Raw genomic sequence first — 51,301 nt, 5'->3', positions numbered from 1 at the left:
GGGTGCGGTCGGTTCTCGTCCGCCGCGTTGATGGTGATCGCTTCGGGCGTCGCGGCCGGCCGGTGGCGGAGGGTCTCGGGAACGCTGTTGTGAGGGGTGGTCATCTGCGTCCCACCTGCTCGGCGCGGTCGTGGAAGGGCCGCTGCTGGTTCCCGTCCGCCGCGTTGATGGTGATCGCTTCGGGCGTCGCGGCCGGCCGGTGGCGGAGGGTCTCGGGAACGTTGCCGGCGTGCGGGGTGGTCACGGTCGGGCCGCCTGGCCGGCGTGGTCGCGGAAGAGGCGCAGCCGGGGCTCGCCGATGCGCTCCCGCAGGCCCGGGTCCTGTACGCCCTGGCCCTCCGCGGTCGCCAGGTTCAGCAGGCCCACCTTGCCCTCGTGGGCGTTGAGCTGGACCGAGCGGGTGGCCTCCGCGGCCTGGGCCAGTGGGAAGACGCGGGAGAGGGCGGGTACGACCATGCCGAGGCGCAGCAGCCGGTTCGCCTCCCACGCCTCGTCGATGTTGGCGCCGTGGCTGCCGATGACCCGCTTGAGCTTCATCCACAGATAGCGGTTGTCGTAGACGTGCCGGTACCCGCTGCTGGACCCGCAGGTCACCACCACACCGCCGCGCCGCACCACGTTCACCGAGGTCTCGAAGGTGGACCTGCCGACGTGCTCGAAGGCGACGTGCGGGTCCTCGCCGAGCTCCTTGCGGATGACCGAGCCCAGCGCCCGCCACGCGGAGGCGTCGTCCTCGTCGTCCCCGAGCCCCACATCGTTGCGGTCCACGACGACATGGCAGCCCAGCCGGTCCACCAGATCGGCCTTGTCCCGCGAGCCGACCACCCCGACGGCGATCCCGCCGGCCTGCCGCACCAGCTGCACGGCGTAGCTGCCGAGCCCGCCCGCCGCGCCCCAGACCAGCACGATGTCCCCGGCCCTGATCCGGGCACCGTGGTCACCGATCAGCATGCGGTAGGAGGTGCCGAGACACAGCGTGTTGCAGGCGGCCTCCTCCCACGACAGATGCGGCGGCATCGGCACGAGCTGCGAGGCGCGGGCCACGGCGAAGTCGCCGAACGCGCCGAAGTTGGTCTCGAACCCCCAGGCGAGCATGCCCGTGGTCAGCATCCCGTCCCGCTGGGCGACGGGATCCTGCTCGTCGATGTACGGCGGGTTCACCACCACCCGGTCACCCGGGGACCAGTGCCGTACGGCACTGCCCACCCGGACCACCACACCTGCCGCGTCGGACCCGACGACCTGGTAGTCGCGGTCGTGCCGCGCCTCCCAGTGGCCCTCGCGGGCGAACCGGCCCAGGAACCCGAAGGTCGACATCGGCTCGTACAGCGCGGACCAGACGGTGTTGTAGTTGACGGCGGAGGCCATCACCGCGACCAGCACCTCGTCCGGCGCCAGCTCCGGCATGGGCACCTCGCCGAGGTGCAGGGTGCGCCGTACGTCCTTGTCGCGGCTGTCGGTCCCCTTGAACAGGTCCTCGTCCTCGCGGCGCAGGAAGACCGCGCGATAGGACTCCGGTACGGGGCAGGCCAGTAGTTCGTCCGGGTCCGCGCCGTGCCGGACCGCCTCGATCAGTTGAGACATCAGTGCGACTCCGCTGGGGTGGGGGAGTGTCAGGAAAGGGACGGTGCCGAGGGGTCGTCGGCCGGTCGCATGGCGGTACAGAGCTGCCCGATCGTGGCCCGCTGCCGCACCGCCTCGATCAGGGCGGGCAGGACGTTGCGGCCGGCTAGGGCGTCGTCCCGCAGCCGGGTCAACTCCGCTTCGCAGTCAGGGCGTTCGATGTCACGCCGGCCACCGGTCGTGGTGTGGGCCTCGGTCTGGAGCAGTTGGCGCTCGGACTCCGAGGGCGAGGTCTCCAGCACTCCCACGGTGGGCCCGGGGTCGCGGTAGGCGAGCTCCTCGATCTGGCCCTCCAGCCAGCCGCTGCGGATACAGGCGGCCACACCGCCGCGCGCCTCGATGCGCGCCAGCCAGTCGTCGACCTCCTTGCCCAGCTCGTCGACGAGGCCCTCGATCACATGGGAGCCGCCGAGCGGGTCGGCGTAGCGGGCCAGGTCCGTCTCGTGGGCGATGATCTGCTGGGTGCGCAGGGCGATCCGGGCGCCGAGCGGGCCGGGTGTCTGCACGGCCTCGTCGAAGCTGCACACATGCAGCGACTGGGTGCCACCGAGGACGGCCGCGACCGCCTGCAGGGTGGCCCGGACGATGTTGTTGAGGGGTTCCTGGTAGGCGAGGGCCGAGCCGAAGGTGTTGACCTGTGCGCGCAACCGCATCGCCCGCGGTGAGGTCACGCCCCAGCGGTCCCGCATCCGTTCCGCGTACCGGCGGCGGGCGACCCGCAGCTTGGCGGCCTCCTTCAGCACCTCCATGTCGGTGCCGAAGATGAAGCTGAACCGGGACGCGACCCGCTCCGCGGAGTGCCCGCGTTCGACCATCCCGGCGAGATAGGCGTCCACGCTCGCCAGCGCGCAGGCGACCTCCAGCGCGGCGTCCGCCCCGGCCTCCCGGGCGTGCCCGCCGGAGACGGAGATGGGGTTGACGCCGGGCAGGTGCTCCATGCAGTACTCGACGACGTCGAGGGCGTAGCGCACGCTGGTGTCGAGGTCGTACACATACGCCTTGCGGGCGAGGAACTCCTTGAGCATCTCGTTCTGGAGGGTGCCGCGCAGCGCGGCGGGGTCCACGTCCGACTCCTCGGCGGCCACGATCCACATCGCGAGCAGCATCGGGGCGGTGGCGTTGATGGTGAACGAGACCGAGACCCGGTCGAGCGGGATCTCCTTGAACACGGTCTTCAGGTCGTCCACCGTGGCGACGGAGACCCCGGTGCGTCCCACCTCGCCGTCGGCGGCGGGGGCGTCGGGGTCCAGGCCGAGCTGGGTCGGCAGGTCGAAGGCGAGCGACAGGCCCGTCTCACCCATCTCCAGCAGGTATCGGAAACGGCTGTTGGTGCTCTCGGCGCTGTAGAGGCCCGCGAGCTGTCGCATGGTCCACAGCCGGGTCGTGTACCCGCCCGGGTGCAGTCCGGCGTCGTAGGGGAACTCGCCCGGTATGCCCATGCGTCATTCCTGGGGTGCGTCCTGGATCGTGTCCAGGACCGATATGGCGAATTCGCGCAATTCCGGGTATTCGAAGATGTTGAGCAACGGGATGTCCGCGCCGAAGCGGGTGCGCAGTGCCGCCACTATCCGGGTGGCGACCAGGGAGTCGACGCCCAGTTCCAGAAGATTGTCGTCGAGATGTACTTCGGGGACATTCAGGGCCTCTGCCGTCACGGCGAGTACGGCGGCCTCGACCTCGGCAAGGGTGACCGAAGCAATGGACATTCCGTCATCCGTTTCTGCCCGTGGTGCCGTGCGCGGGCACGGAAGTACGGGGATCAATTACCTGGTGGGGGTGCTGGTTTCCTGATCAACCTAGAAGTCCGCGCGCCGCGGCAGCAACAGGTTCCGGGCGCCAAAGTCGGCAGCAACCTGCCACCCCGGGCCCTGGTGCGGACCCGGGCGCGCTGTCAGGTCGCGGACACCAGGCCGTACTCCGCGGCCCTGATCCCCGCCTCGAAACGGGTGCTGACGTCAAGGGACTTGAGGATGGCGGCCACGTGACGGCGGTAGGTGCGCACGGACACGTTCATCTGCCGGGCCGCCGTGTCGTCCTTCATGCCGGAGCCGAGCATCTGCAACACCTGGCGCTGGATCTCGTCCAGGTGCAGCTCGCGGACGTCGCGCGCCGAGGTCAGGCCCTCGGCGTGGCCCCACAGCACCTGCTGGAACTGGAGCAGGGCGGCGGTGGCCTCCCGGCGGGCGAGCAGGATCTGGAGCCGGCCGTCCGGTGCCACGGTGCGCACCAGGCCGAGCTCGGTCCCCAGCAGGGCCAGGTCGGGCAACGGGGCGTCGGTGACGCGCAGTTGCACCTGGCGAGCCCTGGCGCCGCCCGGCAGCGCGCGGGAGCGGGGGTCGGTCATGGCGCCGCGGTCCGTCAGCAGTCGCAGGCTGTGGCCGCGGGTGAGGATCTCGGTGCGGATCAGACGTGAGAAATCGGAGAGCGGGTGATGCATCGTCTCGACGGCGAAGCGTCCGGTCAACTGTGTGAAGCCCCGGATGTGCGGTGCTTCGGCGAACGCGCTGCGAAGAACTCCGCAGACGGCGTCGGCGTGTACCGGGTGCACCAGTTCGAAATCATCGAGACCCGAATAGGTTTCGGTGGCGCGCGTGTGCTGCTGGACATCGGCTATGTGTATGGACATGGCCCCCCCGGGTCTCAAATTCCATCCTTGATCGAAAGGCTGGTCATCTGACTCACGCACCGCGGCAGGGGTGTTGCCCCCGCTTTGAAGTGATCTTGAGGGTACGTCAAGCGGCCTTATTCAGTCGATAGTTCGAATGCCGCATATCGGATTCCGGCATTAAATGACTGCTACTTTTCACGCCTATGGGGACGCCTTTGAAGTCTGCGGGTCGGCGGTGGAGTGTGCGCCGAACCTCAACTACCCTTCGTGTCGACCCGATTACCTTGCGCAAGACGAAGGTGGCAGCAGCAATGGCCCGACACGCGTCCTCCTCCACCCCCACCGCCCAGCGCGCGCTGGCCGCCCTCGCGACCGCGGGCGTGGCCCTGGGCGCAGGTGCGGCGACGGCCTCCGCGGACACCGACCCGGTCGTCGACGTGATGCGCACCCGCCCCACCTCGCTGGGCAACATCGACCCGCAGTCCGGCCTCCAGGGCCTGACCGGCACGGTCGGCTATGTCACCGGCCCGGTCAGCGGCCTCAAGCCCAACCCCCTCGCCGGCACCGGCGTCGACCCCCTCGACAACGGCCTCGGCACCCAGCTCGCCGACTTCCAGCCCCTGGCCACCCAGGCGCTGACCGGCCCGGTGGCGCAGGCCCAGTCCATCGGCAGCATCCCGGTGGTCGGCCAGGCCGCGGGACTCCTCGGCAACGGCTGACGGTACGCAGAGAGCCGCGTCTTCCCAGGACGGTGGGAAGGCGCGGCTCTCCGGTCTGTGGTGGCCGTCAGTAGGACGAGCCGGACGCGCCCAGCGAACCCGTCGGGTGCCAGACCGTCTTCGTCTCCAGGAACGCCGTCATGCGGTCGATGCCGGGAGTCACCGAATAATCCACAGGCTGTGGACGAAGGACCCGCTTCAGGTTGTCCGCGGCCGCGATCTCCAGCTCCTTCGCCAGTACGTCATCGGCGCCCGCCAGATCGATCGCGTTGACGTCCTGGTGCGCGGCCAGCGGCGCCGCGATCTCCGCCGTACGGCCGGACAGGACGTTGACGACACCGCCGGGCAGGTCGGAGGTGGCCAGCACCTCGCCCAGGGACAGGGCGGGCAGCGGGGCCTTCTCGGACGCGATCACGATCGCCGTGTTGCCGGTCGCGATCACCGGGGCGACGACCGAGACCAGGCCCAGGAAGGACGACTCCTGCGGGGCCAGGACCGTGACCACGCCGGTCGGCTCCGGGGTGGAGAGGTTGAAGAACGGCCCCGCCACCGGGTTGCCGCCACCGACCACCTGGGCGATCTTGTCGGTCCAGCCCGCGTACCAGACCCAGCGGTCGATCGTCGCGTCGACGACAGCGGCCGCCTTCGCCTTCGACAGCCCTTCCGCTTCGGCCACTTCGCGCACGAACTGCTCGCGGCGGCCCTCCAGCATCTCCGCGACGCGGTACAGGATCTGACCCCGGTTGTAGGCCGTCGCGCCCGACCATCCGCCGAACGCCTTGCGCGCGGCGACCACCGCGTCACGGGCGTCCTTACGGGACGAAAGCGGCGCGTTCGCCAGCCAGTTGCCCTTCGCGTCGCTCACCTCGTACACCCGGCCGCTCTCGGAACGCGGGAACTTCCCGCCGACGTACAGCTTGTAGGTCTTGAAGACCGACAGCCGATCAAAACGGTCCGTCTTCTCGTTCTTCTCAGACATCGAGGTACGCCTCCAGGCCGTGGCGACCGCCCTCGCGGCCGAAGCCCGACTCCTTGTAACCGCCGAACGGCGAGGTCGGGTCGAACTTGTTGAACGTGTTGGACCAGATCACGCCCGCGCGCAGCTTGCCCGCGACGGCGAGGATCCGCGAACCCTTCTCCGTCCAGATGCCCGCCGACAGGCCGTACTGGCTGTTGTTGGCCTTGGCCACGGCCTCGTCCGGCGTACGGAAGCTCAGGACCGAAAGGACCGGGCCGAAGATCTCGTCGCGGGCGATGGTGTGCGCCTGGGTGACGTTCGTGAAGAGCGTCGGGGCGAACCAGTAGCCGGAGGACGGGAGTTCACAGGCCGGGGACCAGCGCTCGGCGCCCTCCGCCTCGCCCGCCTCGACGAGCGAGGTGATCCGGGAGAGCTGCTCCTCGGAGTTGATCGCGCCGATGTCGGTGTTCTTGTCCAGCGGGTCGCCGAGGCGGAGGGTGGAGAGCCTGCGCTTCAGCGAATCCAGCAGCTCGTCCTGGATCGACTCCTGGACCAGCAGCCGGGAGCCCGCGCAGCAGACCTGACCCTGGTTGAAGAAGATGCCGGTGACGATGCCCTCGACGGCCTGGTCGATCGGGGCGTCGTCGAAGACGATGTTGGCGCCCTTGCCGCCCAGTTCGAGAGTGACCTTCTTGTCCGTGCCCGCCACCTGGCGGGCGATCGCCTTGCCGACCGCGGTCGAACCGGTGAAGGCCACCTTGTTCACATCGGGGTGCTCGACGAGGGCCGCCCCCGTGTCGCCGTAACCCGGAAGGATGTTGACGACGCCCTTGGGCAGGCCGGCCTGGCGGCAGATGTCCGCGAAGAACAGGGCCGACAGGGGAGTGGTCTCCGCCGGCTTCAGCACGACCGTGTTGCCGGTCGCCAGCGCCGGGGCGATCTTCCACGCCAGCATCAGCAGCGGGAAGTTCCACGGGATGACCTGGCCGGCGACGCCCAGCGGACGCGGGTTCGCACCGAAACCGGCGTGGTCGAGCTTGTCGGCCCAGCCCGCGTAGTAGAAGAAGTGCGCGGCGACCAGGGGGAGGTCGGCGTCGCGGGTCTCCTTGATCGGCTTGCCGTTGTCCAGGGTCTCCAGGACGGCCAGTTCGCGGCTGCGCTCCTGGATGATCCGGGCGATGCGGAACAGGTACTTGGCGCGCTCGGTGCCGGGCAGCGCCGACCACTTCCCGAAGGCCTTGCGGGCGGCCCTCACCGCACGGTCGACGTCCGCCTCGCCCGCCTGGGCGATCTCGGAGAGGACCTCCTCGGTGGCGGGGGAGACGGTCTTGAAGACCTTGCCGTCCGCCGCCTCCACGAACTCGCCGTCGATGAACAGCCCGTAGGAGGGCGCGATGTCGACGACCGAGCGGGACTCGGGTGCCGGTGCGTACTCGAATGCAGATGCCATGTGGATCAGTCCACCGTCACGTAGTCGGGGCCGGAGTAACGGCCGGTGGCCAGCTTCTGACGCTGCATCAGCAGGTCGTTCAGGAGCGAGGAGGCGCCGAAGCGGAACCAGTGGTTGTCCAGCCAGTCCTCGCCGACGGTCTCGTTGACCAGGACCAGGAACTTGACGGCGTCCTTGGTGGTGCGGATGCCGCCGGCCGGCTTCACACCGATCTGGACGCCGGTCTGGACACGGAAGTCGCGGACGGCCTCCAGCATGAGGAGGGTGTTCGCGGGGGTCGCGTTCACCGCCACCTTGCCGGTCGACGTCTTGATGAAGTCGGCCCCGGCCAGCATGCCGAGCCAGCTCGCGCGGCGGATGTTGTCGTACGTCGAGAGCTCGCCGGTCTCGAAGATGACCTTCAGACGGGCGCTGGTCCCGCAGGCCTCCTTCACGGCGGTGATCTCGTCGTACACCTTCATGTAGTGGCCCGCGAGGAACGCCCCGCGGTCGATGACCATGTCGATCTCGTCCGCGCCCGCGGCGACGGCGTCGCGCACGTCGGCGAGCTTCACCGCCAGGGCGGCGCGGCCCGCCGGGAAGGCGGTGGCGACCGAGGCGACCTTCACGGAGGAGCCGGCGACGGCCTCCTTCGCGGCGGCCACCATGTCGGGATAGACGCAGACGGCCGCGGTCGCGGGGGCCGTACGGTCGGTCGGGTCGGGGCGGACCGCCTTGGCGCCGAGCGCCCGGACCTTGCCCGGGGTGTCCGCGCCTTCCAGCGTCGTCAGGTCGACCATCGAGATGGCCAGATCGATGGCGTACGCCTTGGCGGTCGTCTTGATGGAACGGGTGCCGAGAGAGGCGGCACGCGCCTCCAGGCCGACCGCGTCGACGCCGGGCAGCCCGTGGAGGAAGCGACGCAGCGTGCCGTCGGACGCGGCGACATCCGTAAGCGGGTGTGCGGGAGATGCAGTGGTGGGCATGGTCACCAGCCGAGCATATCTACGCGCGTAGCGGCTGTACACCCCGGAAGAACGGTTCCTCGGAACGCAGGGGGACGCGCACCCGCCCAGGGGCGCGGGGAACTGCGCGAGCAACCACGGACGGACCTGCACCCGCGCACTCGGCGGCCCCCCACGGCGAGAAGGCGAACAACTGAGGCACAATCGCCCGCATGACGACCAAGGACCGCATCTACCGCTCACCCGCAGGCATCGCCGGAGGCGCCCTGCTGCTCGCCATCGTCCTCTGGCTCGGCATCGACGCCCTGGTCCAGGGCGAGGACCGCACCCCCTGGCTGGCGCTCGCCTCGATGATCCTCGCGGTCCCGCTGATCGTCGCCTTCACCGTCCGCCCCGCCGTCTACGCCAACGAGGACCGCCTGCGCATCCGCAACCCGTTCCGGGTGATCGTGCTGCCCTGGGGGCAGGCCGCCGCGCTGCGGTCCGGTTACTCCAATGAGGTGGTCGCCGAGTCCGGCGACAAGTTCCAGCTGTGGGCCGTCCCGGTGTCGCTGCGCGCCCGCAAGAGGGCGGCCCGCAAGGACGCGCGCGCCGAACGCGGCGGCGGCGCCGGGCTGCGGCTCGGATTCGGAGGCGGCGGCGCCGCGCCCGCCCCCGACGCAGGGCCCGCCCGGGCCGAGACCGACAAGATCATGGACGACCTGCGCGAGTTCATGGAGACGCGGGCGACGGCGGAGAGCGCGCAGGGCGAGGTGACCGTGCGCTGGGCGTACGAGATCTTCGCGCCGGCGGTCGCGGGAGCGGTACTGCTGGTGATCTTGATCGCAACGGGCTGAGGCGTCTGTCCTTTCACAGCTTCCGGGGTGATGATGCGGCCTCACCTCGGCGTGCCGCCCCGAACAAGGACCCGAGGACTGCAACCACACCTGTGGTCCGAGTGTCTGGAAGACAATGAGCACGAACCTCCAGCGGCCGCTGCCGCTGCCCGCCTCCGCGATACCCGACGGCTGCCTCCCCTGGGACGGGGAACAGACACGGCGGTGGACGCAGGCCCTGCCGGCCCGGTGGGTGCCTGTGCGGCTCGACACGGGCGTGCTCGTCGGGGTGGCGCTGGCCGGTCTGCTCGGCTCCGGCGCCCTGGCGCTGTCCACCGACCTGAGCCCGTGGGCCGCGGCCGTCGTCGCGCTCCACGCGATCTGGCTGGCGGTACGGCCCGAGGTCGTACGGGTCTCGGTACCGGTTCTGCTCTTCCTGGTCCCCGTCCAGCAGCCGCTGCCGTGGGCGGTGACCCTGCCCGTGCTCGCGGTGCTGCTCTCGGCCTGGGCGGTCGCCATGCTGCGGCTGGTCGCACGCGGGCGGCAGCGCGCGGCGGCCCTGGCGGCGGCCGGCGGGGCGACGGCCGTACCGCCGGACGAGGGCAAGACGTTCCGGCGGGGCAAGCTCCTCGCCTGGTTCGGGCTGGCCGTGACGGCGGCCGGTGCCGCGGGGGTCGCGACGTCCGGGCTCGGAGACAGCCACGTGCTTGTGGCGACGGGCCTCTACGTGACCGGGCTCGGCCTCACCGCCGTCCTCTCCGGCCTCCTCGGCCGCCGCCGGGCCGCCGTCCTGCGCGGCGCACCCGTCCCCGTCCTCCGCGTGCTCGTACGGGAGAACGCCGACGTGGACACCGAGGTCTACGCGGCCGACGACCTGGGCGCGCTGCGCCCCCTGTTCACCGTCTCGATGTCGGAGCCGGACGACGAGGGCGAGCCCTTCTTCGAGGAAGCGGACGACGACTTCGACGAGGAGGCGGCCGAGGCGGAGATGCGGGAGGCCCTCGACCGGATCGACGAGGAGGAGCCCGGCCCCCTGCGCGAGGCCGTCCTGTACGGCACGCCCTACGACGGCGCCGAGATCCTCCTCGTCAGCGCCGACGAGGAGCCCGGCGAGCCGCCGCTGATCGAGCGGTCGCAAGGGCCCGTACGGCCGCTGTCGGACCGGTTCGGACGCAGCCGCATCGTGGGCGAGAAGAAGGCGGGGACCCGTAAGGCGGCGTACCGGGAACTGGGCCGGCTGGCCGCCGAGGCGGCGGTCGCCCAGCTCGGCTCGGGGGCCGTGCGACGGTGGCGCGCGGGGTGGCCGGACCGGCTCACCGCCGTGGTGGTGATCCTGTGGTTCGTCCCGATCGCCCTGGACGAGTCCGGCTGGTTCTGGCGCTACGTCCTCGTCGGCAGCGTGGCTCTGGGCGGCGCCCTGCTGCTTCCCGACCGGCTCGGCTGGACCATCACCGCCGACCGGGAGGGCCTCTGGTTCAACGGGCTCCGCCGTATCCACCACATCGCCTGGGACGACATCCGCGTCGTCCGCTGCAAGGGCACCGAGCTGAAGATCGACAGCCGCCGGGCCGGCTTCCCCACCTGGACGATGCACGGCACCCGCTGGCCGAAGCTGGAGCTGCGGCGGGGCTGGACCCACCCCTACGAGCGCACCGCCGCCGAGATCACCGCGATGTGGGAGGACCCCGCGCTGCGGCCGGCCGTCTCGGCGACCGAGCGGGAGCGGGGACGGCCGCTGTGGCCGCTCACCCTCGCCCTGGCGGTGGTCTTCACGGTGGCCCTGGTGCTGCTGCCGTAGCGGGCGGGCCCGTGGCCGCCGCGGGGCGTCATGGCGCCCCCGGCCACACCAGGGCCATGTACGCGCCCCAGTACACCGAGCCCGCCACCGCCGCCGTCAGGACGAGGACGCGGTGGCGACGGGCGGCGTGGGAGAGCCGCAGCGCCAGGGGAAACAGGAGCGGGAAGGCCGGCAGGAGATAGCGGGCGCGCGGGAAGTAGACGCCGCCGCTGGTCAGGACGATGAGCAGCGTCACGCCCGTGAAGACCAGCAGGGACAGGGGCTGACGGTCGCGTGCCGACAGCGCGAACAGCGCCACCGAGGCGATCAGCACCAGCGTCACCAGCACCAGGAACAGATGCGGCGTCGAGTCCCGCACCAGCAGCTGGCGGATCTCCCGCAGGGTCCGCCGGCCGCCGTCCATCTCGTTGCTCCACACCCGCTGTTCGGCGAAGTAGCCGTCCCAGCGGCCCACCCGCAGGCCCACCCAGGCGAGATACCCGCACCAGCCGAGCGGGGCCACGAGAGCGGCCGTGAGCGCGCGCACGGAGAAGCCGCGGCGCAGGGACAGCAGGGCCGTCACGGTGACCGCGGCCGCCAGCGCGATTCCGGTCGGGCGGGTCAGACCCGCGAGCACGGCCAGCGTGCCCGCCCACAGCCAGCGGCGGGTCAGCACCGCGTACAGCGACCAGGCCGCGCACGCGGTGAACAGGGACTCGGTGTAGCCCATCCACTGCACCAGGCCGACCGGGAACGCGGCCCACAGGGTGGTGGCCAGAACCCCGACCCGTCGGCCGTACAGCCGGTCGCCCACCGCGAACACACCCCAGGCCGCGACGAAGGACGCGGCGACGGCGAGGCACAGACCGGTGGTGGCACGGGTGCCGGGGGTGACGGCCGCGACCGCCTTGACCAGGACCGGGTAGAGCGGGAAGAACGCCAGGTTGCTTCCCTCGGTGCCGACCTCCCGGGCGTAGCCGTGGTCGGCGATGCCGAGGTACCACTTCGCGTCCCACTGCCGCGCCAGGATCGGCCACAGGCCGTGGTCCTGGTGATGGGCCCACAGCGCGAGGAAGAGCAGGCCCGCGAGCCGTACGGCGACGAAGGCGCCGAGAGCCGGGGCGGCGCGGCGCAGGGCGTGGACGGTGGGGTGCGGGCGGGGCGTGGTCTCGGGTCGCCGGCTGCCCGGGATGCTGCCGCCCGGGGCGGTTTCGGGGGCGGTCGAGGACACGGGTGCGGCTCCGGGGCTCGGCGGACGGGACAACCGTCACCGTTCACCGGGGTGGGCGCCGAGGCGTGGAGCGCGCGTCGATCGACGCGGTGAAATCACCCGTTGAGGTGCCCCCGTCGGTGAGGGCACCCCAACGGGTGGGTCAGATGCCGGCCGCGGCCGACAGGTCCCGCTTGATCGTCGTCAGCAGGTCCGTCGCCTTCGCGTGGGCCGTGGGCAGGTCGGCATGGGCGGCGACCGGGACGACGACCTCCAGGTAGCACTTGAGCTTGGGCTCGGTGCCGCTGGGCCGGACGATGACGCGGGCGCCGTCGAGGGTGTACCGCAGACCGTCGGTGGGCGGCAGCTTGTCGGTGCCCCGCGTGAGGTCCTCGGCCTTGGTGATCGCCAGGCCGGCCAGCTCGGTCGGCGGCTGCTCGCGCAGCCGCCGCATGGCGTCGGCGATGACCGACAGGTCCTCGACGCGGACCGACAGCTGGTCGGTGGCGTGCAGACCGTGCTCCACGGCGAGGTCGTCGAGGAGATCGAGCAGCGTGCGCCCCCGCTCCTTGAGCTCGGACGCCAGCTCGGTGATCAGGAGGGCGGCGGTGATGCCGTCCTTGTCCCGTACGCCGTCGGGGTCGACGCAGTAGCCGAGGGCCTCCTCGTAGCCGTAGCGCAGGCCCTCGACACGGGCGATCCACTTGAAGCCGGTGAGGGTCTCCTCGTAGGGGAGGTTCGCCTTCTCGGCGATCCGGCCGAGGAGGGAGGAGGAGACGATGGACTCGGCGAAGGTCCCCTGCGCGCCGCGTCGGACGAGGTGCGCGGCGAGGAGCGCGCCGACCTCGTCGCCGCGCAGCATCCGCCAGTCGGCGCCGGCCTTGACGGCCACGGCGCAGCGGTCGGCGTCCGGGTCGTTGGCGATGATCAGGTCGGGGTCCGTCTCGCGGGCCTTCGCGAAGGCGAGGTCCATCGCGCCGGGCTCTTCCGGGTTGGGGAAGGCGACGGTCGGGAAGTCCGGGTCGGGCTCGGCCTGTTCGGCGACGAGCACCGGCTCCGGGAAGCCGGCGCGGGCGAAGGCGGCGAGGAGGACGTCCTTGCCGACGCCGTGCATCGCCGTGTAGACGGTGCGGGCGGTGCGCGGGGAGCCATCCGCCAGGACGGCGTCCGTGCGGGCCAGGTAGGCGTCGAGGACGGCGCCGTCGAGGATCTCCCAGCCGGCGTCCGGGCGGGGGACGTCGTCCAGGGACCGTACGGCGTCGATCTCGGCGGCGATCTCCGCGTCGGCGGGGGGCACGATCTGCGATCCGTCGCCGAGGTAGACCTTGTAGCCGTTGTCGCGGGGCGGGTTGTGGCTGGCGGTGACCTCCACGCCGGCGACCGCGCCGAGGTGCCTTATGGCGTACGCCAGGACGGGGGTGGGGAGGGGGCGGGGGAGGACGGCGGCCCTGAGTCCGGCGCCGGTCATCACGGCCGCCGTGTCGCGGGCGAAGTCGGCGGACTTGTGGCGGGCGTCGTAGCCGATGACGACGAGGCCGTCCGTCTCGCCCTTCTCCTTGAGGTACGCGGCGAGACCGGCGGCGGCGCGGATGACCACACTGCGGTTCATACGCATCGGTCCGGCGCCGAGCTCGCCCCTGAGGCCCGCCGTGCCGAACTGGAGTGTGCCGCTGAAGCGCGCGGCGAGTTCGGTGACGTCTCCGGCCTCGATGAGCTTGGCGAGCTCGTCACGGGTCTCCGTGTCGGGGTCCTCGGCCAGCCATGCGGTGGCTCGTGCGATGAGATCGTCGTGCACGTCGGGTCAACCTCTCGTGTCGGTGTGCGGGAGCCCCGCTCCTCAGACGCCGGAGGGGCTGACCGACCAGCCTGTCCGGGGTTTGAGGACGAGGCCGGTTCAGGGCCGAAGCGGGGGTCCGGGGGCGCAGCCCCCAGGGACGGGACGGGTAGGGGCGGCGGGGGCGAGGAAAGAAGCCCCGCCGGCTACAGCCGGCTCAGCACCTGGCCCAGCAGCGCACCCATCTGAGTCGCCGAGTCACGGCCCGCCTGGAGGACCTCCTCGTGGTTCAGGGGCTCGCCCGTCATACCCGCGGCGAGGTTGGTCACCAGGGAGATACCCAGAACCTCCGCACCCGCCTCGCGCGCAGCGATCGCCTCGAGAACCGTCGACATACCCACCAGGTCCGCACCGATGACACGGGCCATACGGATCTCGGCCGGCGTCTCGTAGTGCGGGCCGGGGAACTGGGCGTAGACACCCTCCTCCAGCGTGGGATCGATCTCCTTGCACAGCGCGCGCAGCCGGGGGGAGTACAGATCCGTCAGGTCCACGAAGTTCGCGCCGATGATGGGAGACGTCGCCGTGAGGTTGATGTGGTCGCTGATCAGCACCGGCTGCCCCGGACGCATGCCCTCGCGCAGACCGCCGCAGCCGTTGGTCAGCACGATCGTCTTGCAGCCGGCCGCCACGGCCGTACGGACGCCGTGCGCGACGGCGGCCACACCACGGCCCTCGTAGTAGTGCGTGCGGCCCAGGAAGACCAGGGCCCGCTTCTCGCCGATCTTGTACGAGCGGATCTTGCCGCCGTGGCCCTCGACGGCCGGCGGCGGGAACCCGGGCAGCTCGGTGACCTGGAACTCGGCGTCGGGAACGCCGAGCGCGTCCACGGCCGGAGCCCAGCCGGAGCCCATCACGAGGGCGACGTCGTGGGTCTCGGCGCCGGTCAGTTCGCGCAGGCGCGCGGCGGCGGCGTCGGCGGCGGCATGCGGGTCGCCCTGGATGTCGTCCGGAAGAAGAGATGCGTTCACGCGGATGAGCGTAGCCTCTTCCGGCCTACGCGCGTAGATGACAGAGCTAACGGGATGACGATCGTTGTCTTGTCGTTTCCAACGAAGTCCGGCGCAGGGAGAGGCACGGCGGGCGCGGGAGCTAGCAGGGGCGCTTGCGGAGTTCCATCACATAGTCGTGGGGCGCCCCCGCCGACTCCGCCGCGTCCGCGATCTCGCCGAGGTAGCGCGCCGACGGCAGGCCCCCCTCGTACGCGTCGAGGACGTACAGCCACGCCGACTCCTCGGTCTCCAGGGTGTGCACCCGCACCCGCATCCGGCGGTAGATGCCGAGGCCGACACCCTCCCAGCGGTCCATCGAGTCCTCGTCCGGCGGCGCGATGTCGTACAGCGCGACGAAGACCTGGGACTCGGGGTCCTCGACGATCGTCGCGAGCGCGCCCTCCCAGCCCATCTGCTCGCCGCCGAAGGTCAGCCGCCATCCGTTCAGCCAGCCGGTCGCGCGCATCGGCGAGTGCGGTGCGCGGCGCGTCATCAGCCGCGCGTCGAGGTTGCCGGCGTACGCGGCGTAGAGCGACATGGGGAGAGGGTACGGCAGTCGAAACGGCCGACCCGCCCGTCCCGTAGGTAACAAGATGGACCGTCCCGTGGCCCCCGGGCAGTAGCACCTTGAAGCGTGCGGGACAATGGAGTACGTGACTCGGATCGTGATCATCGGTGGCGGACCCGGCGGATACGAAGCGGCGCTGGTAGCAGCGCAGCTCGGCGCGGAGGTGACCGTCGTCGACTGCGACGGTCTGGGCGGAGCGTCGGTCCTGACCGACTGCGTGCCGTCGAAGACTCTTATCGCCACGGCCGAGGTGATGACCACCTTCGACTCGTCGTACGAAGAGCTCGGCATCATCGTCGCCGACGACACCCCACCCCTGGAGCAGGCCGCCCGGGTGGTCGGCGTGGACCTCGGGAAGGTCAACCGTCGTGTGAAGCGGCTCGCGCTCGCGCAGTCCCACGACATCACCGCTTCCGTCACCCGCGCCGGCGCCCGGGTGCTGCGCGGCCGGGGCCGCCTCGAGGGCATGCAGGCCCTCGACGGCTCCCGCAAGGTCATCGTCCAGGCCGCCGACGGCAGCGAGGAGACCCTGGTCGCCGACGCCGTCCTCATCGCGACCGGCGGCCATCCCCGCGAGGTGCCCGACGCCCAGCCCGACGGCGAGCGCATCCTCAACTGGACGCAGGTCTACGACCTCACCGAGCTGCCGGAAGAGCTCATCGTGGTCGGTTCCGGTGTGACCGGTGCCGAGTTCGCCGGCGCCTACCAGGCGCTCGGCTCGAAGGTCACCCTCGTCTCGTCCCGTGACCGGGTCCTGCCCGGCGAGGACCCGGACGCCGCCGCCGTGCTGGAGGACGTCTTCCGGCGCCGCGGCATGAACGTCATGGCCCGCTCCCGCGCCGCCGCCGCCAAACGGGTCGGCGACCGGGTCGAGGTCACCCTCTCCGACGGCCGGGTCATCACCGGCTCCCACTGCCTCATGGCCGTCGGCGCCATCCCCAACAGCGCGGGCCTCGGTCTGGAGGAGGCCGGCGTCAAGGTGCGCGAGTCCGGGCACATCTGGACCGACAAGGTGTCCAGGACGACGGCTCCCGGTGTGTACGCCGCCGGTGACGTGACCGGTGTCTTCGCCCTCGCGTCCGTGGCCGCCATGCAGGGCCGTATCGCCATGTACCACTTCCTCGGCGACGCGGTGGCCCCGCTGAACCTCAAGACCGTCTCCTCCAACGTCTTCACCGACCCGGAGATCGCCACGGTCGGCTACACGCAGGCGGACGTGGACGGGGGCAAGATCGACGCCCGGGTCGTGAAGCTTCCGCTGCTGCGCAACCCGCGCGCCAAGATGCAGGGCATCCGCGACGGCTTCGTCAAGATCTTCTGCCGTCCCGGCACGGGCATCGTCGTCGGCGGTGTGGTCGTGTCCCCGCGCGCCTCGGAACTGATCCATCCGATCTCGATCGCGGTCGACAACAACCTGACCGTCGAGCAGATCGCGAACGCCTTCACCGTGTACCCGTCTCTTTCGGGCTCGATCGCCGAGGTCGCACGCCAGCTCCACACCCGTAAGGAGACGGGCGAGAGCTAGGGCCTGTCCTGGCGGCCGAAACCGACTCCCCGCTGGTCACAGGGAGTTGTCGACCATTCGTGCGGCATAGTCGGGGGGCGTAGGCCCTATACCACTCCCGACCCTTCTGTGCGAACAACTTCTGTTATTCGGCGCATACTGCTGAAAGCAGACGGTCGTTGGGGTTACTGTCAGTTTCGTGTTCGCTGCAGAACGTCGCCAATTGATCCTCGAAATGGTGCGAGCGAACGGGGCCGTATCGCTCCGTGAGCTCGCCCGCGTCGTCCAGACCTCCGAAGTGACCGTACGGCGGGACGTGCGCGCACTGGAGGCAGAAGGACTCCTCGACCGCCGACATGGCGGTGCGGTATTGCCGGGCGGGTTCACGCGGGAGTCCGGCTTTCCGCAGAAATCACATCTCGCGACCGCCGAGAAGACGGCTATCGCCGACCTCGCCGCGAACTTCGTCGAAGAGGGCGAAGCGATCGTGGTCGGGGCGGGTACGACGACACAGGAGCTGGCCCGCCGGCTCGCTCGCGTACCCGGGCTGACCGTCGTCACCAACTCCCTGCTGGTGGCTCAGGCGTTGGCCCATGCCAACCGGGTGGAAGTCGTGATGACCGGCGGCACTCTGCGCGGTTCCAACTACGCCCTGGTGGGCTCCGGTGCCGAGCAGTCCCTTCAGGGGCTGCGGGTCTCGCGGGCCTTCCTGTCCGGGAGCGGACTCACCGCCGAGCGCGGGCTGTCCACGTCCAACATGCTGTCGGCATCCGTCGACCGGGCGCTGGTGCAGGCCGCCGCGGAGGTCGTCGTCCTCGCCGATCACACCAAGCTCGGTTCGGACACGATGTTCCAGACCGTGCCCACGGATGTGATCACCCGGCTGGTGACCGACGAGCCCCCGGCGCACGACGATCGTGCGGCCACGGAGTTGCAGGCGCTTGCCGACCAGGGTGTTCAGATCGCTGTCGCCGGGGGCTCGGGGAGTGATTCGGTCCCCCCGCGCCAACCTCGCCGGGACGTGTCCCTCCCAGGGCCTCGCCGAGTACCGGCAGGCTCCGCCGGGGCGGGGCTCCGGGCAACGTCGGTTCTGAGTGAGCCGGCGTCGGGTGCGGAGCAGCGGGCGGCTCGGGTTGCGGATATGCGGCGCCGGTAGGGTTCTTGGCCCATTCGCCGCAGGGGGTCGTGTTTGCTGCGCGAGTACCGGTTGGTCATGGCTGGTCGCGCAGTTCCCCGCGCCTCTAGGGGCGTTGTCCCTGGGCGGGTTTCAAGCCCCGTAGCGTCAGCATCAGCAATCGGTCCGCCAGGTCCGGGTCGCTCGACGACTCCTCCGCTGCCAGCGCGATGGCGTGTGTCAGTTGGAGCAGGTCGCCGATCGCCACGTCCTCGCGTACCGCGCCCACCTGCTGCGCGCGGGTCAGGAGGGCGCCGCCCGCTTCTCGGATGGGGTCGCTGCACCGCGCCAGGGCCGAGGTGTCGTCGTGGGAGACGGACATCAACGCCCTTGCCAGGCCCCGGTACTCGCTCGCCTGGGTGATCATCTCGCGGAGCCAGGTCACCAGGGCCGCGCAGGGCTCCGGTGACCGGCGCAGTTCGCCCGCGCGAGCCAGCAGGTCGTTCACCGCGTCCTCGAAGACCGCGCTCAACAGGGCGTTGCGGTTGGGGAAGTGGCGGTACAGGGTGCCGATGCCCACGCCCGCACGACGGGCCACGTCCTCCAGGGACGCTTCGGAGCCGTGGGCGGCGAAGGCGGTGCGGGCCTCGGCGAGGAGGCGGTCGTAGTTGCGGCGGGCGTCCGCGCGCATGGCACGCGTCGGCATGGGTGTCGCCGTGGCCTCCTGGTTCCCCATGGCTCCCACCTGCCCTCTCTCCTGCCCTCGTGTGTCTCCAGGATGCCGGAAAAAGGGAGCGCCCGGCGGACTGACTGTCAGTCCGCCGGGCGCTCCGGGATGTCCTGCGACCTTCCGGGGAAGGTGGGTCAGTCCTTGATCTCGCAGATCGCCGCACCCGAGGTGAGTGAGGCGCCGACCTCGGCGGACAGGCCCTTGATGGTGCCGGACTTGTGCGCGTTGAGCGGCTGTTCCATCTTCATGGCCTCCAGGACGACGACCAGGTCGCCCTCCTTGACCTCTTGGCCCTCCTCGACGGCGATCTTGACGATCGTGCCCTGCATCGGGGAGGCGAGGGTGTCGCCGGAGGCGACGGGGCCGGACTTCTTGGCCGCGCGGCGCTTGGGCTTGGCGCCCGCCGCGAGGCCGGTGCGGGCCAGGGACATGCCGAGCGAGGACGGCAGGGAGACCTCGAGGCGCTTGCCGCCGACCTCGACGATGACCGTCTCGCGGTCCGGCTCCTCGTCCGTCTCCGCGTCGGTGGGGGCGGCGAAGGGCTTGATCTCGTTGACGAACTCGGTCTCGATCCAGCGGGTGTGGACCGTGAAGGGGTCCTCGCTGCCGGTCAGCTCCGGAGCGAACGCCGGGTCCTTGACGACCGCGCGGTGGAACGGGATGGCCGTGGCCATGCCCTCCACCTGGAACTCCTCCAGGGCACGCGCGGCACGCTGCAGGGCCTGCTCACGGGTGGCACCGGTGACGATCAGCTTGGCCAGCAGGGAGTCCCAGGCCGGGCCGATGACCGAACCGGACTCGACGCCGGCGTCCAGCCGGACGCCCGGGCCGGACGGTCCGTTGAACACGGTGACCGTGCCGGGGGCCGGGAGGAAGTTGCGGCCCGGGTCCTCGCCGTTGATGCGGAACTCGAAGGAGTGGCCGCGCAGCTCCGGGTCGCCGTAGCCGAGCGCCTCGCCGTCGGCGATGCGGAACATCTCGCGGACGAGGTCGATGCCGGCGACCTCCTCGGTGACCGGGTGCTCCACCTGCAGACGGGTGTTGACCTCGAGGAAGGAGATCGTGCCGTCCATGCCGACGAGGAACTCCACCGTGCCGGCGCCGACGTAGCCGGCCTCCTTCAGGATCGCCTTGGACGAGGCGTACAGCTCCGCGACCTGGGCGTCCGAGAGGAACGGCGCGGGGGCCTCCTCGACCAGCTTCTGGTGGCGGCGCTGCAGCGAGCAGTCACGCGTCGACACGACGACCACGTTGCCGTGGGAGTCGGCCAGGCACTGTGTCTCCACGTGCCGCGGCTTGTCCAGGTAGCGCTCGACGAAGCACTCGCCGCGGCCGAACGCGGCGACGGCCTCACGGACCGCCGACTCGTAGAGCTCGGGCACCTCTTCGAGGGTGCGGGCGACCTTCAGACCGCGACCGCCGCCACCGAAGGCGGCCTTGATGGCGATCGGCAGACCGTGCTCCTGGGCGAAGGCCACGACCTCCTCCGCACCGGAGACCGGGTCCGGCGTACCGGCGACCAGCGGGGCGCCCGCGCGCTGCGCGATGTGCCGGGCGGCCACCTTGTCACCCAGGTCGCGGATGGCCTGCGGGGGCGGGCCGATCCAGATCAGGTCAGCGTCCAGGACCGCCTGAGCGAACTCGGCGTTCTCGGACAGGAATCCGTAGCCCGGATGGATGGCGTCCGCACCCGACTCGCGCGCCGCGTTCAGGACCTTCTCGATGTCCAGGTAGCTCGTCGCCGGGGTGTCACCACCCAGGGCGAACGCCTCATCCGCGGCGCGGACATGCAGAGCGTCCCGATCCGGGTCGGCGTACACGGCCACGCTCGCGATGCCGGCATCCCGGCAGGCCCGGGCAACGCGGACAGCGATTTCGCCACGGTTGGCGATGAGCACCTTGCGCACGATTGAGGCTCCCTCCTTGAAACAAGCCGAGTTTAGGGACTGCCGACACGGCACTTCGACCCGTCCCCAATGGTGAGCTTGCCCACACGGAGCGTGATTCGAGGCTCGCTCGACCCGCGAAATCCCTTGTCGCACCTCGGTACGCAGGACTCCTCCGAGAAACCCTAGCCCTCCTCTGTGGTCAAGGTCTCTGTGAGAGCGTGCTGCGGACCACTCGCTTTCTTTGTGGAGTCCCTACGAATGGCCCAATGATTCTTTGCCCTCCGTAGAACCCTTGTCCCGCGGTTTACCCGTTAGTAGCGTTCGCGTGTATCGAACGTACTTGAGGTAACAAGAGCTCGGCTTGAGAGTGGGTGGGGGCCGGTGGTGCGTAGACCGGTGGCATGGATCGTGGCGGTCGTGCTCTTCGTCGAGGCGCTCGGTATCGCGGCGGTGCAGTGGTTCATGGGTGTCGTCGTGGACCGGCAGGACATGTCCCTGGCGGGACTGGACCCGGACGTGATGTCGCTGTCGTCGAAGATCGGGGGCATCGTCTTCGGTCTCTACTTCGCACTGTGCGGCGTGGTCGCGCTGCTCGTGGCGTTGCGGAACCGTCCGCCGGCCGGCCTCGGCCGTGTCCTGCTGATCAGCGCGGCCGTGGTGCACGCGCTGCTGGGCGCGTTCGCGTGGGGGCTGCTGGGCTGGCCCGAGTTCGTGTTCATGGTGGCCGTGCTCGGCCTCATAGTGCTGCTCCTGATGACGTACGACCGTCCTCAGGAGCCCGCCGACGCGAAGCCGGACGCCCCCAAGGGGGATCCGGAGGGCCCCAGGGCGGGCCCGGAGACCCCCGAGGGGGACGGCGCGAGCCCGGTCAGGCCTGCGCCGGCGCCCACAACTCCGTGATGCCGACGCCCAGTCGGGCCAGCAGCTTCCGAACGAGGGGCAGGCTGATGCCGATCACGTTGCCGTGGTCGCCGTCGATACCCTCGATGAACGGCGCCGAGCGGCCGTCCAGGGTGAACGCCCCGGCGACGTAGAGGGGTTCGCCGGAGGCGACGTACGCGGCGATCTCCTCGTCGGTCGGCTCGCCGAAGCGGACGACGGTCGAGGCGACGCCGGAGACATACCGTCCGGTGACGGTGTCGTAGATGCAGTGCCCGGTCTGCAGCGTGCCCGCGCGGCCGCGCATGGCCTTCCAGCGGGCGGTGGCCTCCTCCTGGTCGGCGGGCTTGCCGAGCGCCTCGCCGTCCAGGTCGAGCACCGAGTCGCAGCCGATCACCAGCGCGCCTTTGACCTCGGGCTTCGCCGAGACGACGGAGGCCTTCGCCTCGGCCAGGGCGAGCGCCAGATCGGCGGGCGTGGGGGCGGTGACGGCGTCCTCGTCGACCCCGCTCACCAGCACCTCGGGGGTCAGTCCGGCCTGCCTCAGCAGGTTGAGCCGGGCGGGGGACTGCGAGGCGAGAACGAGTCGGCGGCGCGGCTGATCAGTCATGCGGTCAGGGTATCGGCGTCCGTCAGCCGACGCCGAGCACGATCATCGCGAGCACCATGGCCAACGCGAGGAAGAGTCCCAGTCTCCGCAGCATGTCCTGCATGTCGCGCAGTTCCTTGGGCGGCTCGTTCTCGGGGTCGGACCACAACATGCCTCCAGGGTGCGGGGGAGGCCTGGGGCGACGCCTGAGTACGCGTACTCAAATTCACCAAAAGGGTCTGGAGTTCCGTTAGTCTGACTTCAATTAAAGGAACCCTGGTCCCGTTTGGAAGGGCATGCCATGTTCACCACCGTCTGGACCGCGTCACCTCAGCTGCCGAGTGAGGGCTTCACCCCCAACTGGTCCCGGGAGGGCTTCTGGCGGCAGTCGCTGCGTCAGGTCGTCCGGCTGAGCGGGGGTGGGGACCGGGTGCGGGTGCGGCTGTCCCACGCGTACGGCACCTCGCCGGTGCGGATCGCGGGCGCGAGCGCGGGGTACGCGGGATCGTCGACGCGGCTCACCTTCGACGGCGGGCCGGACGCCGAGATCCCCGCGCGCGGGGAGATCGTCAGCGACGCCGTCCGACTCCCCGTCGCGACGGGGGAGTCGATGACGGTCACGCTGTATTTCGACACGGCGACCGGGCCCGCGACCTTCCACGCACAGGCCTTCACGACCAGCCGGCGGGGAGAGGGCGACCTGCTGGACGACGTGGACGGGGAGGGGTTCGACGCGGCGAGCGAGTCCTGGTACTTCCTGAGCGCGGTGGAGGTGGACGCCGGCCGGACGGACGGGGTCGCGCTGTTCGGGGACTCCCTCACGGACGGGTTCGGATCCACACCGGGTGCGGACCGACGCTGGTCGGACACGCTGGCCCGGCTCACGGGGCGGCCCGTCCTGAACGCGGGGATCGGCGGGAACCTGCTGCTCAACGACTCCGCGTGGTACGGGGAGAAGGGGGTTCACCGGTTGCGGCGGGACGTCCTGGACCGGCCGGGTGCGGACACGCTGGTCGTGCTGCTCGGGCTCAACGACATCGGGTTCAGCGAGACGGACGAGCAGCCGACGTACAAGCCGGCGCCGGTGGTGGAGGCGGACGAGATCGTCGCCGGGTACCGGGAGTTGATACGGCAGGCAAGGGGTCGCGGACTGCGGGTGGTGGGTGCGACCCTGCTGCCCTTCGGCGGGTCCGACCACTGGGGTGAGCACGCGGCCAAGGTGAGCCACGAGGTCAACGAGTGGATCCGCTGCTCAGGGGAGTACGACGCCGTGGTGGACCTGCAACGGCTGATGGCCGATCCGCAGGACCCGGACCGGCTCGACCCCGCCTACGACTTCGGCGATCACCTGCATCCGAACGACGAGGGATACGAGGTGATGGCCGAAGCCGTGGCGGCGGTCCTCTAACCGGGCCAGCAGGAACGTGCCCAGGCCGTCGGCCCTGGCTTGGGCAGCCGGTGTGCCGCGATGCGGGACGGGTCCGACCACCCGTCCCGCTGCTCGGGGGCGCCGGACGGAGCGTCTGCTGCCGCCGCGGCGCGGGCTCGGACCACCGCCAGAGCGGCGGCCAGCTCCTCGGGGGTGGGGTTGCCCCGTACGACTCTGATCGTCACAGCGGCTCCTTAGAGGGGGATGTTGCCGTGCTTCTTCGGGGGCAGGGACTCCCGCTTGGTGCGCAGCTGGCGCAGGCCGCGGACGATGTGGCGGCGGGTGTCGGACGGCATGATGACCGAGTCGACGTAGCCGCGCTCGGCCGCGACGTAGGGGTTGAGGAGGGTGTCCTCGTACTCCCGGATCAGCCGGGCGCGGACCACCTCCAGATCCTCCCCGTTCGCCTCCGCCTCGGCGATCGTGCGCCGGTGCAGGATGTTGACCGCTCCCTGGGCGCCCATGACGGCGATCTGGGCGGTCGGCCAGGCGAGGTTGAGGTCGGCGCCCAGGTGCTTGGAGCCCATGACGTCGTAGGCGCCGCCGAAGGCCTTGCGGGTGATCACCGTGATCAGCGGGACCGTGGCCTCCGCGTACGCGTAGATCAGCTTGGCGCCGCGGCGGATGATGCCGTCGTGCTCCTGGTCGACGCCCGGGAGGAAGCCGGGCACGTCCACGAAGGTGATGACCGGGATGTTGAAGGCGTCGCAGGTACGGACGAAGCGCGCCGCCTTCTCGCTCGCCGTGATGTCGAGGCAGCCGGCGAACTGCATCGGCTGGTTGGCGACGATGCCCACCGGGTGCCCCTCCACGCGGCCGAAGCCGGTGAGGATGTTCGGCGCGAACAGGGCTTGTGTCTCGAAGAACTCGGCGTCGTCCAGGACGTGTTCGATCACCGAGTGCATGTCGTACGGCTGGTTCGCGCTGTCCGGCACGATCGTGTCCAGCTCGCGGTCCTCGTCGGTGAGGGCGAGGTCCGCCTCCTCCGCGAAGACCGGCGCCTCGGAGAGGTTGTTGGACGGCAGGTACGACAGCAACTGCTTGACGTACTCGATGGCGTCCTTCTCGTCCCCGGCCATGTGATGCGCCACGCCGGACACCGAGTTGTGGGTGCGGGCGCCGCCCAGCTCCTCGAAGCCGACGTCCTCGCCGGTGACCGTCTTGATGACGTCCGGGCCGGTGATGAACATGTGCGAGGTCTGGTCGACCATCACCGTGAAGTCGGTGATGGCGGGGGAGTACACGGCGCCACCCGCGCACGGCCCGACGACCAGGCTGATCTGCGGGATGACCCCCGACGCGTGGGTGTTGCGGCGGAAGATCTCGCCGTACGCGCCGAGCGAGGCGACACCCTCCTGGATACGGGCACCACCCGAGTCGTTGATGCCGATGACCGGACAGCCGGTCTTCAGCGCGAAGTCCATGACCTTGACGATCTTCTGGCCGTAGACCTCGCCCAGGGCGCCGCCGAAGACGGTGAAGTCCTGCGAGAACACGGCGACGGGGCGGCCGTCGACGGTTCCGTACCCGGTGACGACCCCGTCGCCGTAGGGGCGGTTGTTCTCCAGGCCGAAGTCCGTCGAGCGATGCCGGGCGAACTCGTCGAACTCGACGAAGGAGTCCTCGTCGAGGAGCAGGTCGATGCGCTCACGGGCCGTCAACTTGCCCTTGGCATGCTGTTTCTCGACGGCACGTTCGGAGCCGGCGTGCGTAGCTTCCTGCGTGCGGCGCTGCAGATCCGCAAGCTTGCCCGCGGTGGTGTGGATGTCGATCTCTTCCGGCTCGGACATCGCTATGCGGCTCCCTGCCTGCTCAAAAGGGGGGACGGTTACTCATCCGTAGAGTAGTGGGGGGCCCATGAAACAGCAGGCCGGGCGATGGGTTCTGAGACCAACGCCACCGGACGTCTGAGATGAAGGCCACCTCCCACATTAGGGACCAATGGGGCATCCATCCGGTCCAGCGCCACCCAGCGGGCTGGAGGCAGGGCGAACGCGCGTACTCGTATTCGCCGGTTGGGGTGATCGCGGCGGGAAAGGGTGCGGGTGTGCGGGTCCCGTACGTACGGTCGCATGGCAAGAAGGGATGGATGAGCGGAACGTGGGCGGGGTGGGAGCGTGGCAGCAGCGGCGGAGACCGGTGGGGCGGGACATGCCCGGTACACGGTCCGGCTGCGTGTGTCGTCCACCGCTCGCACCGCCCTGACGGCGGAGTGGGACCGGTGCCGGTGGGTGTGGAACGAGTGCGTGGCCAAGTCCAGGGCAGTGCACCAGCGCAACAAGGCCACCGGAGAGAGCTGGACGTGCGGCCCTGCACAGCTCGACAGCATGCTGACCGAGGCACGTAAGGCGACCCCGTGGCTGCGCGAGGGCGGCTCGATGCCGCAGCAGCAGACCATCAGGGACTTCGGCCGGTCGCGCGCCAAGCTAGGACATCAAGGCCAGGCTGCCCATGGCACGCCGGGCCGGGACGCCTGGCTGGAAGACGAAGCGCGAGCATCTGCCTTCCCTCAACTACACCCGGCAGGGTTTCCGGGCTGAAGGGAGGCACACTGCACCTGGTCGGTGGGATCGCTTTGACTGTGGTGTGGTCACGGGAGCTGCCCGCTGCCCCTTCCAGTGTGCGCGTCTACCAGGACGTCATCGGCCACTGGTACGGCAGTTTCGTCGTCCCTGCCGCCGTCGAACTGTTATCGAGCACCGGTGCGGTGATCGGCATCGACTGGGGAGTGAAGGAGACCGCCACCACCACGTCCGATGCCCACGACCCCCCGCACGCCGAGCACGGCAAGAGGGCCAAGGAGAAGCTGTCGCGGTACGACCGGATGATGGCCCGCCGTAAGCCGAAGAAGGGCCAGGCCGCCTCGAAGGGCTACCGCGGGGCGAAACGACTGCGTGCCAAGGCGTGCAAGAAGGTCGCACGTCAGCGCCAGGACGCGGGCCGCAAATGGGCCAAGAAGGTCGTGACCGACCATGACGTGATCGCGGTCGAGGATTTCAAGCCGAAGTTCCTCAGCCGGACATCGATGGCGAGGAAGGCTGCTGACGCTGCCGTCGGAGCCACCAAGCGGGCCTTGATCGAGATGGCCCGCAAGCACGGCAGGACCCGGCTGGTGTCGAGGGCATGAGACCACCCGGGGTGCCGCCCCGGGTGGCTGCCTGAGCCAGGGATCCTCTCCCTTCGGGGAGGGGAGGATTCAATAGGGTGGCTTGCATGACGCCGCGAGATGCTTCAGACGACAACCGTTGGTCCGACCTCGAGCGGCCGCCGCTCAATGGGGCCGCGCTGCGGCGGGGGCTGGTGCGGGATGGTGGGCATGGGGGGCTGTACTGCGATGTGGATGTCGTGCAGCGCACCGGGTCCACCAACAACGACCTGGTGGGGCTCGCCGTCAAGGGGGACGCCGAGGAGGGTGCGGTTCTGGTCGCCGAGGAGCAGACGGCCGGGCGGGGGCGGCTGGATCGGCAGTGGACGGCGCCGGCGCGTTCGGGGCTGTTCTTCTCCGTTCTGTTGAAGCCGGCCGAGGTGCCGGTGGCGCGCTGGGGGTGGCTGCCGTTGTTGACCGGTGTTGCCGTCGCGACGGGGCTGTCGCGGGCGGCGGGCATTGACACGGCACTCAAGTGGCCCAATGACCTGCTGGTTTCCGTCGGCGGCGAGGAGCGCAAGGCCGGTGGGATCCTCGCGGAGCGGGCCGGTGAGGCCGGGGTCGTGGTCGGGGTCGGCATCAATGTCACGTTGCGTGAGGACGAGCTGCCGGTGCCGCAGGCGGGTTCGCTGCTGCTGGCCGGGGCGATCACCACGGACCGTGATCCCCTGCTGCGGGCCGTGCTGCGGTCGCTGGAGGAGTGGTACGGGCGGTGGCGCGAGGCCGGCGGTGACCCCGTGGCGAGCGGTCTCCAGGAGACGTACGCGGCGGCCTGCGCGACCCTGGGGCGGACGGTACGCGCGGAGCTGCCGGGCGATCGTTCGATCACTGGGGAGGCGGTGGCGGTGGACGGCGACGGCCGCCTGGTGATCGCGACGCAGGAGGGCGTGCAGGAGCCGGTGGGAGCGGGAGACATCGTTCACCTGCGACCTGCGTGAACGCATGTCCCCGGGCACGTACCCTCAACCACCCCTTCTCTCGGCTCCACGGGAGTGAGCTACGGCACACCTGACGTAAAGTAAAGGCCGGTCGATACCTGACCGCGGCAGATCGGAAGGGCAGCAGGCGTGACCGTCGACGACACGGGTTCCGGCGCGGACACGAACGGCGCCACCCCCGGGGGGGACCCGCACCCGCTCGCCGTGCGTCTGGAGGCGCTGATCCTCGGCGCCGAGCGGCGCTACACGCCCTTCCAGGCGGCCCGTACCGCCGGTGTCTCGATGGAGCTGGCCACCCGCTTCTGGCGGGCGATGGGCTTCGCGGACGTCGGACAGGCCAAGGCGTTCACGGAAGCCGACGTCCTCGCGCTGCGGCGCCTCGCCGGTCTGGTCGAGGCGGGGCTGCTGAGCGAGGCGATGGCCGTGCAGGTGGCCAGGTCCACCGGGCAGACCACCGCCCGGCTCGCGGAGTGGCAGATCGACTCCTTCCTGGAGGGCCTGACCGAGCCGCCCGAGCCGGGGATGACCCGTACCGAGGTGACGTACCCGATCATCGAGCTGCTCCTGCCCGAGCTGGAGGAGTTCCTCGTCTACGTCTGGCGGCGCCAGCTCGCCGCCTCGGCGGGCCGGGTCGTGCAGGCCGCCGACGACGAGGAGATGGTGGACCGGCGGCTCGCGGTCGGGTTCGCCGACCTCGTCGGGTTCACGCGGCTGACCCGTCGTATGGAGGAGGAGGAACTCGGCGAGCTCGTCGAGGCCTTCGAGACCACCGCCGCCGATCTGGTCGCCGCGCACGGCGGCCGGCTCATCAAGACCCTCGGCGACGAGGTGCTGTACGCCGCCGACGACGCGGGTGTCGCCGCCGAGATCGCGCTGCGGCTCATCGAGACGATGGCGAACGACGAGACCATGCCGGAGCTGCGCGTCGGCATCGCCTTCGGCACGGTGACCACTCGTATGGGCGATGTCTTCGGTACGACGGTGAACCTGGCCTCCCGGCTGACCTCGATAGCTCCCCGGGACGCCGTGCTCGTCGACGCCGCGTTCGCCGAGGAGCTGATCCGCACCACCGAGGCTCCCGCCTCCGAGGCGGAGGCCGCCGAGGCCGCGGCGACCGCCGAGAAGGAGGGCGAGGAGCCGCCGACGTACCGCTTCGGGCTCCAGCCGATGTGGCAGCGGCCGGTGCGAGGTCTTGGCGTGGTCGAGCCTTGGTTGTTGACGCGGAGGTCCGGCGGGGCGCCGTAACGGCGGGCTGCGGCCGGTGAGGGCTGGTCGCGCCCTCGCGGCGGTGGCGGCCGCATGTCGATGCAGCCCCGCGCCGGATTCAACGGCCCAAGGGGCCCACGCACAACCCGATGACCGGTACGCACACGCCTCCGGGCTGGTTCGGTTCCGGGTCCGGCGCGTTCGTGCTCTGGCTCGGAGCGGGCGCCGGCTGCGGGGCCGCGCTGCTCGGGGTCGCCGCCGGGGGTGTGGTCGCGGGTGCCGGGGTGTTCGGGGCGTCGGGGATGGTCGTGGCGACGGCCGCGGGGACCACGGAGCCCGCCGGTGCGGGGGTCGTCGCGGACGGGAGCGGTACGAGGGTGCCGGCCGCCGTCGGTGCCGCGCCGGCCCCGCCCATCGTGGCGGTCGCCGCCGGGCTCACCTTCGGTACCGAACCGACGGTCGCGGCGGCGTTGGTCGCCCGGTCCGTGCCGGTGCCCGGGTCGTCGAAGCGGGGTTCGGCCTCCGTGGTGCCGGTGCCCGGGCCGCCGCCGAGGCCGGGCTCGGACGCCAGTCGTACGAGGCTCAGCGCTCCGGCGGCCAGGGCGAGTCCGCCGGCGGCGAGGAGGATCTTGCGGGGGCGGGGGCGGCGGTGCCGGCCACGGGGAGCCGCGAAGAGGCTGGGCGGTGCGATCTCCGGAGCCTGGGCGAAGGCCGCGTCCAGCCGTGGTGCGGTGTCCGTCATCGTCGTCATCGCGATCCCTCCCCATGCGCTCGCGCCCCCGGTGCGCCGCGCCGGAGCGCACGCTATGCGCTCCTGTGGGCGGTGCGACCCGAGTTGGGCGGGATCTCACTCGAACGGGGAGTCGGGCGGGAATGCGGGAACCGCCCGCGCCTGCTGCCCTTTCGCGCCGGGGGCCGGGCTGCGATGATCGGGGCGGACGTTGTTAACCCGCGTTAACCGGAGGGTGTCATGAGCGAGGAACGGTTCGGGGAGTTCGTGCTGGTGCGGCGGCACGGGCACGTCGCGGAGCTCGCCCTCGACCGGCCGAAGGCCATGAACGCCGTGTCGACGGAGATGGCCCGGTCGCTGGCGGCGGCCTGTGCGGCGCTGGGGGACGACAAGGACGTACGGGTGGTCGTGCTGACGTCGACGCACGAGCGGGCGTTCTGTGTCGGGGCGGATCTCAAGGAACGGAACTCCTTCAGCGACGCCGACCTGGTGCGCCAGCGGCCGGTGGCTCGCGGTGCGTACACCGGAGTGCTGGAACTCCCGGTGCCGACGATCGCGGCGGTGCACGGATTCGCTCTCGGCGGCGGCTTCGAGCTGGCCCTGTCGTGTGACGTGATCGTGGCGGACCGCACGGCGGTGGTGGGGTTGCCGGAGGTCTCGGTCGGGGTGATTCCGGGCGGTGGGGGTACGCAGTTGCTCCCGCGTCGGGTGGGTGCCGCCCGGGCCGCGGAACTGATCTTCACGGCGCGGCGGGTGGAGGCCGGGGAGGCCCGGGAGCTGGGGCTCGTGGATCTGCTCGTGGAGGAGGGGCGGGACCGGGAGGAGGCGCTGGGGTTGGGGGCGCGGATCGCCGCGAACTCCCCGGTGGGGTTGAGAGCCGCGAAGAAGGCGTTGCGGCTCGGGCATGGGCTGGACCTGAGGGCGGGCCTCGAGGTCGAGGACGCGGCGTGGAGGTCGGTGGCGTTCTCGGGGGACCGGGCGGAGGGAGTGCGGGCGTTCAACGAGAAGAGGACGCCCGAGTGGCCGGGGGAGTGAGCCCGGTGCGACGGGGTGCGGCGACATGTGACTGGCGGTGACTGCGCGCACCTAAGGGGCGCGGGGAACTGCGCGACCGGCCCCCACGCACCCGCACTCCGCCGAACCGCTCAGCCACCCCACCTTTCCGGCGCCCCCAACACCTGTTCGGCGCATCAATGTCCCTGTTCGTCCCAAACCTCCCTAGCCTGGAGTGATGGGTGAGGACAAGCGGCTCGCGGCCGTCGTCGCGTTGGCTCAGGGCATGGCGGCAGCCCATGGTTCACGCGAGGCGTGGCGCGCCGCGGCGACCGGTGCCTGCCGGGCCCTCGGTGGGAGCTTCGCCGCGCTGTCCGTATGGGAGCGGGAGCTCGGGCGCCTCAGGGTCCTCGTCAACGTCGGGGAGCGGGCGCCCGACGAGAAGGAGTTCCCCGACGGCGAGGCGTACCCCGTCCACCAGTTCCCCGAGATCACCGAGTTCCTGCACGAGCGGTGGGCCGGGGGCGGCGAGCCCAACGCTTGGGTGGAGACGGCCGAGGGACCCGCCGCCGGGCGCCGGCCCGGATACGTCCACCAGCGAGTCGCCGCCCTGCGCAGGAGAGGCCGCGGCTGCTGCGTCGTCGCCCCCATCGTGCTCAACGGCCGCGCCTGGGGCGAGCTCTACGTCGCCCGCCCCGCCGGGCAACCCGTCTTCGACCGCGCCGACGCCGACTTCGCCACCGTCCTCGCCTCCGTCGTCGCCGCCGGGATCGCCCAGACCGAGCGGCTGGAGGAGGCGAGACGGCTGGCGTTCACCGACGCGCTCACCGGTCTCGCGAACCGTCGGGCCGTCGACGTACGCCTTGACGAAGCGGTGGAGCGGCACAAGCGGGAGGGTGTCGTCGTCAGCCTCGTCGTCTGCGATCTGAACGGGCTCAAGCGCGTCAACGACACCCAGGGGCACGCCGTCGGGGACCGGCTGCTGGAGCGGTTCGGGTCCGTTCTCTCCCTCTGCGGCGCCATGCTGCCGGGGGCGCTCGCCGCGCGGCTCGGCGGGGACGAGTTCTGTCTGCTCGTCGTGGGCCCCGGTGCCGACGAGGTGGTGAAGGCCGCCGACGAACTGTGCCGCCGGGCCGCCGAGTTGGAACTGGGGGACGGTGTGGCCTGCGGTGTCGCGTCGACCGAGGATCCCATCGGGCCCGTCCGCTCCGCCCGCCGGCTGTTCCGGCTCGCCGACGCCGCCCAGTACCGGGCGAAGGCCGAACGCGCCGCCAAGCCGGTGGTCGCGGGGCGGGAGGGGCCCGACGACCCGGTCGTACGACTGGCCGACGCGCCCTCCCGGGAGGGGCATGCGGAGCGTCGGCGGTTCCGGGGGCGGCGTCTGTGACGTACGCACGGGTAAGGGGCAAACCCCGCCCCCACTCGTGACATCCTCGTCTTCAGTGCGTACGCTCCTGAATATGGATATGCACACTGTGGTGGTGGAGACGTCCGGGGTGACCGCGTCCGACGTTCTCGCCGTGGCGCGCGACGGCGCCCGGATCGAGCTCTCCGCCGAGGCGGTCACGGCGCTCGCCGCCGCCCGCGAGATCGTGGAGGCGCTGGCCGCCAAGCCCGACCCCGTCTACGGCGTGAGCACCGGCTTCGGCGCACTGGCGACCCGGCACATCAGCACCGAGCTCCGCGCCCAGCTCCAGCGCAACATCGTCCGCTCGCACGCCGCCGGCATGGGCCCGCGGGTGGAGCGGGAGGTCGTACGGGCGCTGATGTTCCTGCGGCTGAAGACCGTCTGCTCGGGCCGCACCGGTGTCCGTCCCGAGGTCGCGCAGACCATGGCCGACGTCCTGAACGCCGGGATCACCCCCGTCGTCCACGAGTACGGCTCCCTCGGCTGCTCCGGCGACCTCGCGCCTCTGTCCCACTGCGCCCTCACGCTCATGGGCGAGGGGGACGCCGAGGGACCGGACGGGGTCCTGCGGCCCGCCGGTGAGCTGCTCGCCACCCACGGCATCGCCCCCGTCGAGCTGCGGGAGAAGGAGGGCCTCGCCCTTCTCAACGGCACCGACGGCATGCTCGGCATGCTGGTCATGGCACTCGCCGACCTCGACATGCTCTACAAGTCGGCCGACATCACGGCCGCCCTGTCGATGGAGGGCCTGCTCGGCACCGACAAGGTCCTCGCCCCCGAACTGCACGCCATCCGCCCCCACCCGGGGCAGGGCGCCAGCGCCGCCAACATGCTGGCCGTACTGAAGGGTTCGCAGCTCACCGGGCATCACCAGGACGACGCGCCGCGCGTGCAGGACGCCTACTCGGTGCGCTGCGCCCCGCAGGTCGCGGGCGCCGGGCGGGACACGATGGCGCATGCGCGGCTGGTCGCCGAGCGCGAGCTGGCGTCCGCCGTCGACAACCCCGTCGTACTGCCCGACGGGCGGGTCGAGTCCAACGGCAACTTCCATGGCGCACCCGTCGCCTACGTCCTGGACTTCCTGGCCATCGCCGCCGCCGACCTCGCCTCCATCGCGGAGCGGCGTACCGACCGGCTGCTCGACAAGAACCGCAGCCACGGTCTGCCGCCGTTCCTCGCGGACGACGCGGGCGTCGACTCGGGGCTGATGATCGCCCAGTACACCCAGGCCGCGCTGGTGAGCGAGATGAAGCGGCTGGCCGTGCCGGCGTCGGCGGACTCGATCCCGTCCTCCGCGATGCAGGAGGACCACGTGTCCATGGGCTGGTCGGCGGCGCGCAAGCTGCGGACGGCCGTCGACAACCTCACCCGGGTCGTCGCCGTCGAGCTGTACGCCGCCACGCGCGCGGTGGAGCTGCGCGAGGGGCTGTCCCCGGCGCCGGCCTCGCAGGCGGTCATCGAGGCCGTACGGAAGGCGGGCGTCCAGGGTCCGGGCCCGGACCGGTTCCTCGCGCCCGACCTGGCCGCGGCGGACGCGTTCGTACGCAGCGGGCAGCTGGTGGCGGCGGCCGAGACGGTCACCGGACCGCTTCGGTAGACGGCATGAAGGGGCCCTGTCGTGCGACAGGGCCCCCTTGCGACGGTGCTTACTTGAGCTTCTTGGCCTGCGCGTCGACGACGGTGCCGTCGACCGGGTACGCCTTGCCGGTCATCAGCGAGCCGAGGTTGATCGTGTAGTACGTGGCGATGGTGTTGCCGTGGCGGACGACCTCGGCGTGGACGGTACCGGTGTCGGCCGAGCCCTCCATCTCGCCCTCGGAGGCGAAGGCGATCGACTCGTCGCCGGTGCCCGAGCCCTTCTCCGCGGTGATCTTGGTGAGCTTCTGCTTCTCACCGTCCGCGGTGACCGTGAAGCCGCCGGAGCAGCCCTCGACGGCGTCCGAGACGGACTTGAAGGTCTTGGCCGCGCCGTCGCCCTCGTAGGACGAGAGGCCGACGATCGTCACGTTGACGCTCATCGCGTCCGTGAGGGTGTCCTCCACCTCGCCCTCCGCCAGGTCCTCCACGGACTTGGAGGCGGTGTCGGTGGGGTTCTTCTCCTGAGTGGCCTGGACGCTGGTCTCCGCGGCCGCGTCACCGGGCGCCTGGGCCGACATGGCGAAGGCGAGCGGCCGGCACTTCTCGTCGGAGGTCGTGACCTCGTCCTTGGTCTCCGGAGCCCCGAGCGTCTTGGCGACCTTGTAGCCGTCCACATCGCCCTGGGCGAGGATCAGCTTCTGCAGTTCGGCCGCGGTGTACGTCTTCCCGGCCGGGGCGGACGAGGAGGAATCCGACCCCGTTTCCTTGGCGTCGTCCGAACCCTCGTCCGAACAGCCCGTGATGAGGGCGAGTGACAGCGCGCTCACGGCGAGCGTGGCGCCTATGCGCGCCCCCGATGATCTCTTCATGAGCGGACTATGAGGTTTTGGTCAAACGCGCGTCAAGTCGATTCAAAACCCGAGACGTTCCCGGCGCACCGAATAGACGACGAAACCGGCACCGAGGCCGAGGAAGGCCGTGCCGCCGACGACGTACGGCGTGGTGTCGAAGCTGCCGGTGTCGGCGAGCCGGGCGCCGTCCTGCGTGTCCTGGTCCTGGGCCGACTCGGCGGTCGTGGCCCTGGCCTGCTGCGTGACCTGCGTTCTCGCCGGTTCGTCCTGGGACGCGTTGGCGGAAGGGACGAACCACAGGGCGCCCAGGAGGGTGCCCGCGGCGGTGGCGGTCAGCAACGAACGGCGAGCGGATGACACGGAATATCGATCCCCTTGTGGCGCTGGCGAATTGGCCGTGTGGGGCGATGTTAATGAAAGGGGCGGGTCACAGGAAAGTCACGGGGGCGAAGGGCCGTACTCTCCGGGACATGAGCACTTCAGAGACATCACGTTTTGTCCGCCTTCGCGTGGAACTCGTCGTCGAGATCGGCGACGAGGAGGCCGTGACGAGGGCCGCGTTGGAGCGGATCGCCGACGATTCCGAGATGCCGGCCGACGAGCAGACCCACGCCGAGAGCGCTGTGACGGAAGACACCGCGGAGGCCCTCGCGTATCTCGTCGATCCGTTCGACCTGGTCAGCGAGGTACCCGGGGTCGAACTCGTGCAGGCCTCCTGGTCGAGCGAGCAGATCGACTACGACCCGGATTCGCCGGAGTGGGACCTCGACGAGGATGATGTGACCGAGGACGACGACGAAGAAGCGGCAGTGGTGGCCGGCTGAGCAGTCTTGGGGAAATCGTGACCCCGGACGGCAACCGCCGCCCGGGGTTTACTCGTCTCAGGGGGCGCACGAACCGCCCGCGGCGCAGTCGTTAGTGGCTGCAGTCGCACCACCCGCCACGGCGGACGTGGTGTGCCCCACACCTTCGAAGAATGTGGAACGGGACGAACCGGTCGTAGCGTTGAAGATTCATTAACGGGGACTCTCGGGGTTTTGGGGATTCGGCAACGATGGAGAAGCGTGTGATGACGGTCAGTAAGCGGCGCAGGGGCCTTACGGTCGCGTCCGCACTGCTCGGCGGTGTGCTCGTACTGTCGGCCTGTTCCAGCGGCGACAACGATGCCTCTGGCAGCAGCAACGACACCTCGCAGGCCAAGGCCGACGAGGCGGCGGCCAAGAAGACGTCCGAGGCCGACATCAAGATCACGCCCAAGGACGGCTCGGACAACGCCTCCATCAACAACTCGGCCGCCGTCACCGTGAGCAAGGGCACGCTCACGGACGTCTCCATGACGACCGCCGACGGCGCCGAGGTCGCGGGCGCGCTGTCCGCCGACAAGACCAGCTGGAAGCCGAGCGCCCAGCTGGAGCGCTCGACCACCTACAAGCTGGCCGCCGAGGCCAAGGACTCCGACGGCCGCGTGGCCCACGAGAACGCCTCGTTCACCACGGTCTCCCCGACCAACAGCTTCATAGGCAACTTCACGCCGGAGGACGGTTCCACCGTCGGCGTGGGCATGCCGGTGTCGATCAACTTCGACAAGGCGATCACCAACAAGTCGGCCGTCCAGAAGGGCATCACCGTCTCCTCGTCCAGCGGCCAGGAGGTCGTCGGGCACTGGTTCAACGCCAACCGCATCGACTTCCGCCCGGACGACTACTGGACCGAGAACTCCACCGTCACGCTGAAGCTCGCGCTCGACGGTGTCGAGGGCGCGGACGGTGTCTACGGCGTCCAGCAGAAGACGGTCACCTTCAAGATCGGCCGCAACCAGGTCACGTACGTCGACGCGAAGACCAAGCAGATGAAGGTCACGCAGGACGGCAAGACGGTCAAGACGATCCCGATCTCGGCCGGCTCCCCGGAGAACAAGACGTACGAGGGCATCATGGTGATGTCCGAGAAGTTCAAGGAGACGCGCATGAACGGCGCGACCGTGGGCTTCACCGACGACGACGGCAAGGGCGAGTACGACATCAAGGACGTGCCGCACGCCATCCGCCTCACCAACTCCGGCACCTTCGTGCACGGCAACTACTGGGGCGCGAAGTCCATCTTCGGCAGCGTGAACACCAGCCACGGCTGCGTCGGCCTCTCGGACACCAAGGGCGCCAACGACAAGGGCACCGCGGGCTACTGGTTCTACAACAACTCGATCGTCGGCGACGTCGTGATCGTCCAGAACACCGGCGACAAGACGGTCTCCCCGGACAACGGCCTCAACGGCTGGAACCTCAGCTGGGCCGACTGGAAGGCCGGCTCGGCCGCCTGATCCAGGGTCTGTTCACAGTTTTCCGATGCCGCCCCCAGGGGCGGCATCGGTGTTTCTGGGCCTCACCACAGCCTTCTCATGCATCTCTTATTTAGGCCTTATCCAGTCATCACGCGCCGTACCTAGCTTGCGGCGCATGTTCTTCACCTACCTGAGGCGCGAACTGCGCCGCCGCAGAAAGGCGGCCCTCGTCGTCGCCTCCGGGCTCGCGCTCGGTATCGCGCTGGTCATCGTGGTCAACTCCGTGTCCTCCGGCATGGGCAAGGCCCAGGACAAGGTCCTGGAGTCGCTCTACGGTCTCGGCACGGACATGACGGTCACCAAGGCCGCCCCGGCGCAGTCGGGCGACAACGCCCAGCAGCGCCCCCGCTTCGAGTTCGACGCGCAGGACAGCGACTCCGACGCGGAGCAGAGCAGCGACATCGTCATGCCCCAGGGCTTCCAGACGCTGGCCGCCACCACCGTCACCAAGGTCGGCTCGCAGAAGGGTGTCTCGGACGCGGTCGGCGGTCTGAGCCTCCAGGTCGTCAAGGTCGACGGTCAGTTCACCCGCGGCCAGTTCCAGCAGAACGACAACGGCGGCCAGCAGCAGGGCGGCCCCGGTGGGAACGGCGGCGGCACCGGCCAGCCGCAGGGCGAAGTGCGGGGCGGCGGCGCCAACTTCGACGTCAACAACTACTCCGTCTACGGCACCGACGTCACCCAGTCCGGGGCCGGCCCGCTGACCTCCTCCAAGATCACCAGCGGCCGTACCTTCAAGTCGACGGAGACCGACGCCAAGGTGACCGTCGTCGACTCGGCCTACGCCAAGGAGAAGGAGCTCAAGGTCGGCTCCACGGTCACCGTCAAGAAGGTCGAGTTCAAGGTGATCGGCGTCGCGACCGCGGACAGCGGTGACGCGGCGGCCAACCTGTACATCCCGCTCAAGCAGGCGCAGACGATCAGCGACCAGAAGAACAAGGTCACCACGATCTACGTCAAGGCGACGGACTCCCAGCAGATCGACGCCGTCAAGTCGACCATCCAGAAGAACATCTCGGGTACGACCGTGACGACCTCCGCCGACCTCGCGGACACCGTCTCCGGCTCCCTCTCCACCGCCTCCGACCTCGCCACCAGCGTCGGCAAGTGGCTCTCCATCGCGGTTCTCATCGCCGCGTTCCTGGTCGCCGGTCTGCTGACCTCCTCGGCGGTCTCCCGCCGGGTCCGCGAGTTCGGCACGCTCAAGGCCCTGGGCTGGCGCTCGGGCCGGGTGACCCGGCAGGTCGTCGGCGAAGCCATGGTCAACGGGCTGCTCGGCGGCGCGCTGGGGATCGCGCTCGGCCTGGCGGGCGCGTACGTGGTGACCGCCATCAGCCCCACTCTCCAGGCCCAGTTGGGCGGCTCGACCGGAGGCGGCGGAGGCGCGGGCGGCGGCCCCGGCGGTGGCGGCGGCTTCGGCGGCGGCCCTGGCCGGGCGGCGACGTCCAAGACCCTGGAGGTCGCCCTGACGGCCCCGGTGAGCGTGACGACCGTGGCCATCGCGGTGGGCCTCGCGGTGGCCGGCGGCCTGATCGCGGGCGCGTTCGGCGGCTGGCGCGCATCACGCCTGCGTCCGGCGGACGCGCTGAGGAGAGTCGAGTAGCGAGGGGTTCTGCGTGGCCGACGGGACTTGACCCACTCAGGGGCGCGGGGAACTGCGCGACCAGCCCCCACCAGCCCGCAGCCGACAACCGACACGCACCACCCCGAACCCCACCCAGGAGCCACCCGTGTACGAACTCAGAAGCGTCACCAAGCGCTACACCCGAGGCAGGGAAACCGTCGACGCCCTCGCCGGCGTCGACCTCACCATCGCCGACGGGGACCGCCTCGTCATCCAGGGCCCCACCGGCGGCGGCAAGTCCACCCTCCTCCAGATGCTCGGCGGTCTCGACCGCCCCACGGAAGGCGAGGTCGTCCTCGACGGCACCGACCTGGCCAGGCTCTCCGAGGCCAAGCTCACCAGGGTCCGCAGCGAGAACATCGGCTTCGTCTTCCAGTCCTTCAACCTGATCCCCACGCTCACCGCACAGGAGAACGTGGAAACCGCCCTCGTCCCCCTCGGCACCAAGGTGAAGGAACGCCGCGAACGGGCCGCCGAGGCGCTGAAGTCCGTAGGCCTCGGAGAACGCCTCGGACACCTGCCCGGCGAGATGTCCGGAGGACAGCAGCAGCGCGTCGCGATCGCCCGCGCCCTCGTCAAGAACCCCAAGGTGCTGCTCGCCGACGAACCCACCGGCAACCTCGACGAGTCGATGCGCGATGAGATCATGGACGTACTCGAACGCATGTGGAAGGAGCTCGGGCTCACTTTCATCATGGTCACGCATGATTCGTCCATCGCGAGGAAGGCCCCGCGGATCGCGACCATCCGCAAGGGCAGGATCACGGTGAAGGAGAACGCGGGCGCATGAATATGAGCAACACGTAACAGTGCCCCGCTGTGGGGTTCCTGTCTATTGAGGTGCCTGATCGCCCCCCGGCATACTGCGTGTTCCGGGGGGTGCACGCGCATGCGTGCGGGACCGCCCCCGCCCGGGTGAACGGGGAATTCACCCGGTCCTTCAGCAAGGGGGAAACTTGCGCAGACAAGTGAAAAGAGTTTGTGCTGCCACCGTGGCCACGGGAGCAGCGGTCGCCCTCGCGGCGGGCATGACCAGCCCCGCGGCGGCGGAGCCGGAGCAGCGGGCGGCAGGCTCACCGGCAGCCTCCTCCTCACTCAAGGCACACCATCGCATCACTCTGATCACGGGTGACCGGGTCGCCGTCGACGCCAAGGGACAGGTCGTCAGCGTCGAGCGGGCCAAGGGGCGGGAGCGCATACCGTTCCAGGTCCGCAAGGCCGACGGGCACACCCTGGTCATACCCGCCGACGCGGCCCAGCTGGTCGCCACCGGCAAGCTGGACCAGCGGCTCTTCGACATCACCGAGCTCAACAAGTCCGCGACCCGCAAGTCGCAGGCCAAGGGCCTGAAGGTGATCGTCGGCTACAAGGGCGCCGCGACCGCCGCGAAGGACGACGTCCGGGACGCGGGCACGCTCCGCGTGGCCCTGAAGTCGCTGAACGCGGACGCGGTGCAGACCTCGACCGCCGACGCGCCCGAGCTGTGGGACGCGGTCACCAACGGCGACAAGACGGCCTCCGGCATCGCGCACGTCTGGCTCGACGGCGTCCGCAAGGCCAGCCTCGACAAGTCCGTGCCGCAGATCGGCGCCCCCAAGGCGTGGGCCGCCGGCTACAACGGCAAGGGCGTCAAGATCGCAGTCCTGGACACCGGTGTCGATGCCACTCACCCGGACCTCAAGGACCAGGTGATCGACGCCAAGAACTTCTCCACGGCCGCCGACGCCACCGACCACTTCGGCCACGGCACGCACGTCGCGTCCATCGCGGCGGGCACCGGCGCCAAGTCGGGCGGCAAGTACAAGGGCGTGGCGCCCGGCGCCAAGCTCCTCAACGGCAAGGTCCTCGACGACAACGGCTCGGGCGACGACTCCGGCATCCTCGCCGGCATGGAGTGGGCCGTCGCGCAGGGCGCCGACGTCGTCAACCTCAGCCTCGGCGGCATGGACACCCCGGAGATCGACCCGCTGGAGGCGGCGGTCAACAAGTTCTCCGCCGAGAAGGGCACGCTCTTCGCGATCGCGGCGGGCAACTCCGGTCCGCAGACGGTCGGTTCGCCGGGCAGCGCGGACGCCGCGCTCACCGTCGGCGCCGTCGACGACAAGGACGTCCTGGCCCCCTGGTCCAGCACCGGCCCGCGGGTCGGCGACGGCGCCATCAAGCCGGACGTGACCGCGCCGGGCGTGGACATCACGGCCGCCTCGGCCAAGGGCAGCGTCATCGAGCAGGACGTCGGTGAGAAGCCGGCCGGCTATCTGACCATCTCCGGTACGTCGATGGCGACCCCGCATGTCGCGGGCGCCGCGGCGATCCTGAAGCAGCAGCACCCGGAGTGGACCTACACCGAACTCAAGGGCGCGCTGACCGCCTCCACGAAGGGCGGCAAGTACACCCCGTTCGAGCAGGGTTCGGGCCGGATCCAGGTCGACAAGGCCATCAAGCAGACCGTGATCGCCGACCCGGTGTCGGTGAGCTTCGGTACGCAGCTGTGGCCGCACACCGATGACAAGCCGGTCGCCAAGAAGCTGACGTACCGCAACCTCGGTGACAAGGACGTCACGCTGACGCTGTCGTCGAAGGCCACCAACCCCAAGGGCGCGGCGGCTCCGGCGGGCTTCTTCAAGCTCGCCAAGACGAAGGTGACGGTCCCGGCGGGCGGCACGGCCTCCGTCGACTTCACCGTCAACACCAAGCTGGGCGGCACGGTCGACGGCGCGTACTCCGCGTACGTGACCGCGACGGGCGGCGGCCAGACGGTCCGTACGGCCGCGGCCGTGCAGCGTGAGGTGGAGTCGTACGACCTCACCGTCAAGCACATCGGCAAGGACGGTCAGCCGGCCAAGGACTACAACACCGTCCTGCTCGGCTACACCGGTCTGGCCGCGAACCTCGGCTACCAGGTGACGATCGACGAGTCCGGCACCACCAAGATGCGTCTGCCCAAGGGCACGTATCTGCTGGACGCCTGGATCGCCAAGGACTGGGTGAACCTGGAGGGTGGCCTGGACTGGGTGGTCCAGCCGAAGCTGAGCGTCACCAAGAACAGCTCGGTGACGATCGACGCCCGTACCACCAAGTCGCCCGACATCACGGTGCCGGACGCCGGGGCCAAGCAGCTCTTCGGCATGGTCAGCTACTTTTACGAGTCGGCGGGCATCGGCATCGGTGTGGGGCTGCCGTCCTTCGCCGACCTGCGGATGGCACACCTCGGCGGGCAGGTCGCGACCGGTCTGAGCCAGACCTGGAGCGGTCAGTGGACCAAGGGTGACGACGCCGAGTACGACGTGGCCACCACCGCCCAGGTGAAGAAGATCCAGGGCGACAAGGTCCGCCACTTCAAGGCGTCCGAGCTCGCCACGGTGAAGAACAACCTCGGCGCGGCCGCGGCCGGCAAGACCGGTGGGCTCACCGCCTGGGGCTTCTTCCCCACGGACATCGTCATCGGTTCCCCCGTGGAGCAGTCGCTGCCGGGCACCCGCACGGTGTACTTCTCGACGTCCGACAAGATCCAGTGGACGCTGGACTTCGAGCAGTACAACGGCAAGGACGCGGACGGCTTCCCGATCACGGAGGCCTACTACACGCTGGGCGACCCGCAGACCTTCAAGGCGGGTCAGAAGTACACGAAGACCTTCAACACCGCGGTCTTCGGTCCGCACCTGAACAAGAACTACGGCGTGTTCCGTGAGGGCAACAACCTCTACGGTTACCTGCCGCTGTTCGCGGACGGCGCCACCCACGCGGGCTCGTCCGTCTTCTCCTCGGTGAAGACGGAGCTGTACCGCAACGGCACCAAGGTCGGTTCCAACACGGACCCGTTCTTCGGCGAGGAGGCCTTCAAGGTTCCCGCCGCCGACGCCGAGTACAAGCTGACGACGTCCGTGAAGCGGAGCGTCAAGGTGGCGGCGGCTTCGACGCGGATCGACGCGAGCTTCACGTTCCGCTCGAAGAAGTCCTCCGCGGACCTGGTCTCGCTGCCGGTCTCCACGGCTCGCTTCAACGCCAAGACGGGGCTCGACAGCCGCGTCAAGGCCGGCGAGACGGTGAAGATCCCGGTCGTCGTCGAGGGTGCGGCCAAGGGCTCCAACCTGAAGTCGCTGTCGGTGTACGTGTCCTACGACTACGGCAAGACCTGGAAGAAGGTCACGGTCACGGGCGGCAAGATCACCGTGAAGAACCCGGAGAAGGGGAAGGGCATCTCCTTCCACGCCAAGATCGCCGACAAGAAGGGCAACAAGTCGACGATCTCGATCTACAACGCGTACTACGGAAAGTAGTCCGCCGCAGTAGGCCATGAGCGAAAGCCCCACCGGAGGAGCAGCCTCCGGTGGGGCTTCCGTGTTTGTGTGGCCCCATGACCGCCCACACCGTGGAATACGTCCGGTACCACATCCCGGAAGACCGTTCGGCGGAGTTCCTGGCCGCCTACACCCGCGCCGCGGCCCAGCTGGCTGCGGCGCCGCAGTGCGTGGACTACGAACTGGCGCGCTGCGAGGAGGACTTCGCGCACTTCGTCCTGCGCATCACGTGGACCTCGACGGAAGACCACATCGAGGGCTTCCGCAAGTCGGAACTCTTCCCCGACTTCCTCGCCGAGATCCGTCCGTACATCGCCGACATCGAGGAGATGCGGCACTACAAGCCGACGACGGTACGCGGCGCGGGCTCGGCCGTGCCCACGCTGTACGAGTGGGCGGGCGGCGCTGAGGCCTTCGCCCGTCTGACGTCGGTCTTCTACGGCAAGGTCCTCAAGGACGACCTGCTGGCCCCGGTGTTCGACGGCCTGGCCCCCGAACACGCCGAGCACGTGTCCCTCTGGCTGGCGGAGGTCTTCGGCGGCCCGCCCGGGTACTCCGAGACCCAGGGCGGCCACGGCCACATGGTCGCCAAGCACCTGGGCCGGGGCATCACCGAGCCCCAGCGCCGCCGCTGGGTCAGCCTCATCCAGGACGCCGCCGACGAGGCCGGCCTGCCGACCGACGCCGAGTTCCGCTCGGCCTTCCTCGCCTACATCGAGTGGGGCACCCGGCTCGCCGTGTACTTCTCAGGACCCGACGCCAAGCCGCCGGCGGAGCAGCCGGTGCCGAAGTGGGGGTGGGGGGTGATGCCGCCGTACCAGGGGCGACGTAGGGTCCGCGCATGACCGCTGCCGTGACCGCCATGATCACCGCCGTGGTCGGTGTCCTCGGCACTCTCTTCGCCCCTGTCCTCAGTCAGCGGCTGACCTCGCGACAGCGGGCGGAGGAGGCCGAACTCACCGAGCGCAGGCGGCTGTTCGAGGACCGGCGGACCGCCTATACGGCGATGAACCGGGCCTCGCGTCAGTTCCACACCCTCCTCAAGGACGCCCTGCACCGGCTGCGCGACGACGTCTACACGGACCACGACCGCGAGCAGCTGGAGGAGGTGCGGCGGGAGTACCGGGACCGGTACGCCGAGGCGCAGATGGTCGTCCCGGAGCGGATCCTCCAAACCTCGCGGGCCGTGAACGAGGTGCTGGCGGGTATCGACGCCGTGGTGAAACGGCTCGACCGGGGGCGGGCCCGGGACGGGGAGAGCGCCGTGCGGGCGCTGCTCGACCTGAAGGAGGCCGAGCCCCGGCTGTCCGAGATGCGGCGGCTGATGCGCGAGGACCTCGGCGTCGCGGACTGAGGCGCCCGGTCAGGTCTGCGGGGCCGTCGAGTCCTTGCCCGCCCGGGTCGCGTCCGTGCCCCAGCTGGCCAGCAGGCGCAGGCCTTCCGCCGAGGGCGAGCCGGGTTCGGCATGGTAGGTGATCAGCATCTGTTCGCTGTCGTCGGACAGGCGGAAGGACTCGAAGGAGAGGGAGAGGTCGCCCACCAGGGGGTGACGGAAGTGCTTGACGCCGTAGCCCTTCTCCTTGACGTCATGGGTGGCCCACAGCCGTCTGAACTCCTCGCTCTTGACCGAGAGTTCACCCACCAGGGCGGACAGGCGCGGGTCGTCGGGGTGGCAGCCGGCGTCCATGCGCAGATAGCTGACGATGTCGGTCGCCTTCGATTCCCACTCCACGAACAGGTCGCGGTACTCGGGCCGCAGGAACACCATCCGGGCCCAGTTGCGGTCCTGCGGAGGCAGTTCGGACCAGTCGCCGAAGACCGCCGCGGCCATCCGGTTCCAGGCCAGGATGTCGGAGCGGCGGCCCGAGATGTAGGCCGGGACCCCGTCGATCGAGTCGAGCAGCTGGAGCAGCGCTCCGCGCACCTGCTGGGTCCGCCCGGTCTGCTTCTTCTTGTGCTGCTTCGGCTTCGCGAGATGCGTGAGATGGGCGTGCTCGGCGTCGGTCAGCCGCAGGGCACGGGAGATCGCGTCCAGGACCTCGGCCGACACGTTCCGTCCGTTGCCCTGCTCCAGGCGCGTGTAGTACGCCACGGACACCCCGGCCAGCTGCGCCAGCTCCTCGCGCCGCAGCCCCGGCACCCGCCGGTGCCGTCCGAAGTCCGGCAGCCCCACGTCCTCCGGCTTCAGCCGGGCCCGCCGGGTGCGCAGGAACTCGCTCAGCTCGGCACGCCGGTCCAGCGCGCTGCCGGAGGGCTCCTGTACGGGTTCGGGGCGTTCGTCCATGCCTCAAGTATTCACGGTCGTACGCCCATCATCCTGACCCCGCCAGTAGTAGGAACAGCGAACGTAGGCAGAGCGGTGACCTGGGTGAACACCCTCCGCTGGGGCAAGGTGGTCGCGTACCCGGTCAGAAGGCGGCCGGGTGCGACACCACTGCTAGGAGAACCCCGGCATGACCACCGTTGCTGCGTACGCCGCCCCCGCCGCGAAGGCTCCGCTGGAGCGCACCACCATCGAACGGCGCGCGGTCCGCGAGTTCGACGTCCTGATCGACATCAAGTTCGCCGGCATCTGCCACTCCGACATCCACCAGGCCCGTGAGGGCTGGGGCGAGGCCATCTTCCCGATGGTCCCCGGCCACGAGATCGCCGGCATCGTCTCCGAGGTCGGCCCCGGCGTCACCAAGTACGCCGTCGGCGACCGGGTGGGCGTCGGCTGCATGGTCGACTCCTGCCGCGAGTGCGACAACTGCAAGGCCGGCCTGGAGCAGTACTGCACCGGCGGCGGCATGACCGGCACGTACAACGCCGTCGGCAAGGACGGCGAGCCCACCTACGGCGGCTACGCCGAGAAGATCGTCGTCGACGAGAACTACGTCGTCCGCATCCCCGAGGGCCTGGGGCTCGACGAGGCCGCCCCGCTCCTGTGCGCCGGCATCACCACGTACTCCCCGCTCAAGCACTGGAACGCGGGCCCCGGCAAGAAGGTCGCGATCGTCGGCATGGGCGGCCTCGGCCACATGGGCGTCAAGATCGCGGACGCGCTGGGCGCCGAGGTCACCGTCCTGTCCCAGTCCCTGCGCAAGAAGGACGACGGCCTGAAGCTGGGCGCCGACCACTACTACGCGACCAGTGACGAGACGACCTTCAAGGAGCTCACGGGCACCTTCGATCTGATCCTCTCCACGGTCTCGGCCCCGCTGAACCTGGACGCCTACCTGTCCCTGCTGAAGACGGACGGCGCCTTCGTGAACGTCGGCGCCCCCGAGGAGCCCGTCGCGCTGAACCTGTTCTCGGTGATCGGCGGCCGCAAGACCCTCGCCGGCTCCGGCATCGGCGGCATCCAGGAGACCCAGGAGATGCTGGACTTCTGCGCCGAGCACGGCTTCGGCGCGGAGATCGAGCTGATCCGCGCCGACGAGATCAACGAGGCGTACGAGCGGGTGCTGGCGAGCGACGTCCGGTACCGCTTCGTGATCGACACGGCGACGATCTGACACCTCCCCCATGACCGAGGGCCCCGGAGCCGCACTGCTCCGGGGCCCTCACCGCTTCCCCAGCAGCCACAGCAGATACGGCCCGCCGACCAGTGCGGTGAGCGCGCCGACCGGGATCTCCAGCGGAGGCACCAGGGTGCGGGCCGTGAGATCGGCGGCGACCAGGACCACCGCGCCCGTCAACGCGGCGTTGAGCAGCGGCAGTCGGGGTGTTCGGGTGAGGCGGCGGGCCAGCTGGGGCGAGGTGAGGGCGACGAAGCCGATGGGCCCGGCCGCGCCGGTAGCCGTCGCGGCGAGCACGACCCCGAGGACGGTGAGCCCGAGCCGCACCCGGTCCACCCGCACCCCGAGCGCGGCCGCCGTGTCGGGGTCCAGCCCGAGCGGCAGCGACGCCCGGCTCGCCCACACGAGCGCGGGCAGCGAGAGCAGCAGGACGACGGCCAGTGGCCCCGCCTGCTCATAGCCCCGCCCGTTGAGGCTCCCGGTCAGCCACAGCTTGATCTGCTCGGCCGCCTCCAGCTCGCTGTCCGTGAGATACAGCTGCACCACGGCGGAGAGCGCGACCCCGATCCCGACGCCGGTGAGCACGAACCGGCTCGGCTGCATCCCGTGCCGCCAGGCGAGGACGTAGACGAGCGCGGCGGCCGCGAGCCCACCGGCGACCGCGACGACGGGCACGGCCCCGGGGGACGTGATGGTCCCGGTGGCCAGCGCGAGGACGGTCGCGGCGGCGGCTCCGTGTCCGACACCGATGACGTCGGGGCTGGCGAGGGGGTTGCGGGTGACGGTCTGCACGAGCGCCCCGGCCAGCCCCAGGGCGGCGCCGACGAGCGCGCCGAGCACGATGCGGGGTACGCGGAGCTCGGCCACGACGAGTGCGTGGGGGCCGTCCCCGGTGCGCAGTGTGTGCCAGACCTCGACGGGGGAGACGTACGTCTGGCCGAGGCAGGCGGAGGCCAGCATGACGGCGGCCAGGAGGCCGAGGAGGACCACGGCCACCACGGCGGAACGCCGATGCAGGACGAGCGAGGTGGTGGGCGTGGGGCGCAGGACGGTCCGCGTCTTCACGAGGCCGCACCCCTTCGGCGTACGAGAACCACCAGCACGGGCACTCCGACCAGCGCTGTCATGACCCCGGCCGGCACCTCCGCGGGAGCCCGCACCACCCGGCCCGCCACATCGGCACCGAGCAGCAGCACGGCCCCCAGCAGCGCCGACAGCGGCAGCACCGCCCGATGCCCGCCACGGACCAGCCGCCGGGCCAGATGAGGCACCGCGAGCCCCACGAAGGCGATGGGTCCCGCGGCGGCCACCGCGGCGGCGGTCAGCAGCGTCGCGCCGAGCGCCGCGGAACCCCGTACGAGATGCACCCGATGCCCCAGCGCCCGAGCCGTCTCGTCGCCGAGCGCCAGCGCGTCCAGTCCTCGCGCACAGGCCAGCACCAGCACGGCCCCGGCACACAGGAACGGCAGCATCCGTACGACCGTCCCGGCGTCCCGGCCGCTCAACGCGCCCACCTGCCAGAACCGGAACTGGTCGAGCGTCGCCGAACTCGACGTCAGGACCACCGTCGTCCCGCCGGCCGTCATCGCCGAGAACGCCGTCCCCGCCAGCGCCAGCTTCACCGGCGAGGCCCCGCCCCGGCCGCGCGCGGCGATGGCGTACACCAGGCACGCGGCGACGACGGCACCCGCGAAGGCGTACCGGACGTACCCCGCGAAGCCGTTCGCCAGACCGAGGGCGATGGCCAGCACGACCCCTGCCGCCGCGCCCTGGCTCAGCCCGAGGACGCCCGGGTCGGCCAGCGGGTTGCGGGTGACGCCCTGGAGCGCGGCGCCCGCGAGCCCGAGCGCGGCCCCGGCGGTGAGCCCGACCTCGGTGCGGGGCAGGCGCAGGGACCGTACGACGAGCGCGTCCGGTGAACCCCCGCCGTGCAGCAGTGCGTCGAGGACGGCCGAGGGCGGGACGGGACGGGTGCCGACGGCGAGGCTGAGCAGCACCGCGGCCGCCACCGCGAGGACGGCCGCCGGCCAGGCGAGACGTGCGGTCACTCGCCGATGTGCTCGGCGAGCTGTCGTACGACCAGACGCGCGGCGGTGGGACCGGCGTTGAGGTACCAGGGGTCGTCGTCGACCTTCACCGCGTGCCCGGCCTGGACCGCCTTCATGGACTTCCATAGCGGTCCGGCGAGGACGCTCGAGGCGTCGGTCTTCTTCGCGTCCCCCTGCACGGAGTAGAAGATCCAGTCCCCGTCGGCGGTGTCGACGCTCTCCGGCCCGATGTCCTCCGAAATGGCGTTGAACCGCTGGGACTCGGGGCGGTCGAGGCCCATGTCCACGGCGAGGGAGCCGGTGAAGGAGGAGACACCGAACATGCGGGTGCGGTCGGGGGTGAAGCGGACCATGGAGACGGTGGGGCTGGTTCCGAGTGCCGCGCCCTTCTCCTTGGCGTCGGCAACGATGTCGTCGAGCAGTTTCTGGGCCTGCCGCCCCTTGCCGACGGCCGCGCCGACGAGCAGGAGGTCGCGCTTCCAGTTGATGCCGTTGCCGGCGGTGATCACGGTGGGCGCGATCTTCGACAGCTTGGGGTAGAGGTCGCCGAGGGAGTCGTTGGCGAGGATCAGGTCCGGCTTCGCGGCCGCGAGCGACTCGAGGTTGGGGGCCTGGCGGGTGCCCGCGTCGGTCATGCCGGCGAGCTCGGCCTTGTCCTTGGGGAAGGCGTCGGCGAGGTAGTCCGGGACGAGGCCGGCGTTGTCGGCGCGGGTGGTCGCGGTGGGGACGAGGCCCAGGGACAGCAGGTCGTCGAGCTGGCCGGTGCTCAGCACGGCTATCTTCTTCGGCTCGGTCTTCAGCGTCGTCCCGCCCTTGAAGTGGGTGACCGTGCGCGGGAAGGTGCCGTCGGTGTCCTGGTCGGAGCCCATGCCGGCGGCGAGGGCGCTGGGAGCGGCGGACGGTCCTTCGGAAGCGCCCTCGGAGGCACCGATGACGTTGCTCCGGGAGCCTTCGTCCTTCTTCGCGCCCTCGTCCGTCGACGAGCAGCCGACGAGCAGCCCTCCGACGGCGACCGTGGCCAGGACGGCCCTCATTCTCACTGCGCGCACGACTTGCTCCGGCGATCTACTGGGGGGATTTGCTTAGGCAAGCCTTACCTTAAGCGGTGTCGCTGTGTGTTCCTCGCGCGGGACGAGCGCGCAATACGAGAAAAAGTCCGCCGCCGTCCGTCACATCGCCCGACGCCCGGGGTCAGTCCGGTGAAGGCAGTCGAACCTCGCGGAACTGGAGCAGACATGACGAAGACGGCACCCCTCCTGGTCACCGGCGGCACGGGCACCCTGGGCGGTCATGTGGTTCCGCTGCTGCGGGCGGCCGGTCACGAGGTGCGGGTTCTGAGCCGCGGTGCCCGCGAGGGCGGGGACGCTGTCGGGACGGTCCTGCATCTGGCGGGCGGGCCGAAGGGGGACGACGAGGTGCCCCGGAACCCGGTGCGGGCCTGCGTCGCCGCCGAGGTGCGCCATCTCGTCCACATCTCGGTCATCGGCGCCGACCGCGTCCCGCTGGCCTGGCTGCGGACCAAGCTCGACTCGGAGCGGGTCATCGCCGACTCGGGCATCCCCCGGACGACCCTGCGGGCGGCCCAGTTCCACGACCTGACCCTCACGATGATCGAGAAGATGACCAGGCTGCCGGTGCTGCCGGTGCCCGGAGGTCTGCGTCTTCAGCCGGTGGACCCGGCCGAAGTGGCGGCACGACTCGTCGAGTTGACGCTGGGCGAGCCCCAGGGGGCGGTCCCGACATCGTGGGTCCGAAGACGTACGACACCGCCGGGCTGGCCCGTCCGTACCTCGAACTCCGGGGGAGGAGGAGCCGGTTGAGGATGCCGGTGCGGATACCGGGCAAGGCCGGGAACGCGTACCGCGCGGGGGCGAACCTCACACTCCAGGGGGCGGAGACGGGGAAGCGGACCTGGGAGGAGTTTCTGGTGGGGCGCGTGGGGTGGCTCAGTCGGCGGGGGCGCGGGTCCACAGGGTCACGTCGCTGCTGGTCGCCACGGCGAGAGTGCGGCCGGAGGGGGAGAAGCCGACGGCCCGCAACTCGGAGTAGTACGCGTGGAAGATGTGCCACCACCCCTCTCCGTGCGGTGCGCGGTGCGGCATGCTGCTGCCGCAGGAGAGCAGGACCCGGTCGTGCGGCCAGTCGGGACTCACGACCTCCAGGACCCACCCGTCACCGGTGCCCGTGTGCAGCGCGCCGCCGAGGAGCCCGGCGACGTACACCCTGCGGCCGGCGATCGGCCCGAGCCCCGGGCACGACAGCCCGGGAGGCGCGTCGCGACCGCACTCCTCGGCATCGGGATCGGGGTCGCGGTCCCGGGCGATCCGCTCTCCCGTGACGGCGTCGAACAGGCCGTGCCCGTCAACGGACACGACCATCACCAGGTCACGGCCGTTCTCCGGATGCGTGGCGAAACCGATGCCGAGCAGCCCGCCGACGGGGGCGCAGTCCTCGAAGACCGGCCGCCAGGGCTCGGGGGCGGGCACGACCGGGGCGGCGAGCATACGGTCCCGCAACTCCGCCTGGTAGGCGGTCAGTCCGCCACGGCCACCGGCCTCCTCCACGTTTCGCACCCCACCATGATCCATGGTCCCTGCTTCACATCCCCCCGGGGTCGCTGGAGAGCCGGTCCCGATGCAGGTCGCGCAACCGGTCCCGTTCGGCCGCCGTGGTGAGGATGACGTCGGCGCCACCGTCGTACGGATGGTGGATACGGCGAAGTTCCGTGTCGCAGACGAACACGCCGCCCAGTGTGTCGTCCGCGACGGCGCGCAGGAGTTCGTCGAGACGGCCGGGTGCCCAGGGGTGCCGGGCGGCGTAGAGGCGTACGAAGGTGTGGACCTCCGGATCGTCGTTCTGCTGGTTCGGTTCGGTCCACCAGTGGCCGCCGCCGGGGTGCAGTGCCTCGCGTGGGCTCGCCCAGCAGTCCGGGTATGTACTCCGGATCGTGTGGGCGACGGACGGGCGCCGCTGCCGCCAGAGTTCGGTCAGTGGATGGGCGTCGGTCATGAG

At 70.5% G+C, this 51,301-nt stretch carries 48 protein-coding genes and 2 pseudogenes (1 of these 50 cut by a window edge); 22 read left to right on the top strand and 28 right to left on the bottom strand.

The window, feature by feature from the left end:
• Positions 1-100 precede the first annotated feature (100 nt).
• From ACWD3I_RS12205 to ACWD3I_RS12185, 5 genes are all read right to left on the bottom strand, one after another.
• Entirely contained in the window at positions 101-244 is a 144-nt protein-coding gene (locus ACWD3I_RS12205; RefSeq protein WP_365392137.1) for a hypothetical protein, read from the bottom strand.
• Positions 241-1,584: a crotonyl-CoA carboxylase/reductase gene (ccrA, locus tag ACWD3I_RS12200; RefSeq protein WP_365392135.1), complete on the bottom strand. Its 1,344-nt coding sequence runs from the start codon at positions 1,582-1,584 to the stop codon at positions 241-243. The genes ACWD3I_RS12205 and ccrA overlap by 4 nt, the downstream gene beginning before the upstream one ends.
• A gap of 29 nt (positions 1,585-1,613) precedes the next feature.
• A complete protein-coding gene (locus ACWD3I_RS12195; RefSeq protein ID WP_365392133.1) occupies positions 1,614-3,062 on the bottom strand; it encodes a methylmalonyl-CoA mutase family protein in 1,449 nt (482 codons plus the stop codon).
• 3 nt (positions 3,063-3,065) lie between these two features.
• Positions 3,066-3,329, bottom strand: coding sequence for a phosphopantetheine-binding protein (locus ACWD3I_RS12190; RefSeq protein WP_266888735.1), 264 nt, complete (start codon positions 3,327-3,329; stop codon positions 3,066-3,068).
• A gap of 185 nt (positions 3,330-3,514) precedes the next feature.
• Complete coding sequence (locus tag ACWD3I_RS12185) at positions 3,515-4,249, bottom strand: helix-turn-helix transcriptional regulator (protein WP_365392130.1); 735 nt, start codon at positions 4,247-4,249, stop codon at positions 3,515-3,517.
• 293 nt (positions 4,250-4,542) lie between these two features.
• On the opposite strand from ACWD3I_RS12185, the gene ACWD3I_RS12180 reads away from it, so the two are divergent.
• Positions 4,543-4,950, top strand: coding sequence for a hypothetical protein (locus ACWD3I_RS12180; RefSeq protein ID WP_365392128.1), 408 nt, complete (start codon positions 4,543-4,545; stop codon positions 4,948-4,950).
• A 67-nt stretch (positions 4,951-5,017) separates the two neighbouring features.
• Here the strand turns inward: ACWD3I_RS12180 and ACWD3I_RS12175 are convergent, their stop codons facing one another.
• From ACWD3I_RS12175 to deoC, 3 genes are read right to left on the bottom strand one after another with little or no spacing between them, the layout of a single operon-like run.
• Positions 5,018-5,929 carry an aldehyde dehydrogenase family protein gene (locus ACWD3I_RS12175; protein ID WP_365392126.1) on the bottom strand — a complete coding sequence of 304 codons (912 nt, stop codon included), beginning with the start codon at positions 5,927-5,929 and terminating at the stop codon, positions 5,018-5,020.
• Positions 5,922-7,358: an aldehyde dehydrogenase family protein gene (locus ACWD3I_RS12170; protein WP_365392124.1), complete on the bottom strand. Its 1,437-nt coding sequence runs from the start codon at positions 7,356-7,358 to the stop codon at positions 5,922-5,924. The genes ACWD3I_RS12175 and ACWD3I_RS12170 overlap by 8 nt, the downstream gene beginning before the upstream one ends.
• Positions 7,359-7,363: 5 nt before the next feature.
• The gene (gene deoC, locus ACWD3I_RS12165) at positions 7,364-8,323 is read right to left on the bottom strand and encodes a deoxyribose-phosphate aldolase (RefSeq protein WP_365392122.1); all 960 of its coding nucleotides are present in this window, start codon (positions 8,321-8,323) and stop codon (positions 7,364-7,366) included.
• A 191-nt stretch (positions 8,324-8,514) separates the two neighbouring features.
• On the opposite strand from deoC, the gene ACWD3I_RS12160 reads away from it, so the two are divergent.
• On the top strand, positions 8,515-9,138 hold the full coding sequence (locus tag ACWD3I_RS12160; RefSeq protein ID WP_365392120.1) for a PH domain-containing protein: 624 nt from the start codon (positions 8,515-8,517) through the stop codon (positions 9,136-9,138).
• Positions 9,139-9,253: 115 nt separating this feature from the next.
• Entirely contained in the window at positions 9,254-10,915 is a 1,662-nt protein-coding gene (locus ACWD3I_RS12155; protein WP_365392118.1) for a hypothetical protein, read from the top strand.
• 28 nt (positions 10,916-10,943) lie between these two features.
• Here the strand turns inward: ACWD3I_RS12155 and ACWD3I_RS12150 are convergent, their stop codons facing one another.
• The 4 genes from ACWD3I_RS12150 to ACWD3I_RS12135 form a co-directional block, all read right to left on the bottom strand.
• Entirely contained in the window at positions 10,944-12,125 is a 1,182-nt protein-coding gene (locus tag ACWD3I_RS12150; protein WP_365392116.1) for a glycosyltransferase family 39 protein, read from the bottom strand.
• Positions 12,126-12,267: 142 nt separating this feature from the next.
• Positions 12,268-13,899: a phospho-sugar mutase gene (locus ACWD3I_RS12145; RefSeq protein WP_365392114.1), complete on the bottom strand. Its 1,632-nt coding sequence runs from the start codon at positions 13,897-13,899 to the stop codon at positions 12,268-12,270.
• Between the two features lie 185 nt (positions 13,900-14,084).
• Positions 14,085-14,909, bottom strand: a complete 825-nt coding sequence (locus ACWD3I_RS12140) for a purine-nucleoside phosphorylase (RefSeq protein ID WP_046261167.1) — start codon at positions 14,907-14,909, stop codon at positions 14,085-14,087.
• 121 nt (positions 14,910-15,030) lie between these two features.
• The gene (locus tag ACWD3I_RS12135; protein ID WP_365392111.1) at positions 15,031-15,468 is read right to left on the bottom strand and encodes a gamma-glutamylcyclotransferase; all 438 of its coding nucleotides are present in this window, start codon (positions 15,466-15,468) and stop codon (positions 15,031-15,033) included.
• Positions 15,469-15,574: 106 nt separating this feature from the next.
• Between ACWD3I_RS12135 and ACWD3I_RS12130 the strand changes: the two genes are divergently transcribed.
• Complete coding sequence (locus tag ACWD3I_RS12130) at positions 15,575-17,023, top strand: NAD(P)H-quinone dehydrogenase (RefSeq protein ID WP_365392109.1); 1,449 nt, start codon at positions 15,575-15,577, stop codon at positions 17,021-17,023.
• 214 nt (positions 17,024-17,237) lie between these two features.
• On the top strand, positions 17,238-18,158 hold the full coding sequence (locus ACWD3I_RS12125; protein ID WP_451084084.1) for a DeoR/GlpR family DNA-binding transcription regulator: 921 nt from the start codon (positions 17,238-17,240) through the stop codon (positions 18,156-18,158).
• Positions 18,159-18,243: 85 nt separating this feature from the next.
• On the opposite strand, the gene ACWD3I_RS12120 is transcribed toward ACWD3I_RS12125, so the two are convergent.
• Both ACWD3I_RS12120 and ACWD3I_RS12115 read right to left on the bottom strand, forming a co-directional pair.
• Positions 18,244-18,807 carry a TetR/AcrR family transcriptional regulator gene (locus ACWD3I_RS12120; protein WP_451084083.1) on the bottom strand — a complete coding sequence of 188 codons (564 nt, stop codon included), beginning with the start codon at positions 18,805-18,807 and terminating at the stop codon, positions 18,244-18,246.
• Between the two features lie 173 nt (positions 18,808-18,980).
• Complete coding sequence (locus tag ACWD3I_RS12115) at positions 18,981-20,753, bottom strand: acetyl/propionyl/methylcrotonyl-CoA carboxylase subunit alpha (RefSeq protein WP_365392103.1); 1,773 nt, start codon at positions 20,751-20,753, stop codon at positions 18,981-18,983.
• A 363-nt stretch (positions 20,754-21,116) separates the two neighbouring features.
• Between ACWD3I_RS12115 and ACWD3I_RS12110 the strand changes: the two genes are divergently transcribed.
• Positions 21,117-21,635, top strand: coding sequence for a hypothetical protein (locus ACWD3I_RS12110; protein WP_365392101.1), 519 nt, complete (start codon positions 21,117-21,119; stop codon positions 21,633-21,635).
• Here the strand turns inward: ACWD3I_RS12110 and ACWD3I_RS12105 are convergent.
• Positions 21,604-22,224, bottom strand: a complete 621-nt coding sequence (locus ACWD3I_RS12105) for a Maf family protein (RefSeq protein WP_266888721.1) — start codon at positions 22,222-22,224, stop codon at positions 21,604-21,606. The two genes, ACWD3I_RS12110 and ACWD3I_RS12105, sit on opposite strands and share 32 nt — an antisense overlap.
• A 22-nt stretch (positions 22,225-22,246) precedes the next feature.
• Positions 22,247-22,375, bottom strand: coding sequence for a morphogenic membrane protein MmpB (gene mmpB / locus ACWD3I_RS12100; RefSeq protein ID WP_095046738.1), 129 nt, complete (start codon positions 22,373-22,375; stop codon positions 22,247-22,249).
• Between the two features lie 129 nt (positions 22,376-22,504).
• Between mmpB and ACWD3I_RS12095 the strand changes: the two genes are divergently transcribed.
• Positions 22,505-23,611, top strand: a complete 1,107-nt coding sequence (locus tag ACWD3I_RS12095) for an SGNH/GDSL hydrolase family protein (protein WP_365392098.1) — start codon at positions 22,505-22,507, stop codon at positions 23,609-23,611.
• Here the strand turns inward: ACWD3I_RS12095 and ACWD3I_RS12090 are convergent.
• Both ACWD3I_RS12090 and ACWD3I_RS12085 read right to left on the bottom strand, forming a co-directional pair.
• The gene (locus ACWD3I_RS12090; RefSeq protein ID WP_365392096.1) at positions 23,608-23,817 is read right to left on the bottom strand and encodes an acyl-CoA carboxylase subunit epsilon; all 210 of its coding nucleotides are present in this window, start codon (positions 23,815-23,817) and stop codon (positions 23,608-23,610) included. The genes ACWD3I_RS12095 and ACWD3I_RS12090 overlap by 4 nt on opposite strands.
• 9 nt (positions 23,818-23,826) lie before the next feature.
• Complete coding sequence (locus ACWD3I_RS12085) at positions 23,827-25,422, bottom strand: acyl-CoA carboxylase subunit beta (RefSeq protein ID WP_365392094.1); 1,596 nt, start codon at positions 25,420-25,422, stop codon at positions 23,827-23,829.
• A 327-nt stretch (positions 25,423-25,749) separates the two neighbouring features.
• Between ACWD3I_RS12085 and ACWD3I_RS12080 the strand changes: the two are divergent.
• The 3 genes and pseudogenes from ACWD3I_RS12080 to ACWD3I_RS12070 form a co-directional block, all read left to right on the top strand.
• Positions 25,750-26,756: pseudogene (locus ACWD3I_RS12080) on the top strand (RNA-guided endonuclease InsQ/TnpB family protein); the annotation flags it as partial.
• A gap of 89 nt (positions 26,757-26,845) precedes the next feature.
• A complete protein-coding gene (locus ACWD3I_RS12075) occupies positions 26,846-27,715 on the top strand; it encodes a biotin--[acetyl-CoA-carboxylase] ligase (RefSeq protein ID WP_365392091.1) in 870 nt (289 codons plus the stop codon).
• A gap of 129 nt (positions 27,716-27,844) precedes the next feature.
• Positions 27,845-28,960 (top strand): adenylate/guanylate cyclase domain-containing protein, encoded by a 1,116-nt coding sequence (locus ACWD3I_RS12070; protein WP_365392089.1) that lies wholly within the window; start codon positions 27,845-27,847, stop codon positions 28,958-28,960.
• A gap of 79 nt (positions 28,961-29,039) precedes the next feature.
• On the opposite strand, the gene ACWD3I_RS12065 is transcribed toward ACWD3I_RS12070, so the two are convergent.
• Positions 29,040-29,672, bottom strand: a complete 633-nt coding sequence (locus ACWD3I_RS12065; protein WP_365392087.1) for a hypothetical protein — start codon at positions 29,670-29,672, stop codon at positions 29,040-29,042.
• Positions 29,673-29,891: 219 nt separating this feature from the next.
• Here ACWD3I_RS12065 and ACWD3I_RS12060 point away from each other — a divergent pair, with 219 nt between their 5' ends.
• The 3 genes from ACWD3I_RS12060 (at position 29,892) to hutH (ending at position 33,649) form a co-directional block, all read left to right on the top strand.
• Complete coding sequence (locus ACWD3I_RS12060) at positions 29,892-30,686, top strand: enoyl-CoA hydratase/isomerase family protein (RefSeq protein WP_266888714.1); 795 nt, start codon at positions 29,892-29,894, stop codon at positions 30,684-30,686.
• 196 nt (positions 30,687-30,882) lie between these two features.
• On the top strand, positions 30,883-32,031 hold the full coding sequence (locus ACWD3I_RS12055; RefSeq protein ID WP_365392084.1) for a GGDEF domain-containing protein: 1,149 nt from the start codon (positions 30,883-30,885) through the stop codon (positions 32,029-32,031).
• A gap of 79 nt (positions 32,032-32,110) precedes the next feature.
• On the top strand, positions 32,111-33,649 hold the full coding sequence (hutH, locus tag ACWD3I_RS12050) for a histidine ammonia-lyase (RefSeq protein WP_365392558.1): 1,539 nt from the start codon (positions 32,111-32,113) through the stop codon (positions 33,647-33,649).
• Positions 33,650-33,698: 49 nt separating this feature from the next.
• On the opposite strand, the gene ACWD3I_RS12045 is transcribed toward hutH, so the two are convergent.
• Together ACWD3I_RS12045 and ACWD3I_RS12040 are read right to left on the bottom strand one after the other, a co-directional pair.
• A complete protein-coding gene (locus ACWD3I_RS12045; protein ID WP_365392082.1) occupies positions 33,699-34,499 on the bottom strand; it encodes a hypothetical protein in 801 nt (266 codons plus the stop codon).
• Between the two features lie 42 nt (positions 34,500-34,541).
• Positions 34,542-34,841 (bottom strand): LPXTG cell wall anchor domain-containing protein, encoded by a 300-nt coding sequence (locus ACWD3I_RS12040; RefSeq protein ID WP_365392080.1) that lies wholly within the window; start codon positions 34,839-34,841, stop codon positions 34,542-34,544.
• A gap of 110 nt (positions 34,842-34,951) precedes the next feature.
• Between ACWD3I_RS12040 and ACWD3I_RS12035 the strand changes: the two genes are divergently transcribed.
• From ACWD3I_RS12035 to ACWD3I_RS12005, 7 genes are all read left to right on the top strand, one after another.
• Positions 34,952-35,305: a hypothetical protein gene (locus ACWD3I_RS12035; RefSeq protein ID WP_365392078.1), complete on the top strand. Its 354-nt coding sequence runs from the start codon at positions 34,952-34,954 to the stop codon at positions 35,303-35,305.
• 230 nt (positions 35,306-35,535) lie between these two features.
• The gene (locus ACWD3I_RS12030) at positions 35,536-36,798 is read left to right on the top strand and encodes a L,D-transpeptidase (RefSeq protein ID WP_365392076.1); all 1,263 of its coding nucleotides are present in this window, start codon (positions 35,536-35,538) and stop codon (positions 36,796-36,798) included.
• A gap of 136 nt (positions 36,799-36,934) precedes the next feature.
• Positions 36,935-38,422, top strand: a complete 1,488-nt coding sequence (locus ACWD3I_RS12025) for an ABC transporter permease (protein ID WP_365392074.1) — start codon at positions 36,935-36,937, stop codon at positions 38,420-38,422.
• 127 nt (positions 38,423-38,549) lie between these two features.
• Positions 38,550-39,233 carry an ABC transporter ATP-binding protein gene (locus ACWD3I_RS12020; RefSeq protein ID WP_365392072.1) on the top strand — a complete coding sequence of 228 codons (684 nt, stop codon included), beginning with the start codon at positions 38,550-38,552 and terminating at the stop codon, positions 39,231-39,233.
• A gap of 238 nt (positions 39,234-39,471) precedes the next feature.
• Positions 39,472-42,720, top strand: coding sequence for a S8 family peptidase (locus ACWD3I_RS12015; RefSeq protein ID WP_365392556.1), 3,249 nt, complete (start codon positions 39,472-39,474; stop codon positions 42,718-42,720).
• A 77-nt stretch (positions 42,721-42,797) separates the two neighbouring features.
• A complete protein-coding gene (locus tag ACWD3I_RS12010; protein ID WP_365392070.1) occupies positions 42,798-43,586 on the top strand; it encodes a group II truncated hemoglobin in 789 nt (262 codons plus the stop codon).
• Positions 43,583-44,095, top strand: coding sequence for a hypothetical protein (locus ACWD3I_RS12005; protein ID WP_365392068.1), 513 nt, complete (start codon positions 43,583-43,585; stop codon positions 44,093-44,095). Before ACWD3I_RS12010 ends, ACWD3I_RS12005 begins: the two co-directional genes overlap by 4 nt.
• Before the next feature lie 9 nt (positions 44,096-44,104).
• Here ACWD3I_RS12005 and ACWD3I_RS12000 read toward each other — a convergent pair whose 3' ends face one another.
• Entirely contained in the window at positions 44,105-45,025 is a 921-nt protein-coding gene (locus tag ACWD3I_RS12000) for a helix-turn-helix domain-containing protein (RefSeq protein WP_365392066.1), read from the bottom strand.
• Between the two features lie 169 nt (positions 45,026-45,194).
• On the opposite strand from ACWD3I_RS12000, the gene ACWD3I_RS11995 reads away from it, so the two are divergent.
• Positions 45,195-46,238 carry an NAD(P)-dependent alcohol dehydrogenase gene (locus tag ACWD3I_RS11995; RefSeq protein WP_365392064.1) on the top strand — a complete coding sequence of 348 codons (1,044 nt, stop codon included), beginning with the start codon at positions 45,195-45,197 and terminating at the stop codon, positions 46,236-46,238.
• 48 nt (positions 46,239-46,286) lie between these two features.
• On the opposite strand, the gene ACWD3I_RS11990 is transcribed toward ACWD3I_RS11995, so the two are convergent.
• From ACWD3I_RS11990 to ACWD3I_RS11980, 3 genes are read right to left on the bottom strand one after another with little or no spacing between them, the layout of a single operon-like run.
• Complete coding sequence (locus ACWD3I_RS11990) at positions 46,287-47,306, bottom strand: FecCD family ABC transporter permease (RefSeq protein WP_365392062.1); 1,020 nt, start codon at positions 47,304-47,306, stop codon at positions 46,287-46,289.
• The gene (locus tag ACWD3I_RS11985) at positions 47,303-48,289 is read right to left on the bottom strand and encodes a FecCD family ABC transporter permease (protein WP_365392059.1); all 987 of its coding nucleotides are present in this window, start codon (positions 48,287-48,289) and stop codon (positions 47,303-47,305) included. The genes ACWD3I_RS11990 and ACWD3I_RS11985 overlap by 4 nt, the downstream gene beginning before the upstream one ends.
• Positions 48,286-49,323, bottom strand: a complete 1,038-nt coding sequence (locus tag ACWD3I_RS11980) for an iron-siderophore ABC transporter substrate-binding protein (protein ID WP_451084082.1) — start codon at positions 49,321-49,323, stop codon at positions 48,286-48,288. Before ACWD3I_RS11980 ends, ACWD3I_RS11985 begins: the two co-directional genes overlap by 4 nt.
• A gap of 201 nt (positions 49,324-49,524) precedes the next feature.
• Here ACWD3I_RS11980 and ACWD3I_RS11975 point away from each other — a divergent pair.
• Positions 49,525-50,228: pseudogene (locus tag ACWD3I_RS11975) on the top strand (SDR family oxidoreductase); the annotation flags it as partial.
• 7 nt (positions 50,229-50,235) lie between these two features.
• Here ACWD3I_RS11975 and ACWD3I_RS11970 read toward each other — a convergent pair.
• The 3 genes in view from ACWD3I_RS11970 to ACWD3I_RS11960 are tightly spaced (at most 10 nt apart) and all read right to left on the bottom strand, a layout consistent with a single transcriptional unit that may run on beyond the window.
• The gene (locus tag ACWD3I_RS11970; RefSeq protein WP_451084072.1) at positions 50,236-50,877 is read right to left on the bottom strand and encodes a hypothetical protein; all 642 of its coding nucleotides are present in this window, start codon (positions 50,875-50,877) and stop codon (positions 50,236-50,238) included.
• A 10-nt stretch (positions 50,878-50,887) separates the two neighbouring features.
• The gene (locus ACWD3I_RS11965) at positions 50,888-51,298 is read right to left on the bottom strand and encodes a DUF3885 domain-containing protein (protein ID WP_365392055.1); all 411 of its coding nucleotides are present in this window, start codon (positions 51,296-51,298) and stop codon (positions 50,888-50,890) included.
• Positions 51,295-51,301: the 3' portion of a GNAT family N-acetyltransferase gene (locus ACWD3I_RS11960; RefSeq protein ID WP_365392053.1), read on the bottom strand. It continues 473 nt past the right edge of the window; 7 of the gene's 480 nt are visible here — the last part of the coding sequence; its start codon lies beyond the right edge, outside the window; its stop codon occupies positions 51,295-51,297. The genes ACWD3I_RS11965 and ACWD3I_RS11960 overlap by 4 nt, the downstream gene beginning before the upstream one ends.

The organism is Streptomyces sp. NPDC002817 (assembly GCF_053592055.1).
Note: the sequence above shows the minus strand (reverse complement) of the source record. Positions and strands in the feature narration are given on the sequence as shown.

Excerpts from the sequence above, each read along its gene's own strand:
- ccrA (WP_365392135.1), bottom strand. The coding sequence starts at position 1,584 with ATGTCTCAACTGATCGAGGCGGTCCGGCACGGCGCGGACCCGGACGAA.
- ACWD3I_RS12195 (WP_365392133.1), bottom strand. The coding sequence starts at position 3,062 with ATGGGCATACCGGGCGAGTTCCCCTACGACGCCGGACTGCACCCGGGC.
- ACWD3I_RS12190 (WP_266888735.1), bottom strand. The coding sequence starts at position 3,329 with ATGTCCATTGCTTCGGTCACCCTTGCCGAGGTCGAGGCCGCCGTACTC.
- ACWD3I_RS12185 (WP_365392130.1), bottom strand. The coding sequence starts at position 4,249 with ATGTCCATACACATAGCCGATGTCCAGCAGCACACGCGCGCCACCGAA.
- ACWD3I_RS12180 (WP_365392128.1), top strand. The coding sequence starts at position 4,543 with ATGGCCCGACACGCGTCCTCCTCCACCCCCACCGCCCAGCGCGCGCTG.
- ACWD3I_RS12175 (WP_365392126.1), bottom strand. The coding sequence starts at position 5,929 with ATGTCTGAGAAGAACGAGAAGACGGACCGTTTTGATCGGCTGTCGGTC.
- ACWD3I_RS12170 (WP_365392124.1), bottom strand. The coding sequence starts at position 7,358 with ATGGCATCTGCATTCGAGTACGCACCGGCACCCGAGTCCCGCTCGGTC.
- deoC (WP_365392122.1), bottom strand. The coding sequence starts at position 8,323 with ATGCCCACCACTGCATCTCCCGCACACCCGCTTACGGATGTCGCCGCG.
- ACWD3I_RS12160 (WP_365392120.1), top strand. The coding sequence starts at position 8,515 with ATGACGACCAAGGACCGCATCTACCGCTCACCCGCAGGCATCGCCGGA.
- ACWD3I_RS12155 (WP_365392118.1), top strand. The coding sequence starts at position 9,254 with ATGAGCACGAACCTCCAGCGGCCGCTGCCGCTGCCCGCCTCCGCGATA.
- ACWD3I_RS12135 (WP_365392111.1), bottom strand. The coding sequence starts at position 15,468 with ATGTCGCTCTACGCCGCGTACGCCGGCAACCTCGACGCGCGGCTGATG.
- ACWD3I_RS12130 (WP_365392109.1), top strand. The coding sequence starts at position 15,575 with ATGGAGTACGTGACTCGGATCGTGATCATCGGTGGCGGACCCGGCGGA.
- ACWD3I_RS12125 (WP_451084084.1), top strand. The coding sequence starts at position 17,238 with ATGGTGCGAGCGAACGGGGCCGTATCGCTCCGTGAGCTCGCCCGCGTC.
- ACWD3I_RS12120 (WP_451084083.1), bottom strand. The coding sequence starts at position 18,807 with ATGCGCGCGGACGCCCGCCGCAACTACGACCGCCTCCTCGCCGAGGCC.
- ACWD3I_RS12105 (WP_266888721.1), bottom strand. The coding sequence starts at position 22,224 with ATGACTGATCAGCCGCGCCGCCGACTCGTTCTCGCCTCGCAGTCCCCC.
- mmpB (WP_095046738.1), bottom strand. The coding sequence starts at position 22,375 with ATGTTGTGGTCCGACCCCGAGAACGAGCCGCCCAAGGAACTGCGCGAC.
- ACWD3I_RS12095 (WP_365392098.1), top strand. The coding sequence starts at position 22,505 with ATGTTCACCACCGTCTGGACCGCGTCACCTCAGCTGCCGAGTGAGGGC.
- ACWD3I_RS12085 (WP_365392094.1), bottom strand. The coding sequence starts at position 25,422 with ATGTCCGAGCCGGAAGAGATCGACATCCACACCACCGCGGGCAAGCTT.
- ACWD3I_RS12075 (WP_365392091.1), top strand. The coding sequence starts at position 26,846 with ATGACGCCGCGAGATGCTTCAGACGACAACCGTTGGTCCGACCTCGAG.
- ACWD3I_RS12065 (WP_365392087.1), bottom strand. The coding sequence starts at position 29,672 with ATGACGACGATGACGGACACCGCACCACGGCTGGACGCGGCCTTCGCC.
- ACWD3I_RS12060 (WP_266888714.1), top strand. The coding sequence starts at position 29,892 with ATGAGCGAGGAACGGTTCGGGGAGTTCGTGCTGGTGCGGCGGCACGGG.
- ACWD3I_RS12055 (WP_365392084.1), top strand. The coding sequence starts at position 30,883 with ATGGGTGAGGACAAGCGGCTCGCGGCCGTCGTCGCGTTGGCTCAGGGC.
- hutH (WP_365392558.1), top strand. The coding sequence starts at position 32,111 with ATGCACACTGTGGTGGTGGAGACGTCCGGGGTGACCGCGTCCGACGTT.
- ACWD3I_RS12045 (WP_365392082.1), bottom strand. The coding sequence starts at position 34,499 with ATGAAGAGATCATCGGGGGCGCGCATAGGCGCCACGCTCGCCGTGAGC.
- ACWD3I_RS12035 (WP_365392078.1), top strand. The coding sequence starts at position 34,952 with ATGAGCACTTCAGAGACATCACGTTTTGTCCGCCTTCGCGTGGAACTC.
- ACWD3I_RS12030 (WP_365392076.1), top strand. The coding sequence starts at position 35,536 with ATGGAGAAGCGTGTGATGACGGTCAGTAAGCGGCGCAGGGGCCTTACG.
- ACWD3I_RS12025 (WP_365392074.1), top strand. The coding sequence starts at position 36,935 with ATGTTCTTCACCTACCTGAGGCGCGAACTGCGCCGCCGCAGAAAGGCG.
- ACWD3I_RS12015 (WP_365392556.1), top strand. The coding sequence starts at position 39,472 with ATGACCAGCCCCGCGGCGGCGGAGCCGGAGCAGCGGGCGGCAGGCTCA.
- ACWD3I_RS12010 (WP_365392070.1), top strand. The coding sequence starts at position 42,798 with ATGACCGCCCACACCGTGGAATACGTCCGGTACCACATCCCGGAAGAC.
- ACWD3I_RS12005 (WP_365392068.1), top strand. The coding sequence starts at position 43,583 with ATGACCGCTGCCGTGACCGCCATGATCACCGCCGTGGTCGGTGTCCTC.
- ACWD3I_RS12000 (WP_365392066.1), bottom strand. The coding sequence starts at position 45,025 with ATGGACGAACGCCCCGAACCCGTACAGGAGCCCTCCGGCAGCGCGCTG.
- ACWD3I_RS11995 (WP_365392064.1), top strand. The coding sequence starts at position 45,195 with ATGACCACCGTTGCTGCGTACGCCGCCCCCGCCGCGAAGGCTCCGCTG.
- ACWD3I_RS11980 (WP_451084082.1), bottom strand. The coding sequence starts at position 49,323 with ATGAGGGCCGTCCTGGCCACGGTCGCCGTCGGAGGGCTGCTCGTCGGC.
- ACWD3I_RS11970 (WP_451084072.1), bottom strand. The coding sequence starts at position 50,877 with ATGGATCATGGTGGGGTGCGAAACGTGGAGGAGGCCGGTGGCCGTGGC.
- ACWD3I_RS11965 (WP_365392055.1), bottom strand. The coding sequence starts at position 51,298 with ATGACCGACGCCCATCCACTGACCGAACTCTGGCGGCAGCGGCGCCCG.